The organism is Tepidibacillus fermentans, assembly GCF_004342885.1.
Lineage (GTDB): Bacteria > Bacillota > Bacilli > Tepidibacillales > Tepidibacillaceae > Tepidibacillus > Tepidibacillus fermentans.
In genome coordinates this window covers 1-56,965 of sequence record NZ_SMAB01000006.1, presented here as the reverse complement: position 1 = coordinate 56,965, position 56,965 = coordinate 1, and the positions used below count along the sequence as shown (strand labels likewise).

Here is a 56,965-nt window from a genome sequence, read left to right as displayed (position 1 = left end):
ACTTTCCTCACACCCATTCACAAGATTATATGGTCATCTGATGACCTGTTTAATTAGAAACCTCATAAAAAATTTATGAGGTTAATCATAACGCTTTCATTACTACACTTTGATTTTAGTTCACATTTCTTTTTGATTCAATAGAACTATTTAAAAATTATGAAATGAATTTATTCGGCTTCATAGAACTCTTTTAGCAAATAATCTAATACTGATCGTCTAGTTAAGATTCCGATGAATTTCCGATCATGATTGACAATAGGCAAATACGGCCAATCCACAAGTAATTCGATTCCATAGCGTAATATGGTATCATCACTTAACATCGGGACATTTTGCTTCATCGCATCATGGACGAATTTACGACGAAAATCAAGATAATATGGGACTTTCTCCATCCTAGCGTATTCAAGGATTTCCGATTTACTGATAACCCCTTCTACTTCATCCGCCTCATTTAGAACAGGGACAGAAGACCAACCAGATTCCATCAATTTACTTAAAGCCTTTTCTAAATTCCATGTTGATCTTACAGTAATCACATTCTGAAAAGGTATAATAAGTGAACCAATCTCCTTAGACATAATTTGATCCCGAAATTGATCCAATTGTTGCATAACACATCTCTCCCTAATGAACAATTTTTGCTTCGCAAAATTTGTTCAGAAAGTCTGAAGTCAAAAGTTAGATTTGATAAAGCCGAACTTATTCATATGGAGTTTTAACTCCATATGAAAGCGTTTCCCAACATTTTAAATGTACCATAATTGGAATTATTGTCAATCATAGACAACCTCTTTTTATACATGAAACGATCTTTCCCATCGAACACTAGAAAAAACGAAAGGAGGCTTAAATAGATGGGAGAAGAAAAACATAAAACACCTCAGAAACTTCGAGTCAATGCAGATCAAAAAGGTCTTTATGAAGAAATGCAAATGGCAAAAGAAAATGCTGAACAGTTTCAACCGAATAAAAAAACGAGATAATGAACAAGATATACTTCAAAAAAGCAGACGACATTTTTCATATCGTCTGCTTTTTTTAAATACTGTACCACGGGTCTACATTTGCTTCTTCTTCATTCTCCAAAACATAAACACCACCAACCTCAACATGGCAAAACAAATCCTCGTTCAAGCCTGTTATCGAATAAAGCTTCATCTCTAAAATATCAAGGGTAAGTGCTGCATTATGGATACGTTCAATTCGTTGTTGTGAAATATTAAAATCTGGATGAATCGGCATTTGGTCAGACATTCTTAATATTTTCAATGTTAGATAATAACGAACATACTTTTTGGGATGAAACCGATCATCTAACTGTAGATCTTTCATTAAAATCATTTTTATTTTTGGAATGGCCTTTTTAAATTCGGATAAATTCCTGGTTGAAAATTGAACAAATATATCAATCGCTAATTTTTCTTCCATCCCCATCACTTTCCATTCATGAATTAAAGTTTATCATTTCAAAATAGAACTCGTCTTAATTATATAGAATAGACTCATTCGATTCTATAGTCTATGGTAGAGAGAAAAAGTTTAATGTCTTAAATGAAATGGGATCGTTGTAACGACCACGTTCTTTTTATGCAACAAAACGGTCCTCAAAACAACTGCTGTTTGGTTATGCAATAATGTATGCCACCATTTTCTTACAATAAATTGCGGTATTAATATCGTAATAAACATGTTATCACTTGACTTTTCCAAATTATCAATATATTTCATTAAAGGAGGAATCAATGTTCGATATGGTGAACGTAAAATGACTAGAGGAACATTTGGAATCCGAGAATTCCATTTTTCTCTCATTCGTGATGCTTGTTCATCATCAAACGCTACCGTAACCGCAACCACATCATCTGAAATACTTTTCGCATATGATACCGATTGAGCAACAACCTTACTTACCCCCGAAATAGGGATAATCACTTTCGATGTCATTTCACTGATTTGAATCGGTTGCTCCAGTCGTAGCTCATTGGAAACATCATTATAATGATCTTTGATGCGATAAAAAATTAAGACAACAATAGGTATGGCTAAAGTAACCATCCAAGCACCTTCAGTAAACTTGGCAACAATTGTCACGATGGTCACAATTCCTGTAAATAAGGTCCCAATACCATTGACCATCGTCTTAGATAACCATTTATTTCCTTTTTCTTGTATAAACGACTTGACCATTCCAGCCTGAGCAATCGTGAAAGATAAAAATACTCCTACTGCATAGAGAGGAATCAAAGCATGACTATCACCATGGAAGGCAATAATCAATATGATTGCCATCACACTTAATAAAATAATCCCATTTGAGAACACAAGACGGTCTCCTCGTGCTGTTAAGTTTCTTGGTAAGAACCCATCCTTCGCAATAATGGAAGTGAGTTGGGGGAAACCGGCAAAACTTGTATTCGCTGCAAGGAAAAGGATGAACATCGTTACAATTTGTATGAAATAATAGAGTATTCCTCTTCCAAAAATATGTTCTGCAATTTGGGAAACAACAGTTTCATGCTCTTTCGGTGTAATTCCATATCCATAAGCAAGAATCGTAATCCCAAAAAACATTGTTGCTAAAATGACTGACATCCAAATCATTGTTTTCGCTGCGTTTTTGGGAGATGGTGACCGAAAGGCGGGAACTCCATTACTAATTGCTTCTACTCCTGTCATTGCCGAACATCCCGAAGCAAATGCTCGTAAAAAAAGTAATAAAATCGCCCCACTACCTATTAGAGAATTCCCATGATGAATTGCTGTTTGCGGATAACCGTGCCATCCATCATGCCAGAGTTGATATCCCCCAAATAAAATCATCAGCAATACTGAACCAATAAATAAATAAGTTGGATAAGCAAATACGGTGGCTGATTCACGAATTCCTCTCAAGTTGAGAACCATAAGGATCACTACAAGTAAAACAGATAATAGAACTCTCCAAGGAATAAAAAATGGAAAAGCAGAAGTGATTGCCGCCACCCCTGAAGTCACGCTTACTGCGACAGTCAAAATATAGTCAATCATCAATGCTGCCCCAGCAATTAAGCTATAATTAATGTTTAAATGTTCTTTTGCTACAAGATACGCTCCACCACCTGAAGGAAAAGTAAAAATAATCTGGCGATAGGAAATCGTAATAATTAACAGTAAAAATAAAATGATCAGCGAGATCGGTAAGGAATAAGCAAATGCTCCTGTTCCAATCAAAGCCAATACGAGTAAAATCTCCTCAGTTGCATAGGCTACTGAAGATAAGGCATCCGATGAAAAAACCGCTAATGCCTTCCATTTGGGTAATTTTTCATGAGATAGTTGTTTTGTCCGTAATGGTGAACCTATAAGCAACCTTTTTAATTGATTTGTCGACATAGAATCCTCATTCCTGCCTTTTTTTGAAAATTAAAGTCCATAAAAGAAAAAACACGAGAATGGTTTTCTCGTGGTATCAGTTTAACGTCTACACGATAAACACCTCTCTATATCGCTTACGAGGTTAGCTGACGGATTCGGACGTAGAGAAGGAACGCCCTACCTATGAATCATTCATAGGATTCACCCCAGATACGATGGTTCCCCCGCTCCATAAAGGATTAAGCAGTTAATAACATTCTTAAGTTGTATGAGATGTATCATACTCCTCATCTATCCTTTTGTAAAATAGAAACGTTTTTTAAAAGTAGCCTAATTTACCTTGTATTTGGCATGAAAATTGATAATATATTCGCTTTTCGCTTGAAATATCATCATTTCACTTGTTATCAATCATCTTTATATCTTTGTTCTTTCCACGGATCACCATACATATTGTATCCTGCTCGTTCCCAAAAACCCGGTTTATCCTCTTTCATGAGCTCGATTCCTCTCACCCATTTTGCGCTTTTCCAGAAATAGAGGTGTGGAATCACTAAACGTAAAGGCCAACCATGATTGTCAAAGGCTCACCGTTATGATAGGTTGCAAATAAGTTCTCACTTCTCATGAAGTTTTTGATTGGAAGATTGGTAATCAAAAAGATAGGTTTATATATTCCATAGCAGTTCCGTTGTCTGTGTATTTCTTTTGAATAAAAAAAAATAGTAAGAAATACACTCCCAAAAGTCGCTGCTTATGGAATATATAAACCCACTATCTCCGAATCACTCGGCTTCAATACTACCATCCACGGCTTGCTCCGCCTCCACCGGATGATCCACCGCCACCTCCACGTGGACCGCCACCACCGAATCGACCACCGCCTCCTCTTGCAACTAGCGATAGAATCGTAAAGGTGAAAAAGCCGCCGAAGAAGATAAAATCAATAAGGATAAAGACAAAAATAATAAGAGCCCACACAAGTTCGGAAAGACTAAATGATTTTTTTGCTGGAGTATCAGGTGGTCTATTTTGAACCAATTGATCTGAGTTTAAATGATACTCTTTAGCCACCTCATTATACAGAGCCTTATAGACCCCCATCACAGCTAAGTCTGGTTGATTATTTTTCAAATATGGAACAGCGAAATCATCCAAGATTCGTCCTGCTTTCCCGTCAGGAATTGCTCCTTCAAGACCATAGCCAACTTCGATTCTCATCTTATGGTCATTCATTGCAATAACAAATAACACACCATTATTTAATTTTTTATCACCTAACTGGTAGGTACGAAAAGCGGTGGTTGCATATTCTTCAATTGGTATACCATTTGTCGTATCAACCGTTAAAACTGCAATTTGCGCTTTTGTGGCATCATCTAATCTTCTTCCTAGATCAATCAATTCAGCCTTTTGATCAGGAGTTAAGACATGCGCAAAATCCTGAACATATATATCTCCAATAGGTTTTGGAATCTCAATTTGAGCAAAACTAATGGATTGAAATAAAACCGTGATAGCAAAGAGAAGAAAAAAGATTCCTCTTAACCTCTTTTTCATTTCGATTGACTCCCAAAATCAACAGATGGTGCCTTTTGGGCATTCTCATCCGCTTGGAAATATTCCTTTGGCTCAAAACCAAATAGACGAGCGACAATCACTCCAGGGAACCTTTTGATCTGTTGATTATAGGTTTGTACCGCAGTATTGTAATCTCTTCTTGCGGTTGCAATTCGATTCTCCGTACCTGCCAATTCATCCATTAATTGCGTAAATTGTCGATCCGCTTTTAAATTCGGATACCGTTCGACAACAACTATTAATCGACTTAAAGCTGAGTTCAACTCTGTATTCGCATTCGCCATTTCTAAAGGTGTTCTGGCTCCTGCTAAACGAGCCCTTGCATCGGCAATCCCTTGCAAAACCTCTTTCTCATGAGCGGCATAACCCTTGACGGTATTGACCAGATTCGGAATTAAATCCATTCTTCTTTGTAATTGGGTTTGAATTTGGGCAAAAGATTGATTTACCGCTTCTTCTTGTGAAACAAAGCTATTATAGCTACCTATCATTGAAAAAGCGAGTATTGCAAAAATAGCAACAATAACAATTAAAATAATGGTTCCTTTTTTCATGAGATTCTCCTTTCACTCCCTTTTAATTTATATTATACCTCTTTTATTAAGATATAACGAGAAAACAAAGCGATTAGCGTCAGCGTAAAAAAAGGGCAAGGGTTTTTTAAGTAAATCCCCTGCCATATCCTAAATTCTATTTATTTCATCCCGTGTTTTCCATAATGTTTCGCAATTTGTACAAGAGAGCGAACCATCACACCAGTAGCTCCTTTTGGAGTAGTCGGTGTTTCCTTAGATGTAAAAGCTGTACCCGCAATATCTAAATGAATCCAAGGAGTATCCTCTGCAAAAGCATCTAAGAATAGTGCAGCAGTAATACTGCCTGCATTTCTTCCCCCAGTATTTTTCAAATCAGCAATTTGGCTTTTAATTTGTTCTTTATATTCATCAAAAGTAGGTAACTGCCAAATTTTTTCGCCTGCTTTTTTCGCTGATTTCTTAAAGTCTTCAAGGAAAGCAGGATCATTTGTAAAAGCCCCTGTAGTTACCGTACCTAGCGCTACAAGAATCGCTCCTGTTAAAGTGGCTAGATCAATAATTCTTGTTGCTCCTAGCTTTTTTGCATAGGTAATTCCATCTGCTAAAATTAGACGACCTTCTGCATCTGTATTTAAAACTTCAATCGTTTTTCCACTCATCGTACGGATGACATCTCCAGGCTTATAGGCCTTGCCAGATGGTAAATTCTCAGTAGAAGGAATGACGGCAACAATATTTACTTTTGGACGTAATCGCCCGATCGCTTCCATCGCTCCAAGAACGGCTGCTCCTCCTGCCATATCTGTTTTCATTTCATCCATATTCGCTGCAGGTTTTAGCGAAATTCCACCACTATCAAAAGTTAAACCTTTTCCGACAAAACCTAAAACTTCATCCCACTTTTCTCGACCACGATATTTGATCACGATCATTTTTGGCGGTTGATCACTTCCTTGGGCCACTGCCAAAAGTCCGCCCATTCCTAAACGCTCCATCTCTTCTTTACCGAGGACTTCATATTCCATCCCATAACGGCGAGCAATTTCTACTGCTTTTTCTGCCATCTTTGTCGGCGTCATCAGATTACCAGGGGAATTGACTAAATCCCTTGCAAGATTGGTTCCTAATCCATAAGCAGTTCCACATTCAATTCCATACTCTAATTCTTCCGATACTTGATCTGCCATCAGCTGGATGAATTCGATTTGGTGATGCTCTTCTTTTTCTGAACGATACCCTTCAAAATGATAAGCAGCCAAAACAGCCCCTTCCGCAAATGAATGAGTCACATGGTGTTCATGAACATTAGGATGATTGATACCAAAAGGACAAGAAGCGATTCGTTTTGCTTTCACTTTGATTCCTTGTTTTACAGCAATAGCAGCTACTTCCCTAATCAGATCTTGATCGAATTGGTCATAATTTCCTAAACCAATTACTAAAACCCGAGAGGCAGGAATTTTACCAAACGTATGAATAAGAACAGTTTCTTTTGCCTTTCCCGTAATATCCCCTTGCTGAATTAAATCCGAAATCGCACCATCAAGAACTTGATCTAACTCTGCTAACTTACCCTGTGGTTTTTTTTCATTGAGATAATGACCAAATACCAACAAATCTGCTTTAATCTCTGCAACATTTAGATTCGTAAATTCGATTTTCATGACAACACCTCCAAAAAAATGGATATGGAATATTGTACTTTTTTTTCACTGAATTGAAAATTATTTCGGTTGGCTAAAGTTTTTCCTGTTTCAAATGTAATTGAATCTTAGGAAAATCGATTTTTGTGACTTCATCGATGGAGATCCTTCTTTCTTGAGGTAGAACAGCTAATGCTTTTTCAATAAAGTTGATCACAGGCTCTAAGTCAAGATCCCAATATTCAGGACGATAAGGTTGTAAGTATTGATAAGCAGATTGAAAAAGGGCTCTCGAACCGTAAATATTTCCGTTTTCGAAATGATAAACGGCAACAGCCACTTGTAATAATCCTTGTAGAAACTTGTTTTGCCGATCTGTTAACCAAATTTCTTCAAGTAGGTCATGGCATTCGTAATATTCCCCTTCGTTAAATTTCTCAAAAAACAAATAATATTCCTCAGGATATTTTCTGAACATCATTTCACCCCTGACTAAAGAATACTTTTATCATAACAAAGGAAAACACAAATTGCACGATTTCGAATACAATCAAAAAAGGCAAGGATATTTACTCCTTGCCCGTAAATCATTTTATTTTATTGCATCAACTGGTTCTGCACGGTTATATTCTTTCATAACCTCTTCTGTTAAAGTCCCATCGCCTTTTTTAATCACATAAACATCAACTTCTCTTTTTCCCCATTCTTGATAAACATCTTGAATAGTTTCAAAATAAAGGTCTAATTTGTTCCCTTTTATCGCCGAACCTTTATCGGCAACAACACCGTAGCCATATCCTGGAATATAAAGGACGGTTCCTATTGGGAAAACGTTTAAGTCAGCGGCGATCGTAGAATAATTCCCTCTTATGACTCGAACTCCGGAATAAGTAATACCATATTGAGGGTGAGATTTATCTTTACCTGTTGATTCCTTTCCAGCTGTATAACCTGTCGCTACCACATGTACCTTTTCATATTTGGAAAGATCAAAGATAGGTTGACTTTTCGTTTCATTACTTTTGGCTTTTATAGGTTCTTTTTGTTCTTTACTCAACAGTTTTCCTAAGAAGGGTAATTGATGATCTTCAAGGAAAAAATGAAACATCTCATTCATAAAATCATGATTCACGTGATTGTTTTGATTCCTATTTTCTATTTGTTTTGGAATCATTGTAAACCCCATCAATTGGATGGATATTACAACCAGCAAGAAGAGTAATGATAATTTAGCTGGTTGTTTATTTTTGGTAGACATTGATCTACCTCCTCTCTAAAGTTCATCTTTTCCGACAAAAAAATTTTTATACCTACTTTAGAGAGAACTTCTTAGATTTTTGCATGAACTTGGAAATTATCTCTTGCTAATTTTACCGATTCGACCTGACAAAAATAAATCTTGTCCTTTTTATACTAAATACCTAGTGTTTATATTGTAAAACGGTTTATCTTTGTTTAAAATGAGAATGAGTTACCATGAAAAAGGAGGATCGCTAATGAATCTGAATCCACATGCAACTAAAACAACGAATTCCCCAAATCGTCCAACTCAATACATCAACTTTATTTTCTTCAAGGTAGACCCTGCTTTTCGCAGATTGAGCAAAGATGAACAAAAAAGAAGGAAAGATGAATTCCAACAAGTAGTGAAAGAATATATGAATCATTCCGATCTCATGCTTCTTTATTATTCCCTTGTTGGTATTCGAGCAGATGTTGATTTTATGCTTTGGAGAATCACTAACCGCTTAGAACTTTTTCAAGAAATGACTACTAAGTTATTACATACTGGTTTAGGTCAATATTTAACAGTTACCTATTCCTATCTATCGATTTCAAAAAGAAGTATGTACGTAGATAAAATTGAGCCTGAACATCAAAACTCGCGAGCTTTCATCATACCCGGAAAATACAAATATCTCTTCGTCTACCCTTTTGTAAAAACAAGGGATTGGTACCATTTAACATTCGCAACTCGTCAAGGGATGATGGATGAACATATTCAAATTGGAAACAAATATCCCTCTGTGAAATTAAATACGACTTATTCGTTTGGGATTGACGATCAAGAATTTGTTGTCGCTTTTGAGACGGATGAACCAAAAGATTTTCTCGATCTCGTTCAAGAATTAAGAGAAACGGAAGCAAGCCGATATACCTTACGAGATACTCCGATGTATACCTGTATTCGTAAAAATGATATTGATGAATTACTTGAAACGATCTAACAGCAAAAAAGTCCCAAATAACTTGGGACTTCCTTCATTATATATATTTCTCTTTACAATCATTTATATCTCTTCTTCTACTCCCAACCCATCGCATGCAGGACAAGTTTCCGTTCCACCAACCATGACAACATGATACCCCTGACCATCACATAGTCCACAAACATGTTCTGTTTCTTGGACCATCTTCTATACCCCTTTCACCCTTATTTGTATAATATATCAATTATTCAGGAGATTATTAATATTCGTTTTGCAATTGGATTGACCGAATTGTCTCGTGTTCTTAATAAACAAAAAAGCCGAGGAATCTCGGCTTTGAATGGATCAAATCAAATCGATCAAATTATCCTAAAAATTTTCCTTTTTTAAAGACTAGCGGCAAGCCACCAATGGAATATAAATATCGATTATCTATCAATTGCTTCATTAATGAAGCGGTCATTCCTTTTATCTTCCATCTTCCTACTGTTCCAATCGCTTCTCTGCGACCTAAAGAAGCAACGGTTCCACGGTATTGAAATTTAAAAGGTTTCAACTTCATTTCACCATTGCGAATAAGAGAAACGATCTGTTTGGCTACATATTCACCTTCTTGAACAGCGATTTGCGCAGTTGGAGGATAGGGTTTTACGTTTTCATCAAATACAATGGAACTGTCGCCGATAATAAATATATCTTTATACCCAGGTGCTCTTAAATAAGGATCCACCTTTGCTCGAGAACGGATCGTTTCAATTCCAAGGTTATCAATGATTTTGTTTCCACGTACACCACCTGTCCATACTACTGTTCCCGATTTTATTTGTTCTCCATTTGCTAAAGTAACCCCTTCAGCTGTAACTTCCTTAATTGGCGTGTTGGTTCGAATTTCCACGCCTTTACCCTTTAGAACTTCCATTGCATGTTCAACAAGATTGGGTTCAAATCCAGGTAAGACGGTAGGAGCAGCTTCAATATTAATAATACGAACGACCTCAGGGTTTACATCAAATTCTTTGCAAAGTTCTGGTACCCGATCAGCAAGTTCCCCTACAAATTCTATACCTGTAAAACCTGCTCCCCCAACAATAAAGGTTAAATACTCTGAATGATCTGGTTCTGCTTTGTATTTAGCAAACATATATTCGATATGTTCGCGAATTAAACGGACGGAATTAACACTACGAATGACAAAAGCATGCTCTTTTAAACCTTTGATACCAAAGGTTTCTATGTCACTTCCTAAGGCAATGACCAATACGTCATAAACTAATATCTGTCCATCTTTTAATTTGACACTTTTATTTTCAAGAGATATTTCGACTACTTCTTGTTGAATTCGATTGATTTTTTCGCGGTCAATTAAATCATCTAATTCAATTTTCACTCTATTGGTAGGTAATGTTCCTGCGGCTGGAGCATGCAAATGAGTGGTAATATAGTGATAACTGTGCTTATTTACGATTGTGATTTCTGCTTCATTGTAATCTAATTCCTTTTGTAGTTGCAGTGCAGTCATCAAACCACCATATCCTGCTCCCAAAATTAAAACCTTCACATTCTCACTCCCTATTTTTTAACAATATCTTTTCCTTTCGAAACAACTTTCACTAAAAAACAAAAATATTTTGTTACAATAAATAAAGAAAAAAGACATACTATGATAAGTTTATTGACAACGTAATAATGTTGTTAATTATCTATACTTATCATACCATGTCAAAACATCGATGAGAATCATAAAAAATTATAATATAATTCCCAAATTTATAATGTATCAATCATGGTTTTTTCGCCTAATACCAAATCAGAAAGTTTCATTCCGTCTAAAACAGTGGCCATTGTTGTGCGAAGCTTTTCCCAGACAATTTTGGTAGAACAATCCTCATTTTTATCACAACAATTGCCATCGTTATCTTCCATGCAATCAACGATATTCATCGTTCCCTCTAACACACGAACAATATTACCAACCACAATTTTTTCTGGAGAGTCTACTAACCGATATCCTCCTTTTGGACCGCGGACGCTTTTCACTAATCCCGCTTTACGAAGGTCAACAAAGATCTGTTCTAAAAAAGCCTCAGGGATTTTTTCATCTGCTGCAATTTGCCTTAATGGGATCGGCTGATTATTTTTTGGTTTTGCTAAATAGACCATTGCTCGAAGCCCATAATGGCCACGTGAAGAAAGCTTCATCTGGTCTCCCCCTTAGCAACTACACTTTTTATCTTTACAATGAAAAGAATTTTGGTATTTTTATTGTATTAATGCTCTGAGGTTATGTCAAATAGAGCGAATTGTGTTTTTTTTATTATTTTTCAGAATTTCTATCTTTAAAATCACTCTTCCTCAGTTTATAATGAACATGGGACATGTTAAAATCATGCAAAGGTGGGAGGCAGAAACATGGTACATGATGAAAAGGTTTACGACATTACAGTTATAGGTGGCGGTCCTGCAGGATTATTTGCTACATTCTATGCAGGAATGCGAGGAGCAAGTGTAAAGTTAATTGAGGCAATGCCACAACTTGGGGGACAACTTACTGCATTGTATCCAGAGAAATATATTTACGATGTAGCTGGTTTCCCCAAAGTTCTAGCAAGCGAATTGGTAAAACGCGTTGAAGAACAAGCAATGCAATTCAATCCTACTGTTTGCCTAGATGAAAAAGTAGAAAATGTCGAGAAAAATGGTGATGGTATTTTCGTTTTAACAACAAGTAAAGGTACACACTTATCCAAAGCTGTCATTATCACAGCTGGTATCGGTGCTTTTGAACCTCGTCGTCTCGATGTTGAAGGAGCCGAAAAATACGAAAAAACCAACCTACACTACTTTGTAAGTGATATGGAAGTATTTAGAGACCGTCGTGTTCTTGTCTTTGGTGGCGGAGACTCTGCTGTTGACTGGGCATTAATGTTGGAAAACATTGCAAAAGAGGTAACCATTATCCATCGTCGTGATAAGTTCCGTGCTCATGAACATAGCGTTGAAAAATTATATGCTTCAAAAGTAAATGTGATTGTTCCTCGTGTGATTACTAAACTCGAAGGTAATGAAAAGATCGAGCGTGTAACCATCGCTACTCCTAAAGGCGAAGAAGAACAAGTTATTGAAATTGATGACTTGATCGTCAATTTTGGATTTGTTTCCTCTCTTGGACCCATTGCAAACTGGGGTCTTGAAATCAAAAACGGTGCAATCGTTGTTGATTCGACAATGAAGACGAACATCGATGGCATTTATGCTGCTGGTGATATCGCTACTTACGAAGGAAAAATCAAGTTAATCGCTGCAGGTTTTGGCGAGGCACCAACAGCGGTAAATAACGCGAAACACTATATTAACCCTGAAGAGCGTATTCAGCCTGTTCATAAACATTAATACCGAATTGAGCACTTATCAAATGCGAAACCACTCCATCTGGAGTGGTTTTTTATTTTATTTTTCTGTATAAATTGTCTCTTCATACTACAAAATAAATTTATAAATACTTTAAGGATACGAGGTGTAAAAAATGTTGAAAAGTATATTGTATTGGACCTATATCCTCCTGATCATCATCGCAACCTTCTTCTTCCCAATTGCCATTCTTTTAGGAAACCTTCCACTGGGCCGAGTCGATGCCATCATTGGCGCAATCTTATCATTTATTTTTATGGCTAGTTATACTCTTTATAGCTTTCAATTAGAACGTACAAATTAGGTGATCAAAAATGGGGTATCTTTGTCCTGTTTGTAATGCCTTAACGATACTTGAGGCCACTTGTCCAGATTGTAATCACTTACTAGATGATCATGGACGACTTGATGATATTTGGGAACCTTATGCGCCCTATCGTGAATATGAGGATATGAAGTTAACCAATGGGTATCCCGATGATTTTAAAAATCATCTTTGTATCCATATTGCTTCTTGTCCTAATTGTAAGCGTAATTTGTATATACCCGTTCAAGAACAGTTTTTTTCTTAGGTTGCGAATGTGTAATCATTCGCTTCTTTTTTGTTAGATTAAGCCATGGAAATACGGGTATCATACGCCATTTTCGACTCAAAAATCGTATAAAGTCTAGGATTTTTACGAAAATTTTTCTTATCTTTTTCCTTCTTTAACAACTCATTATGAATTCGATCTAATCGATGACTTAATTCTAAAACTAGAGGATGTTGAAATCCCAATACTTTACCCTTTTCTTCCATTTCTTTTCTTACCTCTTCAAATTCCTTTATCAAATCTCGTTTCATTTACATATACCCCTCTCATTTCCTTCCATTCATTATTTACTGATTACCATAAGCTTACAATATTTCAGTTTAAAAATCAAACGTTTGTTCTCAGAATATTTGTTCTATTCATTGATAAAAATCCAAGATTCAGTTTCCTTTATTCATTTTAAAGGTAAGATGATTTATAATGGAAGAAGATTGTGATTTTTTTCTTTCCTTTTAGGAAAACTAGATAATTTGGGAGTGAAAATAATGCCCATCATGACTCATAATGATTTACAAGACATTCAAATAAAAGTTGAAAACAAAGAACGATTAACATTTGAAGATGGGGTTCGTCTATTAAAATCGAATAATCTATTTGCGATCGGTCAGATGGCCGATCTAGTGAGAAAACGAAAGAATGGTGATTATGTCTCGTTTATTGTCAATACACACCTGAATTACACCAATGTCTGCTTTTTAGGATGTAAATTATGTGCGTTTGGACTTAAACCTGATCATCCAAATGCTTACACCTTATCATTAGAAACAATTGAGGAAAAAGTAAAAGGACTATCAGAAAAAGGATTTTCTGAAATTCATATCGTCGGTGGAGTCAATCCAAAACTTCCCTTTGAATACTATGAAGAAATGATTCATATTATCAAAAAACATAATCCAAACATTCACGTTCAAGCCTTTACTGCTGTCGAAATTGATTATATTGCAAGAATAGCGAATCTTTCAGTAGAAGAAACGATTACACGTTTACAAGCGGCTGGTCTAGGATCGATTCTAGGTGGTGGAGCAGAGATTTTCGATCCAGAAATCCGCGCGATTATCTCTGGACATAAGACCAATGCTGACCGTTGGTTTATGATTCACGAAATTACACATCGACTTGGAATGAAATCAAATGCTTCAATCATCTATGGACATATTGAAAAACCTGAACATATCATCGATCATTTAATCCGTTTACGCGAGTTACAGGACAAAACCAATGGTTTTAATGCCTTTTTTGGCTTTGCTTTTCATCCTGATAATACGCCATTAGCAAGGGAGTATAATCTTCAAGGAGAAACAACTGGAATCTATGATTTAAAAATGATGGCTGTTGCTAGATTAATGTTGGATAACTTCCCGCATATTCGTGCTTTTTGGATGGGCATCGGACAAAAACTTGCACAGGTTTCTCTACATTTTGGTGTAGATGATTTAGATGGAACAGTGATGGAGGAACAAATTATCCATTCTGCTGGTTCAGAATCTACTCATTTTGTACCGAAGAACTCCTTCATCAAAATGATTAAAGATGCTGGTCGAATTCCTGTTGAACGGGACACCTTATATAACACGATTAAAATTTATGACTAGATAAGATTGAAAATTCATTTTACTTATGGGGAGGAAACTGGAATGAGTCTAATAATCGCAAATGATCCCACATTGGCGCCTATTGTTGAAAAAGTTAGAAATGGAGAACGATTAACCCTTGAAGATGGATTGAAGCTATACGAATCACCTGATTTACTGACCATCGGCCAATTGGCCAATGAAGTGAATCAGAAGAAAAATGGGGATTACGTCTACTTTACGCAAAATATGTATATTAATCCTACGAATGTTTGTGAAGCTCATTGTAAGTTCTGTGGTTTCCGTCGTGACCCTGGTGAAGAAGGGGCTTATACCATGGGTATGGAAGATCTTCTGCGATATGTAGAAGAGCGTTTTAATCCAAATATCCGTGAATTTCATATCACAGGTGGCCACAATCATACGGTTGGTTTTGACTATTATGTAGATATTGTTAAGACTTTAAAAAAACATTATCCTGATGTCACGATAAAAGCCTATACTGCTGCTGAAATCGTCTTTTTCTCGGAAAAAACAGGCAAGTCGATTGAAGAAATTCTGAACATCTTAATTGACGCAGGACTTCAAACCATGCCAGGTGGCGGTGCCGAGATTCTCTCTGAACGTTACCGCCTGCTGATGAGCCCAGAAAAGGCAACCACCCAACAATGGCTAGATGTTCATGAAGCCGCTCATCGTTTAGGACTAAAAACTCACGCAACCATGCTTTATGGTTCCATTGAAACACTAGAAGAACGTTTAATGCATATGATTCATGTTCGCGAATTACAAGATAAGACAAATGGATTCTATGTCTTTATCCCTCTTGCCGTTCAACCGAAAAAAGCGACAGCTTCGATTAAAATGAGAACCTCTGCGTTCGATGATCTGAAGACGATCGCAATTAGTCGCTTAATGTTGGATAATGTGGATCATATTAAGGCCTATTTCATCAACATTGGAACCCAATTAACTCAGTTAGCCTTAACCTTTGGCGCTTCCGATGTTCACGGTACCCTTGTGGAAGAACGAATTAGCCATGCTGCTGGTGCATTGACTCAAGTTGGCTTAACCCGTGATGAATTAGTGTGGCTAATCAAAGGTGCCAATAAAATTCCCGTTGAAAGGGATACCTTCTATAATAAGATTAAAATATATGAGTAACAACAAAAACCTCCTTTTCTACTTTAGAAAGGGAGGTTTTTTATTTATGGTCGTTTATCATGCTCTGTTAAACATTGAGTTATTCCTCTTCTTTTAAAATTTGATCCCAAAAATCCTCGAATTGATTCTTTTCTTTCAGTTTTTCTTCTATATTCAATAATAATTCCTCAGGACTATCCGCATCTACGAATTCCCCTTCGACTAAGGCAAAGGGACGTAATAAACATTGACTGCAATGACCTAAGCAACCATATTCCATTACTTCAAGATCAGGATCTTCTTCTAATTTCTCTTTTACTTGCTCAGTTCCCCAAGAATAGTTGCTTCGGCAAAATTCAATCAAGAGTTTCATTGCATTTTTTCATCCTTTGGCTGAATTCCAAGTTGATCTAATTTCTTAAAGATTTTCTTTAGGTTCGGATTACCCTCTGTGACGATCTCATCTTCAATCACAACAACAGGATACCATAAATCCTCAAGCATGATTCTTCTCGCAAACGCCTTTTCTTCTTCATTATTTGGCTTTTGAAAATCGATATAGGTTACTTTGATTTGCTCACCATATTTCCGATCAAATAAGGATTGTAACCAAGAGGCTGTCTCTTCACTTGAAGGAGCTTTAATACAACTCGCACAAATGATTCCCGTCCCATAGACAAGAACTTCAAGTTTTCCATCTTCTGTTTTACGCATAAAAACCCCTCTTTTTAACGATATCTTTACCTTTAAGTTATATAATAATAATCCTCGAATGAAAAGTACTGAAGTTTTGCTAAGTATAGTATTTACTCTCTAGTATGAATACCATTCATATGCTACAATGTGAGAGAAAAATACACTTAAGCGAAAGGAGAATCAACGTGGATCTATTTGATGAAGTACAAGAAGTGATTGATAAGTTACGTCCCTATCTTCAAAGAGATGGTGGCGATGTTGAACTTATAGATGTTGAAGATGGTATTGTAAAAGTTCGCTTAAAAGGTGCATGTGGTACTTGTATGAGTGCAACATTAACATTAAAAATGGGGATTGAACGAGCATTACTTGAAGAACTTCCTGGAAAGATTAAAGAAGTTCAGCAGGTTTAACACAACGATCGTCTCTAAATAAAAAAAATAGGTTTGTATATTCCAACGCACTCTGTTGTCCGCCACTTTCTTTTAATAACGATTAGGTGAGAAATGGCTACAATAATCGCTGCTTATGGAATATACAAACCTTTAAGCTTACTTGAATATTTATTAATTATGACGGTTTCTCATCGAATACTGTCTTACCATATGATTATATATCGAATTTAACATTATCTTTCCAAACCTCTGAATTAACCATATGCTTTGGTCGGTTTCCTAATAATGCGTCCCTTAGTCCTTCCGCAGCCATGATTGCCATTTTCTTCCTTGTTACAATACTTGCGCTGCCAATATGGGGTAAGGCCACCACATTTTCTAACTGTAATAACGGATGATCTTTTGGCACTGGTTCATGGTGAAACACATCAAGCCCTGCTGCCCAAATCTTCTTGTTTACGAGTGCCTGATATAGAGCATCTTCATCTACGGTTGCTCCCCTTGATGCATTAATCAAGATACTTGTTGGCTTCATGAATCCTAATTCCCGTTCCCCAATTAAATTCCTTGTCTCAGGAGTCAAAGGAGTAAGCAGTACAACAAAATCTGATTCCCTTAATAAATCATCCAAAGAGCGATATTCTGCACCTAGACGTTCTTCTATTTCAGGTCTGCGATTCCGATTATGATAAAGGATCTTCATATCAAAACCTGTCGTTCTCTTAGCCAAAGCCTCACCAATCCGTCCCATTCCGATAATCCCAATGGTTGCACCATAAATATCCTGCCCTGCCATAAGCATTGGACCCCAACTTTCCCATTTTCCTTCAAGTAAATATCGGTTTGCTTCGGTGATTCTTCTTGCTGTTGCCATTAATAAAGCAAATGTCAAATCTGCAGTGGTATCACTTAATACACCGGGAGTATAGGTTAAGCTAATTCCTTTTTCAGTTAATCGAGAAACATCAATATTATCATACCCTACTGCCATAATGGATACAGCCTTGAGGTTAGAAGCATAATCTAGAAGTTCTTGATCAATTTTTTCAGTGAGCATAACATATAATCCATCTACATTTCTTACTTCTTTTAAAAGAATTTCTCTTGGAACAGGTCTATCTTCCTCCCATACTTTCACCTCAAAATCTTTTTGCAAAAAGCGAATTGCTTCCTCTGGTATTTTTCTGGTAATATAAATTTTTGCTTTCTCCATTTCTCTTTCCTCCTGAATCGTCTGATATCAATTCTATTTGTTTTGAAATTGTTTGGATATAGGGTGAATAATATCAAGTCCACCGCTAACACTAATACAGTTTCCTGTGATAAAATCTGATTTTTCTTGGGATAGAAAAGAAACAACACGTGCTACATCTTCTCCGGTGCCCGGTCTTCCCCGTAGAGATTCTTTGTCTTTTATCTCCAAAACTTCATCAATCTCTTTTTCTTTATTCTCACCGATGATATCGCTAGGGCATATTATATTTACAGTAATACCAAACGGTGCCTCTTCTACCGCTAAGGATTTACAAAAAGAGACTAAGCCAACTTTTGCAGCTGCATAGGCAGAACGATCAGGCCAAGCTGGAACTTCACTAGCCCGATGAAATCCAAAATAGATAATCCGCCCAAACCGCTGTTTTCTCATCAATGGGAGGACAAAAGAAGTGGTCATCATTGCACTTGTTAGATTCCCATTTACCATGGCTAAGACCTCTGAAATCTCCATTTCATAAAATGTCTTACGCTTACGAATAAATGGCCCAACACTATGGATAAAAACGTCAATCCGTCCGTAATTTTTTTCAATTTTTTCAAACATTTGCTTCAAATCGTCATACTTTGTTACATCACCTTGAATGGCTATTGCTTGCTGTCCTAAATTCTCAATTTGCTTTACCGTTTGCTCTGCAACTTCATGATTATGCTGGTAATTAATGATGATATCAAAACCGTCTTTAGCAAGACGTAATGCACTACTTTTCCCTAAACCTGTTGAACCACCTGTGATCAATGCGATACGTCTTTCTTCCATTTTTATCACCTATCAAGCAAGTTTTTTTGTTTAGTATACAAATTGGACGTTCATAATACAATGTTAACAAAACTTCAAAGTGTGGATGAAACAGTTTCCGAAGGGGAACATAAAAAAGAGTGATTATGAAAGGAGGAATAGGAAAAGATGAAAGAAAATTTTGTTCACATATCTGATGAAACGCTTCATCAACAGACATTAAAATTATTAGCTGAGAGAAATGTAACGACACGTGATATTGCTGAACTCGTCTATTTTTTACAATCTAAATATTTTCCCGATATCACATTAGAGAAATGTGAAGCGAATGTGAATAAAGTTCTAGAAAAACGTGAGGTTCAAAATGCTGTAATCACTGGTATTGAATTAGATCGACTCGCAGAGAAAAAAATCTTAGATTCCCCATTACAAGAAATTATTTACCAAGATGAAGGACTGTATGGGATCGATGAAATCATTGCACTATCAATCGTTAATGTATATGGAAGCATTGGTTTTACGAATTATGGTTATATCGATAAAATGAAGCCAGGAATATTAGAAAGATTAAACTCCCATGAAGGAGGTACAGTGAATACCTTTCTAGATGATATTGTTGGAGCTATTGCCGCTGCAGCTTCAAGCCGTATTGCTCATAGTCAAACAAAGTAAGGAACCAAAAAGTATCGAAACGGCTGGGAAAATTATCGAAACAGATGAATTACTACAAATACAATTCACTTATGATGAAAAGGCGATTTTTTCATAATATGAAAAAAGGTAGGATAATCCTACCTTTTTTCAATTTATTTTTTTTGATTTTTAAAAATCTGAAAAGTACAAATTCGATCCCCTTGACCCATACATGATAGATTCATCACGTCAACGCCTAGTAGATTCTCAAATAACTTTCTTTCTGCTTCACAAGCTTCAGGATATTTTTTAGCAATCTGTGAAATTAAACAATTATATTGTTTCAATACAAATGCTTCTTCATTTGTATCAAGTTCGGCCATATATCCCTTATCGTTTTGAATCTCTAGTAAAGAATCTACTTTTTCTTCTAGAGTTTTCCCAGAAAGCATAGGGAGATATCTAGTTCTAAGAAGTTCTTCTCTACGTTCAAAAATCTCATTTACTTTCTCTTCGCCATTTACATCGACGAATACATCTAATAGATCTAATGCCAATTGTCGATAAGCTTTTGGAAACTGATCTTCAGCTTTATCCGTTAAAGAATAAATATATGTTGGTCTGCCCATGGACTGACGAACCAATGCTGACCGAATCAGTCCATTCTGTTCTAAGGTATTTAAATGGCGCCGAACGCCCATTTCCGTAATACCTAATTCCTTAGAAATTTCACTAACGGTTAAAGAACCATTAGCCTTTAACATCAACAAGATTTCATCTTTCGTAGATAAATGTTCTCTTGGCAAATTCCCACCTACCTTTCACTGTATTTCTTATTGTAATCGATTTTCCCTTATAAGTAAACTAAGTAAATACATATGTTTAATAAGTATACTCATACCAACACTTATAATTCCTTTTTCAAGTATGCATGCACATGTTGTTCAAATCCTAAAACTGTTGAAAAAGATCTAGTCATCAGCTTATACAACAATTCAGGATCATTTTTCGTATAATCGTGAACAAGAATTTTGCGATAGGAAATAAACTCTTTTAACACTTCTGCATCTTGCTCAGGCAGCACTCTCTCATCCAGTAAGATTTCAATAATATCTAAATAACTTCCAGGATCACGCATAATAAAGCCATCAATTAGATGATTACCGACATCAACAATCGATTCAATCGCAATATGTATTGCACGTTCAGCTGCCAACACCACAATACTATCCTGAACAAAATCCTCAAGACTCAAATTGGTTAAAGGTTGAACAATCTCTAAAACACCCTTCATATAATCTAGGATTTCATCAATTTTTTTTGTATTCACATTATACATCTAACCCACCTCCCCAAATTCTTGGCGTTTCATTCGTAACCGTTTACGCTCAAATTATAGCATAAAAAACCTTCTTTCCTTTGCTGAGTTTCGCAAAAAATTCCACCCAGTCTTTATTTTTTTGCTAAAATAAAAGAAATTAACAATGATCTGATGTAGTTTTTTGGGGAGGTACATATGGAAAAGTTACAATTGAAGCATGAAGAAGGATTTCAACCAGAAATAAGAGACTTTATGATGAAAGAATGGCCCTCAGCGAATGAAGAGGTATTTGGGTTTCGTGATCAAGCCAAATGGAAAATGGAAGAACATATCCTGACTGCGAGAATTGGAGATGAAATCATTGGTCTGGCACAATTCCGTATTATTGGTGGAGTCGGTTATTTAAGTACACTATTAGTAAAGGAAGAGTACCGTGGAAAAGGCATGGTTGGTAATTCTCTATTAGCACAATTTGAATCCATGGCTCAAGAAAAAAACTGTCATAAACTGGGATTGAAAGCTTATAAAGATAGTCGAGCGACTAAATTCTTTGCGAAACATGGTTATCAAGAAGAGGGAGTTTTGAAGAACGACATACACGGTATCAATTGGGTGATGATGGCGAAATTTGTTTAAAGCGGGAGATGAATCTCGCTTTTATTATTCTTTTTCTACTTTAAAAATTTCCCACTGCATCTGATAACCATATGGATGTAAAACATACCTCCACTTTTCACCATTTCTTTTCGCAATTTCTACATGACATTCTTGTAAATCTTTTTTCATAAAAACAATCGGTCGTTGGTCACCTTCCTCTACACAAGCCCGTTCAATCTCCATCATCTTACTTAAAAATTGTTCAAAATCAGCTTGATCTTCAATTGAGATATTCTGTAAAACTCGCCATTGATTGAGCATCGCTTGCCAAATTTCAAGAATAAATCCCTCATCTTTTATTTCTTTAATATAAGGTTGTATTTGTTCAAAAATCATGAAAAAAACCTCCACTGTTCTGTATGACAAAAAAAAGATATATAATAATATCAATGTATGGCTAGGAATTTATTTTTAAAAATGAATGGCTGAAAGGAATGATTCCTTATGAGTAATATGATTACACTATTTGAAGATGAAGAAACATCTCGAATTAAATATATTAGTTTTATTGGAGAATCCAATACCCGTTTTGACTTAGCCATCGTTCAAACAGACCGTTTTTTTGGCAAAAAACTCGTGATTCATATTCAATCAGGAAGAATAGGTATTATTGGACAAGATGATTTAGAAGAACCAGGCTTTCTTGAAGAAACCTATCACTTAAGCGAAGAAGAAGTAAAAGACCTGTATCAATATCTCGTTCAGGAAATTTAAAAAAACTTCCATCGAAGTCCTTTCGAAGACGTACTCGAGTCCTTCTTTAGCGGAAGTTTTTTATGCCGAAGTCCAAGTTTAACTTTGCTTTATTAATTTAATGAAGTTAAACTTTTCTATGCGGTAAACGCCCTACTCGAAAGGGCGTTTTATTATTAAAGAAACGATTCCGTAGATAACTAAAGTAACTCCTCCCATCAATGATAGTATCGCACCATAACCTATGGACATTAAGTGACTGATATCAATTCCAAAGAAATACTTTTTCTTTAACAAAATATCTTGAAAGTGAAGCAAATTATTACTTAAAACCAATAAAATGAACACCCCTAAGATCGTGATCGTGATATCTGTTTTTTTTCCTGGTTTCCAAATCAATAAACCTAATGCTATTGCTCCCATTAGAAAAGTATATACACCATTTACACGAAACCCAACAATCTTTTGCTTAATCACCCATAAATCAATATAAGCCCAAGGCAAAAATGCAGATAACATAACGATTAGGCTTCCTATCCACCCCAAATAGGTCCATTTGCTCTTCATCATCCTCCCCCTTTCTTTTTCCGTTGTTCATTATCATTATACAAGCCCGAATTTACTTTAGACCGAAATTAATGATCGGAATGCTAGAAAGGTGAATCTCAATTCCAAGGTATGAAAAAAGCTGCTGATACAAAACCTAAGAAAGAAAACTTTCTTTAGGTGGAGCTTTAAACTTCCTGAAGTTAAAGGAAAGAGGTGAATATTGAAAATATGAATCAATCTAAATACGATCGTGTGAAATTAGAAAATAATATTTTAAAAAGGGATCGAGAATTTTCTGATGTGGGAACGGTTGAATCGCAAAGGGATAATTTACTTCCTGAGGAGTTCCCAGAGGGTCCCTATGGTTCACCCATTAATCGTTCCCTTGAAAAAGATACGCCATATTTAGAAAGTCAACGAGCCACATCAAACTTTACTTATGAATATAAACAATTTCATGAAGGAATCGAACGACAAGAACCAAACGCTCATCCAACTCATGATAACCCTGATAAGAACAACGAGCACTCTCCATCATTCTAAGTACAAAATTGCACTAAATAGTTTTGTATCACTAGCTTGTATGATTCTATAAGCTACGACATGGCACGACTTTCAGCTTTGTATATTCCAACGTGCTCCGTTATCCGTGTATTTCCTTTGAATAAAAAATAGTCAAAAAAATGAGCCTTATTGTGGCTCATTTTTTACGATCACCTTCATGATGATCATCTGTTTTAACTTTCTTAATGACAAAGTAAGAGCAACCAAAATTACAATACTCATATAAGTATTCATCTAAGGAACCTATTTTCATTTCATGTGAAATTTTTGGCCGTTTATCCGAATAAAAACCTTTTAATCTTAATTGATTATATCCCCAATCCCCTACGATATAATCATATTTATCAAGTATCTCACTATACCTTTCTCGAAATGATTCAGGATTCCAGCCGTTTTTATGATTAACTACCAATTCATAAGTATGCCCAAACATGTGTATCATATAGAATATCGACTCCTAAATAATCTTTTTCATTTATTTTATCATATCTATACTACAGTTTTCAGCATTTTCAAATTACATTTCAAACATTGACAGTTGATACAAAATATGAATAAAATTACTTTGTAAACATTAAACTATAAAAAGAGGGGGATAATGATATATGGATTTTAAGAACAGTAAAACATTACAAAATTTAAAAACTGCGTTTGCAGGTGAATCTCAAGCTAACCGTCGTTATTTATACTTTGCAAAAAAAGCAGATGTTGAAAGTTTAGCTGATGTTTCTTCCTCATTCCAACGTATTGCTGACGGGGAAACTTCTCATGCCTTTGGCCACTTTGATATGATTCTAAAATTTGGCGGTGGAGACCCAGTTACTGATTTACCAGTTGGAAGCACAGAAGATAACTTGAAGTCTGCGATCGCTGGTGAAGAATACGAATTTAGTGAAATGTACCCTGGTTTTGCTAAAATTGCTCGCGAAGAAGGTTATGATGAAATCGCAGAATGGTTTGAAGTTATGGCAAAATCTGAAAAAGCTCATGCCAATACATTCAAAAAAATCTTGGAGCGTTTAAACAACTAATTGTTTGAAACTACTATTTCGATTAAAATGGACTAGGTGCCAACCTAGTCCATTCTTTCAATACGAATTTATTGTTAAATCATAAAACTGAAAGGTGTGAATGAAATGAAATTAACAAAATCTGATCTCATCCCCTATCAAGAATACCAAAAGCTTCATGACAAATTTCTAAAAGAAGTAATCGAAGAGAAAAAAGTTTTAAGAGTAAATATTAGCGATAAAATGTCAGGTTTATTTGAAACTAAATTAACGGTTTTTTATCAAATTCAAGAAATGATTCGTGCAGAACAGATATCAGATCCTACATACATTGAAGAAATGCTAAACGTGTATAATGAACTCCTTCCTGATAAAAATGAATTAAGTATGACTCTTTTTATCGAAATCCCTGTTCAAGAAGACTTACGCGCCTTTAATAAAACGATCGTAGGAATTGAAAACCATGTCCAACTTCTTTTTGATAACATAGTGATTACTTCCTATGAGCCAGATGATGAAGAAAAAGAAGAAGAAAACTACACCCAATCGGTTCACTATCTTCACTTTCCTTTTACAGAAGAACAAAAAGACCAATTTCTTAATGCGAATCAAGTCACGCTAAAAGTGAATCATCCAAATTACCAAGTCGAAAAAGAACTTCCAGACGAACTCATACAAAAACTTCAAGAGCAGTTATCAAAAAACTAAATCAATTTATAATGAAGGTTTCCCTTACATCTCCTCCTCAAATCTGTATATGATATAGAAAGATAGAGAAAAGACAGGAGAAAAGATGATGATTGAAGAGGTTAAGAATAAATTAAAAAATCGAGATATCCGGATTATGGGTATTGAATCCATGTCCAAATATGCTGTGCTCATTCCTTTAATTGAAGAGGAAAAGGGTTCTCTTTCTATTCTTTTTGAAATTCGCTCCAGACAATTAAGACGTCAACCTGGTGAGATCAGTTTTCCCGGTGGTAGGATCGAGTCTACAGATTTACAATATCAAGATGCAGCAATTCGAGAAACATCTGAAGAATTAGGTATAGAGAAAGAAAGAATACAGATTATAAATCAACTCGATACATATATCCCATCTCCACGAACCGTCATCTATCCTTTTGTTGGTTCTATTCGTCGACCATTTCATCCGAATCTTAATCCTGACGAAGTTGAATCCATTTTTACTGTACCACTCCATTTCTTTTTACAGACTGAACCGGAAATATATTATATTGAATTAAAGATTGAACCAGAAGAAAAATTCCCCTTTCACCATATCCCTGAAGGAAAAAACTACCCATGGCGAAAGGGGAAAATCCCTAAACTATTCTATTATTATGAAGATAAGGTCATCTGGGGAATGACTGCTCAAATTCTCCATCATTTTATCCAGATTATTCGCTAAAAAATTAAGCATGTTTCCCGACAAAGATTCTTTTTCCGATAATCACAACAAGTAAGATCGCAATACTCGTTAAAACGATTGTCCCTCCTGTAGCCAAATCAAAAAGGTATGAAAAAACGATTCCGAGAATTACAGAGAGCAAAGAGAACAGGATACTATAGAAGTACGCTTTACGAAAACTATTGGCAATTTGTAAACTTGCTGCAACAGGTATGGTCATTAATGAAGAAACCAGTAATATCCCAACGATCCGCATCGATAACGAAATGGTAAGTGCAACTAAAACAATAAATAGGGTATTAATGAACCGATGGGGTATTCCACTTAATCGAGCAGCTTCTTCATCAAACGACAAATAAAAAAGCTCTTTAAAGAAAAGATAGACAAGTAAGATAATCACAATACCGACAATTAAAATCGTCCACAGATCTTGTTTTGAAACAGCCATGACACTTCCAAATAAATAACTAAATAAATCCACATTAAATCCGTTTGCCAAACTGATTAAGACGACCGCAATTCCAATACCAGCTGATAGCATGATAGGAATAGCCAATTCTTCATACGAGCGATAAAGTTTGCGTAATTTTTCAATTCCTAACGCGGCTAAGACAGCGAATATCATACCAGAAAGTACTGGATAAATACCCGCTAATATACCCGCAGCTACCCCTGCTAATGTAACATGGGATAATGTATCCCCGATTAACGAAAGTCTTCGTAAAACAATAAAAACCCCAATGGTTGGGCTAATCACAGCAATCATGATCCCTGCTAGAAGTGCTCTTTGCATAAAATCATATTGTAACATATCGAACATCTTATGATTCCTCCAAGTGATGATGATGGGTTACTAAACTCATTTCTGATCCATAAGTTTTTTCTAATACCCCTCGTTGTTGTTCAAATTCTTTTGGTGTCCCATGAAAAAATAGTTGTTTATTCAGACAAGCCAGTTTGCTTACTTTTTCTGTTACCATTCCAATATCGTGAGAAACCAAAATTAAGGTCATCCCAAGATCACGATTTAATTTACCCATCAAGCGGTAAAATTGGTGAACAGATTTCGTATCTACTCCGACAGTTGGTTCATCCAAAATCAAAAGTTTTGGTTGACTAACAATCGCCCGTGCGATAAATACTCTTTGTTGCTGTCCTCCGGAGAGCTTTGAAATATTCCGCTTTGCAAGCTCTTCTAATCCAACTAATTTTAATGCTTCCTTTACTTTTTCGCGATCGGACTTATGAAGACTACGGAACAGCCCAATTGATCCATAAAGACCTGTTTCAACGATCTCTTCTACGGTTGCTGGAAAACCACGGTTAAAGCTGTTTGCTTTTTGTGAGACATAACCAATCTTTTTCCAATCCCGAAACTGCTCAATTGGTTGGCCAAATAGCTTTATTTCTCCATTTGAAGGCTGAAGTAGACCAAGAATAATTTTGAGTAATGTTGACTTTCCTGAACCATTCGGCCCAACTAAGCCAAAAAACTCTCCTTCATCCACAACGAGATTCACATGGTTTAGGACCTGGTTGTTTCCATATTGAAACGATAGATTGTGAATTTCAATTAATGGTTGTGGCATCTATTTCACTCCCAAAGCAATTTGTAGTACTTCAAGGTTTTTATTCATCATCGAGAAGTAGTCTTCCCCTTTTTCAATCTCTTCTTTTGTTAAAGTTTCAATTGGATTTAACGTTAGGGGTTTTGCTCCAATCTCATTCATAATTGTCGTTGCGTATTTGGATTCGACTAATGGTTCAAAAAGAATGTATTTAATGTTCATTTTTTTTCCTTCATTTACAATCTCAGCAAGTTCCTTGGGGCTTGGTTCATCTGATGGGGTTAATCCTGCAATAGCAACTTGTTTTAATTGATAGCGATCCGCTAAATACCCAAAAGCAGCATGCGAAACAAAGATTTCCCTTGCCTTTGCATCCTTTAACTTATATTGATACGTTTTGTCTAACTGAATAAAGGATTCTCTTAATTGTTCATAATTCTTTGTATAGGTATCTTTATGACTAGGATCGACTTTGATTAAACCATCCTTGATTTTTTCAGCTTGAATCATTGCATTCATTGGGTTCAGCCAAACATGGGGATCGGCACCACCTCCGTTTTTGTGATTCTTTTCTTCTTCATTTAATGTAAGAAGCCGAATACCCTCCGTACTATTTACTACTGTCATTTTCCCTTGGTTGTTTTCTACAATTTTTTTCGCCCACTGATCAAAACCGGTTCCGTTATAGACAAATAGGTCCGCTTTTTGCAACTGAGCTATTTGTTTTGGCGTAGGTTCAAAATCATGTGGCTCAGTTCCAGCGGGAATCATATTGGTCACTTCGACATAATCACCACCGATTTTCTTAGCAAAATCGGCCAAGACATAAAAACTTGTATATACTTGTACTTTATCTGCATCTTTTCCCTTTTGCGTTCCGTTGTTCGTCGCGCATCCAGCAAAAACGATCAAGGTAAGAATAAGTATCGACAGCAAAATACCGCTTTTTTTCATTTTTTTCATCCCTTCTAAATCGTAATAATTCTTATTTACTTATATTATTATATTGAACTTTTTTATTTTTGTAAATCGTAATGATTCCGATTTAACTTTTCATATTTTTAAAAAGTTTAAAAAGATTGGCTGAAAAAAAATCTATGTATATACTAAAGGTTAGAAGTTAGAAAGTTGGATCTTGGAATCAAAGAAATTAAAGAACACATATCATTTTAAATACATGTTGGAGGTGCCAAACGAATGGAAAAGGTGATTCAAATTAAAGGCCATATTATTCGTGATGATATTATAAAGCGAATTGACGCCTCTTGTGTTCAATATAATGGTACATACCGTGTCCTTGAGCTACAGATTGGTAGACAAGTTGATGATATCTCAAGTGCAAAAATAGCTCTTGACATTAATGATGAAGGATTTACTTTAATTCTCAACGAATTAACGAACCTCGGAATTGAAATTCCCTCGATGAATAATCAAGCTAGATTAGAACCGAGTGAAAAAGATAAAACGGTTCCCGACGATTTTTATTCCACCACCAACCATCCAACAGAGGTATTCCTTGATGGAAAATGGGTCCGAGTTCAAAACCAACGAATGGATGGCGTATTAGTGGTTAAAAATGGTGAAGTCTTTTGTACAAAATTACGTGATGTCAAAAAAGGTGATCTCATTGTATGTGGATCTGAAGGTGTACGTATACTTACGAATAATGATGAACAAAATGATCACGACTTTGCCTTTATGGTGAATGATGTCAGCTCTGAACGTCGAGTTGAAATTGCAGTAAAAAAATTAGCAGAAGAAATGAAAGCGATTAAAGCGAAAAAAGGTAAAATTATCGTTGTGGCTGGTCCAGTTGTTATTCATACTGGTGGTATGGACGCCTTTCAAGATATGATCCGGAAAGGATTTATTTCCGGACTACTATCTGGTAATGCTTTAGCCGTACACGATATTGAACGTGATCTCTTTGGTACATCCCTAGGTGTGGATCTAGATACTGGCAAAGTAGTAAAAGGTGGACACAAAAACCATATGAGAGCGATTAATGCTGTCAATAAATCAGGAAGCATCCGTCAAGCCGTTGAAGATGGGACAGTAAAAAGCGGAATTATGTATGAATTAGTGAAACATAATATCCCTTTTGTATTAGCAGGTTCCATTCGTGATGATGGCCCTCTCCCTGATACGATGATGGATTTAATCGAAGCACAAGAAGCCTATGCTCAAATGGTTAAAGACGCAGATATGGTGATTATGCTATCCACAATGCTCCACTCGATTGGTACGGGAAACATGTTACCTAGTTGGGTTAAAACCGTAGTGGTCGATATTAATCCTGCTGTAGTTGCCAAACTCGTTGATCGTGGTTCTGCACAAGCCAAGGGATTAGTGACAGATGTTGGCTTATTCCTAACACTCTTAAATCAGCAACTCTAAGGAGGGACACGATGAATCTCGTAGAAAAAGAACAACAGCTTCTCTCCAAATTAAACCAAATGAATCGCGTTCTTGTCGCTTTTTCTGGTGGTGTCGATAGTACTTATCTTGCTAAAATGGCATTCGAAACATTAAAGGAGAACGCAATTGCCGTTACAATTCAAACTGAATATGTACCACAAAGAGAGATTAATGAAGCTAAAGAATTAGCAAAAATAATTGGCATTCCTCATCAACTAATTCACTTGGATGCCTTAACGAACCAAAATATTTCAGGAAATCCAATTGATCGTTGCTTTTTTTGTAAAACCGACCTCTTTACCCATCTTATACAAACTGCAAATAAATTAAACATTGACACGATTATCGATGGCTCGAATCAAGATGATATCAAAGATTATCGTCCAGGTGTAAAGGCATTACGAAATCTAGGAATCCGTAGTCCATTAAAGGAAGTAGGGTTTACCAAGCAAGAGATCCGTGAACGATCGAAAGCGCATCATTTGCCCACGTGGGAAAAAGCCTCTTTCTCTTGTTTAGCAACTCGTATTCCTTATAACGAAACGATTACAATCGAAAAACTGCAACAAATTGAAAATGCCGAGCAATTACTTTTTGAGCTTGGCCTAAAACAATTTCGATTACGTCATCATGGTGAGATTGCTCGAATAGAAGTTTTACCTAAAGATTTTTCGCAGATTATTGTCAATCATCAAACCATCGTCAAACAACTAAAAAAACTTGGGTTTCAATATGTTACCCTTGACCTAGAAGGATACGTTACAGGGAGTCTAAATCGACAACTAAAATCATAATAAGGAATAAAGGCGGAAATAAGCAGATGAATTCGAAAGAATATCTTATATCTGTTCTAAAAGAAGTCCAAAAAGGTAACCTATCAATTGAGGAAGCCTCTAAAAAATTGCAAGTCTATGAAGATTTAGGATTTGCTAGACTCGACCTTCATCGAGCAAAGCGTGTGGGATTTCCCGAAGTGATTTATGGCGAGGGCAAAACTGTAGAACAAGTAGTTATGATTTTTGAACGATTAGTAACCAATCATAATGTTGTCCTTGCGACAAGAGTGACTGAAGAAATGGGTAGAGCAGTTACTGCCAAGTTCCCCTCTGCAGAATACAACAAAAGAGCAAGGACCATTTTATGGAAAAAAAATTCAAAACCTGTTCATCAGGGATATATTGCTGTGGTATGTGCTGGTACATCTGATCTTCCTGTTGCAGAAGAAGCTGCAGTAACTGCCCAAGCGATGGGAAATGAAACGAAACTCATTTGCGATGTTGGTGTCGCAGGTTTGCACCGCTTAATTGATAAAATCGATTTGATTCGAAAGGCCAATGTGATCATTGTAGTGGCAGGTATGGAAGGCGCTCTTCCCAGTGTTGTCAGTGGATTAGTTGATAAACCGGTGATCGCTGTTCCTACTAGTGTAGGATATGGAGCTAACTTTGGAGGTCTATCTGCTTTACTCGGAATGTTAAACTCTTGTGCAAGCGGAGTTTCTGTTGTCAATATTGATAATGGCTTTGGAGCAGGTTATCAAGCAGGGTTGATTAATAAAGGAATGGATCCTTCATATAAAGGGGAGTAAACAATGAGAGTTGTATATTTCGATTGTTTTTCTGGAATTAGTGGCGATATGGCTCTTGCTGCTCTTATAGATGCAGGAGCAAATCGGCAATACATTGAAGATGAGCTAAAAAAACTGCCAATTGAACCCTTTACCCTTCATTATAATAAGGTAGTAAAAAAAGGAGTAACTGGGTTAAAATTAGACGTTCTTCTTGATCCAGCTACTGAAATAGTTCACCATCGGCATTTTGTGGATATTGTGCAAATGATCGATCAATCCCAATTGCCACAAAAGGTAAAAGCTCGTGCTAAAAAAATTTTTGAAAAGATTGGAAAAGCAGAAGCTAAGGTACATAATATATCTTTAGACCATGTTCATTTCCATGAAGTTGGAGCCGTGGATTCTATTGTTGACATTATTGGAGTCAGTTTAGCACTAGAGGACTTACGAATTGAACAGATTTATACCTCCCCAATTCCGCTAGGATCAGGCCAAATTAAAATTGAACATGGTATTTATCCAATCCCTACTCCTGCAACATTAGAAATATTAAAAGGAATTCCAATTCGCTCCTCTCAAGTTCCTTATGAAATGACGACGCCAACAGGAGCTGGAATCGTGGCTGCATTGGGAACAGACTTTCATGGTTATCCTTCGATGACGGTACAAGCAATTGGCTACGGTGCCGGAGCTAAAGATTTTGATGATCGGCCTAATGTATTGCGAGCAGTAATTGGTACGACCAATGAACTATATCTAACAGAACCTCAATTTTCTTTGCATCATGATCATGAGCATCATCATCAAGAACATCATCATGACCATCATAATCCTTTGACAATGCCATAATCAGGTTTGTAATTTGCAGCGCGTCCTTAGTTCTACGTGCCTTTTTTGATTAAAGACCATGAGAGCTACTTGATTATTCGAGTAGCTTTTGTTCATTTAACCACTGATATCCTTTTTCTTTTGCCTGATCATAAACCCATTTAAGTGGAACTTGATGTTCTTTAGCTAACTGCATACAATCCTCATACTCAGGTGCAAATTGAACGATTTTCCCTGCTCGTTTCCCTATCTTAACTGTACATTTCCCCCACTCTGTTTCCACCTCTATAAATTCCCTTTCTAAACGATGAACAGTATATGGTGTATATCTTATACCAAGTGTCGTCGTTTCTTGAAAAATAAAATCCATCACCTTTTCACGAATTTCCTCCCGGCATAAAACATGAAGAACCTGTCCTGGACGATTTTTCTTCATGATCACTTGAACAATATACACATCATTTACGCCAAATTTAAATAATTGTTCCATCAAATATCCATAGAACTCAGGATTCATATCATCAAGTGAAACCTCGATTTTTATCATCTGATCGTCAATATGTTCATCAGAATTGTATTTCACTTCTTCCACCAGCCTTGTTCTTATTTTTAGTTTAAAAAAATATTACCATTTTCCACCACACATAGAAAAGAGAACATTTTCTTAAACTACCATAAGGAACAAAAGACAATGATCAATATTTTGGAGAGATGAAGGATGGGTAAATGGTTTCACACAAAACTATTCCTAATGATTATTCTTCTGAGTCTACTACTGTCTGTTACACCAATCGATGCGAAAGAAAAAATAACAAATCAAAATCAAGAACGTATGCGTCTATTTAAAAAAATGGAAAATCTTTATCAAATCCCATGGTATTATATAGCAGCCATCAACCAATTTGAAAAAAATATCCAGCCACAGCGTCAAGACTTACCGATTAAAAAAGGCATAATTTCCATTTTCTTCACTAAAAATCAATGGGCAGGATTTATCAACCCGAATCCAGATGACCATAACCCAGGTACGATTCGCTTTTTTCATGGAATAGGTGTAGATGGAAATGGTGATGGAAAAGCAAACCGAGACGACGATATGGATGTACTGATTAGTTATTTAAGCTTGTTATCTGGCTATGGCACTACAGAAGAACATTTAAAACTATGGTTAACCCAATATTACCATAGTGAACAGACCGCAAAGATTATTTTAGAAATTGCCAAGATTTATCGACATTTCAATACCTTAGACGTAACAGATCGAGTTTTCCCTATACCAAAATGGAATAATTACTCCTATCGTAGCACATGGGGTGATCGCCGCGGATGGGGTGGCCTTAGGATGCATGAAGGAACAGATATCTTTGCTTCCTATGGAACACCCGTAAGAAGTGTAGCCTATGGTTATGTTGAAATACTAGGATGGAACAAATATGGAGGTTGGCGTGTGGGTATTCGTGATGCCAATAATATTTACTATTATTACGCTCATTTAACAGGTTTTAAAAAGGGATTGAAAGAAGGAGACCTCGTAAAACCGGGAGATGTCATTGGCTATGTTGGAAGTTCAGGATACGGACCCAAAGGAACCCAAGGAAAATTCCCTCCCCATTTACATTTTGGCATGTACAAGTTTAACGGCAGAACCGAGTGGGCATTTGACCCTACTCCTTATCTAAGAGCTTGGGAACGAAAAATGAAAGCGAAGAGATAAAAAAAACTCTTTACAAAACCGTCGTTTTCCAGTAATACCTGACATGTTACGGCTTTCACAGGACGACCATTGTCGGAATGTAACATTAATTAGGAAAATCTCCTTTAGATATAATATAGATGTACTCTAAAAAAGGACTTAACTTAATTTTATATTTCCCTACAGAAAATAAGAATACCTGAGAGAAAATTTTAAAAATAATGTACCCAATAATTACACCCAGAAAATTAAGTATTATATCGTTAATATCAATAGTTCTGTAGAGAAAACCAACTAATAATGAAATCAAAAATTGTAATAACTCTATTGTTGCACCCAGTAATACCCCAATATAGAAAATTCTTTTCCAACTAGTTTTGAAAATGTAAGAAATACCAAAGCCAAAAGGGATTGTCAATATAATATTTAATATTATTTGTTCTTGATAAAATGTTTTAAAGTTAAAAGGTATAGTATTCAAATTAGAGAAGAAGGGCATGCGCTTCATTTCCTCAATCCATGGGCCTTGAATAGGTATAGGAAAAATAGTATATTTTATAACATAAAGTATATAGATAAAGAAAATAGAATAGAAGGTTAAATAAAGAACACTTTTCTTCTTTTTATATCGCAAAAATAGATTTATTAAAACTAGTATAATTATTCCAATTAAAATGGTTAAACTGTCAAAATCAAGCAATATAATTCACCTCTTTGCAGTAATATAGATAGCCTCTTAGAAGGCTATCTATATTTTACTTAGTTACTAATGTACCTGAACCCTTCTCATTCCATCCATCATCTTCTACTTTATAAACTTGTAAATAATACTTGCCTGCAGTTTCAGATCCTAAGTTTGCATTAAAATATTTAGATGAGTTTAAAGTACTATAGGGAGTAACTGTTGTCGAACCGGCAAAAGGATCAAATCCAAATACAGATTTATATACAGAAAATGTTACTGGTGCTGGACTTGGATTATGCCCTCCGTCTAAACTATAAGGATAAATATTACCGCTAATAGTCATAGTTCCCGATGTCAAATCATGGTATACACTATTTTTATCACCATCAACGATTCTATAATCCAAGGTTAAACTCCAGTACGAGGTATTAGCAAGTACTGGTAAAGCCATTACGACTGATAATAATAAAATAACTGTTGTGCTAAACAACTTATGTTTCATTTAACCCCTCCCAAAAATTTATGCATCGCGATGTTAACATTATTTTAACAATAACTCCGAAATATGTAAATGAATCTAATCTACTAATTTCTAAATATTAATAGTTTTCTTAGAATTACTTTTATAAGCCCGAATTAAGCGAAAAAAGAAGCATGTTCTTTTCAACTCATGCTATTTTTTTTATAAATTTTCCATTTTTCCCGACCAAAATAATCATTGATTCGCCGATGCCTTTGCCTTTGATTTCCTCATGGCAATTGTTAGAGTTACGGCTAGTCCTCCCCATAGAAGAGAGGCACCAAAGATAAACATGATGATTGCACTTGTGTTCATTTAGATACCCTCCTTCTGATAACCAGGGATCGTTTTAACAATAACCGCAAAAGTGATAGCTGCTAAGGCAACGCCCCAACCAAAGACAATGAGGCTATTTAATGGATAATCTCCACCGCCAAATAGTTTCGTAAACTCATTATAGAAATTAATCACTGTCATGATTCCTAAAATGATTGGAGTGACAAAGCGAATCATAATTTCCCACCAACTACCAATGCGATAATCCGAAAGTAAGTTATTATGCTCACGAATGGTAGTTAAATTAAAGAACCAACCTAATAGGATGACTTCAGTAATACCAGATAAAACAATTCCAAAAGCATTAATGAAATGGTCAACAATATCTAGGTAGTATAATCCTCCACCGGAAGTATAAATCACACTACCCAAAAACCCAACCAATGATGAATAAATCACAGCTTGTTTTCTACTTAACATAAACTTGTCCATAATGGCTGCAATCACGACTTCTAATATGGAAATGGCAGAGGTTAATCCGGCGATAAACAATGCTGTAAAGAATAGTACCCCAATCAAACTATTCATGGCAGGAAGTTGGTTAATGATTTGTGGGAATACGACAAAAGCGAGTCCAACACCTTGCCCTGCTACCTTATCTATCGGAATCCCTGTCGATTGTGACATGAAGCCAATTACACCAAAGACACCCAGTGCCGCTAAAAATTCAAATCCGCTATTCGCAAATCCAGTAATAAATGCGCTATTATTAATCTCTGCTTTTTCGGGTAGATAACTAGAATAAGTAATCATAATGGCAAATGCAACACTTAAGCTATAAAATATTTGTCCATAGGCTGCCACCCATGTATTGGCATCAAAGATTTTGCTGAAATCAGGCGTTAATAACACATTTAATCCCTTTACAGCTCCAGGCAATGTCACCCCACGAATGGTAAAAAGAATCATAATCACTGCTAATAATGGCATTAAAAATTTAGATGCTTTTTCGATTCCTGCTTTTACACCACGGAATAGGATAAAGAAAATAACCGCCCATACACCAAGTAATGTAAAGAAGATCGGCCACTGAATTCCACCAAAATTCCATACGCCTTTAGATATGTGTAAATATTCAGAAAATAAGAATGCGTTTGTATCCTTGCCCCATTTCAATCCAACGGAGAACCAAATATAGTTGGCACTCCATGCAATAATGACAACATAATACATCATAATAATGAATGAGATGAATACCTGCCACCAACCTAGCCATTCAGCATTCCTTGAGATTCTACGAAATGATAAAGGAGCAGAACCTTTGAATTTATGCCCTACTCCAAACTCTAAGATTAAAATGGGAATACCCGCAGTTAATAATGCAAAAAAATATGGAATTAAAAAGGCACCCCCACCATTTTCATAGGCTACGTAGGGAAATCTCCAGATATTGCCTAATCCAACTGCAGAGCCAATTGCTGCGAGAAGAAAACCAGCACGACTCCCCCATTCCTCACGTTTACCCATACTTTTTCCCCCTTTGTTGTTGTTTTAAATATTATGATTTGTATGAGTTTTGTATAACATTTATATTAACGCATTTCAACAATAAAGGGAAGAAGGAGATTTCTATTTTTTATTTCTAAAAAAAATGGCCTTAAACTTCAAGGCCATTTTTTTATTGTATATTGATTCTTCTATGAAACTGATTTGGATCTTTTTTGGGTAAATCAAGGATTAATACACCATTGTTATATTCCGCTTTAATCTCATCCGTTTTAATATTAGATACATCAAAGCTTCTCGTGAATGAACCAAAGCGTCTTTCTTTTCGAATATAATTCTCTTTATTATCTTCAACTCTAGCCTCATGTTTCGCATGAATAGTTAAACGATTATTATCCACTTCAATATTGATATCTTCTTTTCTAAAGCCGGGTAGTTCTGCTTCTAAGACAAAATGGTCCCCTTTGTCAACGATATCTGTTCTAAAATTTGGGAAAGTAAAATTAAAATTATCTAAAAAATTTTTTTCTAACTCATTAAAGTAGGTAAAAATATCATTTGTTCCTCGACGAAAAGGAATTAAATCAAACATACCTATTCCTCCATTGTTTTTTATTTTTATTATGAGGAATAGAATCCATTTTTATGCATCGTTTGATTTAAAAGGTGCACAAGAGTCTCGAATTACCAACTCATGAGGAATAATAATTCGTTTAACTGGTTCTTTGGGATTTTCAATTTTTAAAATAAGATTTTTTGCCGCTTCAAATCCTAAATCAAAAATATTGATATCAATCGATGTCAGAGGTGGGTTTGAGACTTGGGCTAAAAGTACATTATTGAAACTCACAATGGAAATATCATTGGGTACTTCAATCCCCATGGTATTTAGTTTGTTGATCACTCCTAATGACATGAGATCATCTGCCACTAATAAAGCAGTAGGAGGTTCTTTTAACGACATTAACTCTTCAACAGCTACTTGTCCTCCTTCAATTAAAAATTGCCCATGGATAATATATTCTTGTCTGACCACTAATCCTGCCTCTTCAAGCGCTTTTTTGTATCCTTGCATCCGCTCAATGGTTACTACTAAATGAGGATTTCCACCGACAAAACCTATTCTCTCATGACCTAAAGATAGCAAATACTTTGTCCCATCTTTTGCCGCTCTTACATTATCATTGTCTACATGAGTAATCTCCTCTGTATCTTTATGCGGTTTACCAATCACAACGAATGGAAATTGATTTTCCTTTAAATAATCTACTATTTTATCTTCAATTTTTGAATATAATAGGATTGCCCCATCTACTCTGCTACCTTGCACCATTTGTACAATATCATGAAATATTTCTTGCTCTGTTTTCCCCGTTACCATATATAAAGCATAATGTTTTTGGTGAGCCCCTTCACTAATTCCACGGAGAACACTTGGGAAAAATGGGTTCTGGAAAAAAGTATCCGTCGAACTGGGCATAACTAAACCAATCGCTTGCGTTGATTGACTAGCAAGGCTTCTAGCGATTAAATTGGGGTGATAGCCAAGTTGTTTCATCGCCTCTCTTACTCGTTCTTTTGTTTTTTGACTAATGCGGGGACTATCTGCTATGACTCTAGAAACGGTTGACGGTGCAACATTAGCAAGTTTTGCTACATCTTTAATGGTTACTGACAATTCAATCACCCCTTCCATAAGCAAATTGAAACGATTAATTTTGCTCGATCACATACGTTGGTAAATCAGTATTGGACTTAATGTCTGAAAGTCGTTTGCCATTTACATAAACATTGATATCCGATTCTCCATGATGAACGATGAGTTCAAGGGTTCTCCAGTCGGGTTTAAAGTTCCCTTCATCTTTAATTTCTAGGTGAACTTCTTTTTCTTGGCAAGTAACTTTTATTATTTTGCGCAAATAGTTTCCTTTTTCATAGTCAAAGCTTAAGCCATCATCATCATAAAGTGTAAATTGATAAGTCGATAATTCACTCTTATATAAATGCAGGGTTAGTGTCTCATCTTTTTCATTGGTGTTTTGTTTAACAGCCCCTAGTGCGATCATCGTACCTTCTTTTACATAAATGGGTAACACATCAAGTTCTGCTTGAATGAGGTGGTGTTGATTCCCTTCTAGAATTTTACCTGTCCAATAATCAACCCAACGTCCCGCTGGTAGATAAACAACCCGATGAGTAACAAATGGGTGTACAATCGGTGCTATGACTACATTATCCCCGATCATAAATTGGTCTGACAGATTGTACGTATTTGCATCGTTCGGATATTCCATCACAAGAGGACGCATAATTGGTGTTCCTGTTCGATGTGCTTCCGCAAACAAGGTATAAAGCTGAGGAAGCCATTTATAACGTAATTGAATATATTTTTTAATTACTTTTTCATACTTCTCACCAAATGACCACGGTTCTTGTCTTGCAAATCCTAACGCACTATGGTTACGAAAATAAGGTGTAAATGCCCCTACCTGAGTCCAGCGAGCTAATAATTCCCCATTGCTATCATGAGCAAATCCACCTACATCTGAACCTGCAAAAGGTATTCCCGATAAACCAAGGTTCATCACCATGGGCAAAGACATTTGTAAATGCTCCCAGAAACTGCGATTATCTCCAGTCCAGACTGCTGCATATCGTTGTACACCTGAAAAACCAGAACGAGTAAGCAGGAACGGTCTTTTTCCTTGTAGATGTTGCTTCATTCCGTTATACGTTGCATTCCCCATCAACAGGCCATAAAGATTGTGAAGTTCCCGGTGGGTTTTCGGATCTCCATCATTTTCATGCATCACTTTGACATCCATGGTTTTCGTTTCATTGAAAACCGCTGGCTCGTTCATATCATTCCAGATCCCATCAATGCCTAAATCGCTATAAAATTTATGCTTCTCACCCCACCACTTTCGCACTTTCTCACTTGTGAAATCGGGAAATGCACTGTTTCCAGGCCATACATCACCAAAGTAAATATTCCCTTCAATATATTTACAGAAGTGATCTCCCTTAACTCCTTCTTGATACACATCATATTCAGGGTCTTCTTTAACACCAGGGTCGACGATGGGTACGACGCGAATTCCTTTTTCTTTCAAGTCTTTGACCAGTTGTTTGGGATTGGGAAAACGGTTTTGATCAAAGGTAAAGACCCGATAACCATCCATGTAATGAATATCCAAGTAAATCACATCAAGAGGAATCCCTTTTTCTAAGAAGGTGTTGGCGATTTCCCTTACTTCTTGCTCTGTTTCATAACTATAACGGGATTGATGATAACCAATGGCCCATTTTGGTGGTATTGGAATTCGCCCTGTTAACGTCGTATATTGTTCTAACACCTCTTTCATAGAAGGACCTGCAAAAAGATAATAATCGATTTGTCCCCCTTCTGCCATAAAGGAATAGTACTCTTCTTCCGTTCTCAAATCAAAAGTAGACTTAAATGTATTATCGAAAAATATGCCATGGGCTTTCCCATCTCTTAATGTAATAAAGAAAGGGATCGATTGATATAAGGCATCCGTTTCTGGGTTATGGGGAGCATAAACATCGGAATTCCACATGGTCATTTTTTCGCCACGTTTGTCTAAGAAACCGGTCTTTTCACCAAACCCATAGAAATGATCCTTTTCCCCCATCTCTTTGTAACAGATCACTTCTTTTGAAGGTTTATAACCCATTCCTTTTTTTCCTTCACGGACAATGAGCCTACCTTCTTGATCGAAAATGGTCACTCTTAATGGTTCTTTGTTGATTTCTACTTTTAGAAGTTTTGACTCTAACACGATCAAAGAGTTAGTTTCTGTGAATGTAACATCGACTGATTCAGGTTCTTTAATTAAAGCAGGACTGCTTTTTAAACTTGCTTGGCCAAATGGATTCATCACAAACCTTACAATATCATCACGATAAAAAAGAACCTTTAACTCTCCTGTTTCAGAATGAGCTGTTAACACACCATGTTCAAAATGCTTTTGTACTAGATTGCCAATATCTCGATAATCGGTATTTTCAATGATCTTTTCTTTTCCTGGATGAATCGCAAAACTTGTATCTTCTAGCATGAAATATCCTCCTTAAGTTATTAAGCACCTTTTCGTTGTCCCCGTTTTCTCTCAAGAAGCACAATGACTAGGAACAACAAAGATAACACAGCTACTAAATACTGAATCTATTTAACTGCACCTTCGGAAATGCCTTTAATAATTTGTTTTTGGGCAAAGAAATAGCTAATAATAACTGGAATGATTGCAATCGTTAAACCAGCTAAGGCTAAGTGCCATTGTTTCGTATATTCTCCGAAGAAGAAGAACATCTTCAATGGGATCGTTTGTATCCCTTCTTTATTAATAACGAGAGAAGGTAATAAGTAATCATTCCATATCCAAATTGTATTTAAGATAGCAACTGTGACCGTTATCGGTTTAAGCATTGGGAATATAACATACCAAAATACTTGGAATCGATTTGCTCCATCAATCGTTGCTGCTTCATCTAACGCTTTCGGAATGCCATTTAGTGTTCCGTGATAAAGGAATATAGATAGACTAGATCCAAATCCTAAATACATAAAGATTAATCCGATTCTATTTAACATATTCATTTTCCCGAAGATATACACTAATGGAATCATTACAGATTGGAAGGGAATGAGCATTGCTCCAACGAAAATAAAGAAGATCAGAGAACTAATTTTTCTTTTACGTCGAGAAAGTGCATAAGCTGCCATTGATGAAAATACGATAATAATGCCTACGCTAATAACTGTAATCAATAAGGAATTGAAAAAGGTTTGAATAAAATCTAAGCGTTCAAATGCTTCAGTATAATTCTTAAATGTAAATTTTTCTGGTAATCGTAATGTATCGACAAAAATCTCTCGTTTTGTTTTAAAAGAGTTTACTACCATTAAATAAAACGGTGCTAACCAAATAAGGGCTAAAATAATTCCAATGATTTCAATAACATACTTTCGCACTTTTCCCATTACATCTCCACCTCTCTTTTTTTGTTAAAGTATACTTGAGTTAAGGAGATCACTGTAACAATTAAGAAAAATATAACTGCTTTTGATTGTGCATATGCCATTTGATTTTCCGAAAACGCTGTTTTAAAAATATTCATTGCAACCATTTGAGTAGAGTCGTACGGGCCGCCTCCTGTTAAAGATAAGTTTTGATCATACAATTTAAATGAATTTGATAGTGTCAAAAACATACTTACGGTAAATGCAGGAGCTACAAGTGGGAACGTAATATGTCGAAAACGTTGGAAACTATTTGCTCCATCTATTTCAGCAGCTTCTAATAATTCTTGTGGAATGTTTTCTAAATAAGCAATATAAATCACCATAATATACCCAGCCATTTGCCAGCTCATCAAAATAACAAGTCCCCAGAAGCCTGTTTCTGTCGTTGATAACCAACCTCTAAAGCCTTCAACATGAAGTAAGTCTCCAATACCAGCAAATACTTTAATAAAAATAAATTGCCAAATAAATCCTAAGATTAACCCTCCGATTAAGTTAGGCATAAAAAAAATCGTACGCATAATTTTACTTGTCTTTAATTTTTGCGTCACAATTAATGCTAATATAAGACCAAAAAAGTTAATAAAGAAAACAGATGCGATCGCAAATTTCGTTGTAAACCAAATGGAATGCAAGAATTCCCCATCTTGAAAAAGTTTTATATAATGTTTAAAACCTACAAATTCAGTACTTTGAATTCCGTTCCAATTGGTAAAAGAATAATATAGTCCAAAAATAAATGGGATTATCACAACAACTGTTAACGCGATAAGGACTGGAAATAAAAATAACCAGTACCATAAAGATTGTTTTCGCATTTAATAACCCTCCAAAATTAGTGTCCTATGAATCAAGTTGCACTACGTAGAAATAGAAGGAAACAAAGCAACTAAAAATGTTGCCTTGTTTCCATTTGCTAAAACCGATATTACTTATTTCTTGCTTCTTCCCAAGCTTTTTTGGAATCTGCAATTAATTGATCCCAAGTCATTTTGTTACTTACATATTTTTGAATGTTCACACCTAATTTATCCATACCCCAACCTGTTGGATAACCCATAAATACCCAACCAATTGTTTTTCCATTTTGTGCATAGTTATAAATTTCTTTTGAAAGTGGATCTGAAATTTTTGATGAATCATAGCCTTTGTATGCTGGAATAAATTTAAACTTGTTTAAGACAATATCTTTACCTTCATCAGAAGTATATAACCAATCTAAGAATTTCTTTGCTTCTGCTACTACTTTTTGATCTTTATTTTTATTTACTGCCCAATACATTGGTACGCCAACTGGAATCGAATCTTCTTTAAATCCTTCAACCGGTATTGGTAAAAGACCAATATTTTTTTCAGCTAATTCAGGATCAATATCTGCTATTGAATTATATACCCAGTTACCTTGTTGAATCATTGCTACTTTACCAGTTGAGAATAACTCTTCAACTTGTTTTGAGTAGTCTAAACTTACTGTTGGTTGAACAGAATACTTATTTTGAAGATCAACTAATTTTTTCATTGCATTTCCATATTTGAATTCAACTGTCTTTGCATTAAATGCATTAACAACATTGGAATTGAATTCAGGAGCCAAAAATACGTTAGATAAATGTAGTCCAGTTACCCATGTTTCTTTTGCCGGGAAAGCAAATACAGCGTCAATACCTAAAGACGATTTGTTAGCTTCTAGCTTTTTCACTGCATTTTCTAAGTCGGAATATGTTTTAATGTTTTCAGGATTAATACCTGCTTTTGCAAATATTTTCTTGTTATAGATTAGTCCATAACCTTCTTGATTATATGGTAAACCTAAAATTTGACCGTTTTTCTTAACACCATCGAGTGTACCTTCAAGTGCTTGTGCTGCAGCTTTTGTATCAGATAAGTCAGCTAGCTTGGCTTCCCAATCAGCAACATCTTGTGGTCCGCCTACGTTAAAAATCGCTGGTTCTTCACCTGACGCAAACTTAGATTTAAGTGCTACACCGTAGTCTTCACCGCCACCAACTGTCGTAATATTAATTTTGACTCCTGGATTTTGGTTTTCGTACTGTTTCGCCACTTGTTCAAATTGATCTTTAAATTCTACCTTGAACTGGAAAATATCAAGAGTAACTTGTTTTTCTGAGCCTTTACTTTCTGAAGTACTGGATGAAGAACACCCAAACAATACAGTGCTTAGCAACAGAAAAAGAGAAAGCATTGTTAAAAGGAATTTTTTCGTTTTCATTTTATGATTCCCCCCCTATATTTTTTTAGTTTCAAATCATTTTATAATGAAAACGTTTGCGCTTTCATTTTCATTATATCGCCCATTTTTTTATATAGCAATCTTTTTTTACACAATTTATACTTTTCTCTCAACTATCTTATATTGTCAATAAACTTATTTAATAAGACAAACGTTTGCATAATTTAAGTAAAATAAATTTATAATGAAAAAAGGAATAGAATGGTTGTATACACAAAATTCTCGTAGTTTCCCTTGGTGATGGACTCTAGTTCAAAGGCACTCACTCCGCTGGTGTAGGTTTCCTTTATTTATATTTATTAGGAAAATTCAGTGAGTATAAAGTGGTTTATCTAGCAAAAAAAATCCCACTCCTTGTTAATAAGAAGTGGGTTTTTTTACTTTTTTAGCAACATCGATTAATTTTACCACCTTCATAACGATCCTTTAGTCGCTGCTCATAAAATTCTTTTTCTGTCAATGGAACCTCGTCTGGATGGTGGTTCTTAAAATGTTCTAAATAGGCAGCATAATTCGGACCACCTACAATGGTATGAAATGCACTAACCATCTTCTTCCATTTTATATGAACTGGAAAACGTAAGTTCATCTTATACCCCTTCTTCACCTAATTTTGAAGGAATATATTCACTTTCCCGTAATGGATACTCTTTAGTTTTTGATAGCACTCCATACCATACGCGAATCGCATCTGCTAAGATGGCAATAACCATGATCATAAATAGCCCAGTTATTGCAGCATCAAGACGATCATTAAAAATAATCTGATTCATCGCATTAACATTCTTTACTCCAGGTGCCAATTGTCCCTTCTCCAAAAAACCACGAATAAAATTCGCATGAGCTAAAAATCCAACTTTTGGATTATCAGAGAAGATCTTTTGCCATCCAGCGCTCATTGTAACGACGATGAGCCAGCTCAATGGTACAATTGTCGTCCATGTATAGCGTGATTTCCCCATTTTAAACAATACTGTTGTACCTACAGTGAGAGCAATGGCTGCAAGCATTTGGTTGGATATACCAAATAATGGCCATAGGGTATTAATTCCGCCTAATGGATCAGTTACACCTGTATATAAGAAGTATCCCCATACTCCCACAATAATTGCACTACTAAACACTGAAGCAAAGGTATTATCTGTTCTTCCTAATGGTTTATATATATGGGACAAAAGATCTTGAAGCATAAAACGCGCAACCCTTGTCCCTGCATCCACTGTCGTCAGTATGAAAACAGCTTCAAATAGAATGGCAAAATGGTACCAAAAAGCCATTAATTCTTTTCCACCAATTAACCGTGTAAAGATGTGTGCCATTCCTACCGCTAATGAGGGAGCTCCTCCTGTCCGCGAAAGAATCGTTTCCTCATCCACATCTTTGGAAAGCATACTTAATTCTTCTCCTGTCACAGGGAATCCCCATGAAGTAATAGTTTGTGCGGCTTGATTAAATTCAGTGCCAATCACTGCCGGTGGGCTATTGATCGCAAAATAAACGCCTGGTGTTAAAATGGTTGCCGCAATTAATGCCATGATAGCAACAAACGATTCTGTTAGCATCCCACCAAAAGCAATAAATTGCGCTTGTTTTTCTTTTGCAATGAGTTTTGGCGTTGTTCCCGAGGAGATCAAAGCGTGAAAACCAGAAACAGCACCACAGGCTATTGTAATAAATAAGAACGGGAATAAGTTTCCGGAAAAAACAGGTCCTGTTCCATTAATGAACTTCGTAAATGCTGGCATTTGAATATCTGGTAAAACAAGAAAGATCCCAATTGCTAATGCGGAAATCGTACCAATCTTTAAAAACGTACTCAAATAATCTCTTGGAGCAAGCAACATCCATACTGGAAGGACTGATGCAATAAAACCATAGATGATGGTCCAAATGGCAAGAGAGGTACCATCTAACGTAAAGATTGGACCCCAAAAGGGAGAAACCGCAACATATTTACCGCCCCAAAGACTGATTATCAGCAAAGCAAACCCGATTATCGATGCCTCCATTACTTTTCCAGGCCGAATATATCTCATATAAAAACCTAACAAAAGTCCAATAGGAATCGTCATAGCAATCGTAAAGGTGCCCCAAGGACTTCCTTTTAGGGCATTGACGACAACAAGCGCCAGTACGGCAATTAGAATGATCATAATAGACAGAACACCAATGAGCGCAATAAAACCTCCAAATGGACCAATCTCTTCCTTGGCTATTTCCCCTAATGATTTGCCATCACGTCTCATAGAAATGAATAAAACAATAAAATCCTGAACTGCACCAGCAATAATAACCCCAGCGATAATCCAAAGTGCACCTGGCAAGTAACCCATCTGCGCTGCTAAGGTTGGTCCAACAAGTGGGCCTGCTCCTGCAATGGCGGCAAAATGATGACCATAAAGCACATATTTATTAGTCGGTACAAAATCCTTTCCATCATTATGTACTTCAGCAGCTGTTGCCCTTCTATTATCTAAGCCGAATACTTTATACGCAAGAAATCTTGCGTAGAAACGATACGCGATAAAGTAAGAACCAAGGGCAGCCGTCAATATCCATAATGCATTAATATGCTCTTTGCGATTGATTGCAATTACCACAAGAGAATAAGTGGCTAAAGCAATTACAATCGCCCAAATCAGCAAACGAAATGTCTTTTTCATCTAATCACCTCTTATATGAAATTCAGTTTTTTGTTTTCCCTAATAATAGTCATTTTATACAAAATTAACCTCGTTATTTTTTTTAAAAAAAGGGAATTGTAAAAATGAGGTGAAGATAATGGAACAACATCCCAAAAATGAAGAAAAACATCAAGGAACAAGATGGGATATTTTAATGGCACCAATCGTATCCCTTGGATCCATGTTTACATTAAAAAAAGAAGATCAAATTGATCAACCGGACACAGATACTGAAAACAAATTACGCGGATAAAAATAGGTTTGTATACAAGCCATTTCATATTTTGTTAGGAGCTATTACTTCCAAAATCTTATACTTTCTAATACATTGAAAAAAGACGGGAAACTTGAATACTAAAGTTCCCGTCTTTTCATTTCGATTAAAATATGCTCAACTGATACATCATGGCTTTTACCTAATTCAGTTCTAGACGTTCAGAATCCAGTGAAGGATGTTGTTCATTTTCTTTCGTACTCTTTCTTAATGGAATTTCTTTTAAGAAAAAGACGATCACAATATTTGCAGCCATCAGTAAAAACCCGTAAAAGAACACATCTTTAATTCCTACTGCTAAGGAATCCCGTATGGCCACGAGCACTTGATCAAATATTTGTTTTGCCTGTGGAGGGATCATTGCCTTTATTTGTTCAACCTGTTTTGGATCAAATAGAACTTGCGGGTTATTAATATGATCGAATCCCATTTTGGATAATACCGATTTTGCCTCAGAGGTGATTTCTTTCGCAAGATGATTGTTCATACTATGATTCATTATTGTTCCCATAACGGAAACACCAACGGTTCCCCCAATTTGTCTAAACAATTGAACAGCGGATGTCGCTACACCAAGTAATTTCTTATCGACAGCATTTTGAACCGTTAAAACGAATAATGGCATAACGATACCCATACCTGAACCTAATACGATCATATTTAAAGTAACCGTGGAATTTGTAGTGTGGATATCCATCCTAGATAATAAATACATTCCAAATGCGACAATCGTTGTACCGATAACTGCTAGATATTTATATTTACCTGTTCGCGAAGTGATTTGACCACTAATCGCACTTGCCACAACTAGGCTAAGTGTCATCGGCATTAATACGACACCAGATTGTGTTGCTGACGAACCAATTACACCTTGAACAAATAATGGGATAAACATAATAGAACCAAACATTCCCATTCCAATTAGAAAGCCCATTAAATTCGAAATACTAAAAATGCTATTCTTAAATAACTGCAGTGGTAAGATTGGGTTTGCTACTTTACTTTCCGCAAATAGAAATAAAATTAATCCAACAGTTGCTATCGAAAACAAGGAGAATATTTGTGTAGAACCCCAATCATATTTCGTACCTGCCCAAGTAAATCCTAACAATAATGGAATCAGTGTAATGACCAAAAATAATGCACCAAGATAATCTACTTTCTCTTTTTCGCCGTGTTTTTCGTGTTTTGGATAAAGAATGTAAATAAATACTAGTGCGACAAGACCAAGTGGTAGGAAAATCCAAAAGATCCAATGCCATGCCCAATGGTCAACAACATATCCCCCTAGCGTAGGCCCAATGACACTAGATAATCCAAAAACTCCTCCCATTACACCTTGCCACTTTCCTCTTTCAGCTGGAGAAAATAGATCGGCAACCGTGGTCATAGATGCAGACATGATCGTACCGCCACCTAGACCTTGAATTCCTCGGTAAATAATTAACTGAATCATGGACGTTGATGTGCCTGATAAAAAAGCTCCCAACATAAATACTGCAATTCCAGATAATAAAAAGACTTTTCTTCCATAAATATCGGATAACTTTCCAACTAAAATAACCATGATACTCGTCGATAACATATAAATGGTATAAATCCATGTATAATAATCCATGCCTCCTAAATCAGCAACAATACGAGGTAAAGCGGTATCCACTATGGTTTGACTTAGCGATGAAAATAACATCGCTACGAGGATCGTCAACATGATGGTAATTTTCTTTCTATTCTCCAGATGTTCCATATACATCCTCCTTTATTGGACAATGATTTACCATCCTAATATTTAACGTACTTAAGTATTTTATGAGATCTGATAAAAAAATGCAAGCATAAAAAAAGACCAAAGTATCCAAGTTTAGCCTCCAATAAACACAAAAGGTTGAGGAGAAACCCCCTCAACCTTAAATTTGTTCCGGTGCCTTTAGTCCCAATATGGATAAACCATGTTGCAATACGTAGGAAGTGGCCATCGCTAAACCAACTTTAGCTTTTTGCTCTTCTTTATTTTCTGTGATAATTCTTTCCTGATGGTAAAAACGATTAAATTGAGCACTTACGTCTAACAAGTATCGTGCAACAATTGATGGCTCAGCACGATTGGCAGCTTTGATTAGAATATCTGGATATTGACTTAAAAGCAAAACTAAATCCCAAGCAGCTTCGCCTTGCAAAAATTCACCTGCAATATTCAATAAATCTTGCTCCGTAAAATCAGATTTTCGTAAAAGACTTTGTGTTCTTGCATTCGTATATTGTACATAGGGCCCTGTTTCCCCTTCAAAATTCAGAGCCTCTTCCCAAGAGAAGTTAACTTCATTCATCCTGTTATGTTTCAGATCATTAAATATGACAGCGCCCACACCGACTGCTTTTGCTGTATCTTGACGATTCGGTAAATCAGGATTTTTCTCAGCAATAATTTGATCCGCCATTTCAATACTCTTTTGTAACACTTCTTCTAGTAGAACAATTGTCCCTTTACGAGTGGACATCTTTTTATTTTCAAATAACATCAGTCCAAAAGGTACATGAACCAAATGATTTGCCCAAGTATAACCCATTTTTTTCAATGTGGTAAATACTTGTTGAAAGTGAAGCGATTGTTCATTACCTACAACATAGAACATCTTGTCAAAGTGAAACGTATCCTTGCGATACAAAGCTGCTGCTAAGTCACGAGTAGCGTAGATGGAAGATCCATCTTTCTTTTTAATGATGATAGGTGGCATATTCTCTTCAGATAAATCAACAATTAGCGCTCCTTCACTTTCGACAAGCAAACCTTTTTCTTGTAACTCGTCTACTACACGATCCATCTTATCAGAATAGAAGCTCTCACCTAAGAAATGATCAAAACGGACACCAAGAAGTTGATAAATTTTCTCAAATTCTTTTAAACTCTCATCGACAAACCATTTCCATAGGCGCGTCGCTTCCTCATCTCCATCTTCTAACTTTTTAAACCATACTCTAGCCTCATCTTCTAATTCAGGGTGAGTTTCTGCCTCTTCATGGAATTTGACATAGATTTTGACCAATTCTTCAATTGGGTTTTGGCGAATCACTTCTTCATTTCCCCATTTATGATAAGCAACGATCAATTTTCCAAATTGAGTTCCCCAATCACCTAAATGATTAATGCGAACCACCTTATACCCTAGTGCTTCATGAATATGAGCAAGAGAATTCCCAATCATCGTCGAACGCAGATGAGGTAGACTAAATGGCTTTGCAATATTAGGAGAAGAATATTCTACAACCACGGTTTTTCCTTTTCCTAAATCACTTTTTCCATATGTATCTTTTTTAGCCAGTATTTCTTCGATCAGATTGGCTGCGTATTTTGATCGATCAAAATGGAAATTTAAATAAGGTCCAATCGCCTTTGCTTGAAGCATTGGGTCTTCCAACTTACTTGCTAATTCGTCGGCGATCGTTTGTGGTGCTTTACGAAATGTTTTTGCTAATATGAAACAAGGAAAAGCTACATCTCCCATTTCACGACTAGGTGGGATTTCTAGAACGTTAAGGATTTCTTCTTCACTTAAGTCAACATGTTGACTTAAAACTTTAGCCACATATTGTTTCATCATGACCAACCTTTCAATAATATAAAACCTCTCAGCTCAAAGAGAAGAGAGGCTATCTATATAAATTCACCTATATTCCCGATTATTATATACAACCTTATAGCAATAAATCAAGTAAGGTACTCCATTTTCTCACTTTTTCATCTTTGGATCAAGCGCATCTCTCAGTCCATCCCCAAGAAGGTTAAAACCTAATACGACTAACATGATCGAGATTCCGGGAAAAATGACTGTCCATGGTGCTAATTGAATATAATCCTTCGAATCGGCTAACATCGTTCCCCATTCAGGCGTTGGTGGTACTGCTCCCAATCCTAAAAAACCTAATGCAGCTGTTTCAATAATCGCTGTTGCAATCCCCAACGTTCCCTGCACAATGATTGGAGTCATACTATTAGGTAACAAATGATGGAATAAAATCCGACTATTTTTCATTCCGATCGCTTTCGCTGCGAGGATAAATTCTTCTTCCTTTAAACTTAATACTTTCGATCGAACCAATCTACCATATGTAGGGATATTAATAATTGCAATGGCAATCAAGGCATTTGTTAATGAACGTCCTAATATCGTAACAATTGCTATTGCCAATAGAATACTTGGGAAAGCTAACATAATATCAAATATTCGAGAAATGATCATATCTGTCCATTTTCCATAATACCCTGCGATTAATCCAAGGATTGTTCCGATAATGATCGACCCAATGACAGATAAGAAACCTACTCTTAATGATATTTGCGCGCCATAGATGATTCGCGTAAACAGATCTCTACCTAAATCATCTGTACCAAAGATATGCCCTTCCGACATTGGGGGTAAGAAACGGTTTGCTAATACTGACTCCTTATATGAATAAGAAGTAAATAAAGGTGCAAAAATTGCCAGAAAGATAAAGATTAGAATAATGGTACCACCAATGATTGCAGATTTTTGTTTGATTAATCTTCGCCATGTCTCATACCATAATGAAGAATTCTTTTGCTTTGCTGGATAAGACTTTGTTGGTGTTTGAGCTTCGATTTGCATCAATGTCCCCCCTTAACGATATCTAATTCTTGGATCAATGGCAGAATAAAGTAAATCGACGATAAGATTCACAAAGACAAAAATCGTAGCAATCACTAAAATGCCTGATTGAATAACCGGGTAATCACGCATGGCAATTGCATCATAGAGATATTTTCCTAATCCAGGCCATGCAAAAATGGTCTCCGTTAATACTGCTCCACCTAATAACAGACCTGTTTGCAATCCTACGACAGTTAAAATTGGGATAGATGCATTTTTTAACGCATGTTTATAAATCAGGAAAAACTGGTGAACCCCTTTCGCTTTTGCCGTACGGATATAATCAGAATTCATCACTTCTAACATACTGGATCGGGTCATTCTTGCAATAATCGCCATTGGAATTGTACCTAAGGCAATACTTGGTAAGATTAAATGTTTCAACACTTCTTTAAAGCCTTCTATGTTCCCAACGAGTAAAGTATCAATAAGATAGAAATGGGTAATGGGTTGCACTGGGTTAAGAATTCCATCTCTCCCAATAGAAGGTAACCAATTCAATTTTTGAGCAAAAAGCCATTGCTCCATCAATCCAAGCCAAAAGACAGGCATTGACACACCTAGAAGAGCAATAAGCATAGCGATATAATCAAACCACGAATTTTGTTTCCATGCCGCTATAATCCCCGCATTTACACCAATAAAAATAGCAAATGCCATGGCAAAGAAGGTTAATTCCATTGTAGCGGCTAAATATGGTTTTATTTCTTGGGAAATTGGCATCTTTGTTTTTAAGGATGTTCCTAAATTCCCATGAAATATTCCTACCATATAATTTTTATATTGAACATAAAGTGGATCATTTAGTCCGAGTTCCTGCCGCATATTCTGAAGTGCCTCGGGTGAAGCTTTTTCTCCTAAGATTGTTTTCGCTGGATCTCCTGGAATGAGATGGATAATCGAAAACACGAGTAAAGACATGCCAATCAAAACAGGAATTAACATCAATAAACGTCGAATTGTATAAGAAATCAATGTTTTCCACCCCAATCTAATGATGACTGTTTAAGAAAAATGGGTAGTATGTAGACACACTACCCATTAAGCCCTCTTATTCAAAGTGAACTTTCGTGAATTTGTCGGTTCCTGTTGGATGTGGGTTAAATCCAACAATATTCTTTTTACCAACAAGTGGTGGTGTTGAGTGAACTAAAGGAATCCATGGTGCGTCGTTATGAATGATTTCTTGTGCCTGTTTATAAAGTTCGGTTCTCTCATTTTGATCACTAGATCTCTGGGCTTTAATTAAAATTTCATGAAGTTTGTCATTCTTATAGAAAGAGATATTTCCAGCATCTGGAGCTTTTGCATTATCCTTATCTAATAGCACATAGAGGAAATTATCTGGGTCACCATTATCACCGGTCCAACCAAATAATGCCATCGTATGTTCTCCTTTACCTGTTTTGTCCAGATAAGTGGCCCATTCCTCCGTAACTAAATTGGTTTTCACTCCAATTTTCTCGAATTCGGTTTGTATAGCCTCCGCAATTTTCTTACCTTGGGGAATATATGGACGTGGAACCGGCATATACCATAAATCTGTGGTAAATCCGTTTGGATAACCGGCTTCAGTTAGTAATTTTTTTGCTTCTTCTATATTGTATGAATAGTCTTGAATCGCATCATTATATCCCCATAATGATGGAGGTATTGGATTTTTTGCAGGTTCAGCTAAACCATTATAAAAAGCATCAATTAAAGCTTGTTTATTTACAGCCATATTCAGCGCTTGACGAACTTTTACATTATTAAATGGCGGCTTTTGTGTATTAAATGCAAGATAACCCACGTTCATACTAGGCCGTAACCAAACTTGTAAAGCAGGATTTTTCTTTGCTAAGGTTACATCATCAGGATTTACTCCATCCATCATATCGATGTCACCACTTTGTAAAGCAGTGAATCGCGCTTGGTTATCAGGAATCGATTTAAAGATTAATTGACTAAGTAATGGATACCCTTTTAACCAATAGTTTGGATTTTTATCTAAGATAATTTTGTCATTGCGAATCCATTGTTTAAAAACAAAAGGTCCTGTACCCACAGGATTTTCGCCAAATTTTTCTCCATACTTTTTAATTGCTTCTGGAGAAGCAATGGCAAAAGCAGGCATGGCAAGGTTATTCAAAAATGGGCCTTGAGGTACGTTCAATTGGATTTCAACTGTATATGGGTCCTTCGCAACTACATTTTTAATGACATGACCTTTGTCTCCTTTATATCCACCAAACATATAGCCGTAGTAAGGAAAATCTCCTTTATGATAAGGGTTCTTTTTATCCATCCAGCGATTGAAGTTAAAAACTACGGCATCGGCATTAAAATCAGTACCATCATGAAATTTAACTCCTTGTCTGAGATGAAAAGTCCAAGTTAACCCATCTGCAGAAGTTTCCCATTTTTCTGCTAATGCAGGCTCTATTTCCGTATTTCCTTCTTTATACGCAACTAAAGTATCAAAAATATTTTGCGTTACGTTCAATGACTCTCCATCAGTCACATTGGCAGGGTCTAAGGAAACAGAATCTCCCCCACGACCAAAGACGAGAGTAGACTGTACATTGGTATTACTTTTTCCTTGATCTCCATTCGATGTTGCCGTTTCTTTGCTACCACCACAACCCGTTAGTGCAATCGATAATAGAAACAAGATTGCTAGAAATAGAGATAATCCTTTTTTCATTGTTTAACCCCCTTATATCTCGCTTTTATAGATTAAAAAATAGAAATGATCTATGTAACGAAAAACGTTAGAATCACTCCTTTCGTATTTCCATTTATATCATTATCTATCGATGTAAATGACATGCCACTAAGTGTCCATTACCAAGATCCACAAATTCAGGTTTTTCCTTCTCGCAAATCTCCATTTTATATTTACATCTTGTATGAAATTTACAACCTGAGGGAGGATTGGCTGGACTTGGCACATCACCGGTAAGTAAAATTCTCTCTTTTTTCAGATCAGGATTTGGTTCGGGTACGGCAGATAATAATGCTTGCGTATAAGGATGCAAAGGGTGTTCATAAAGTTCATCTTTATCAGCCAATTCTACTAAACTACCTAAATACATAACCCCTACTCGATTAGCAATGTGACGAACCACACTTAAATCATGAGATATAAAGATATAAGTTAATAAAAACTCTTCTTGTAAATCTTCCATCAAGTTTAGTATTTGCGCTTGAATCGATACATCTAAGGCGGAAACAGGTTCATCTGCAATGATTAATTTCGGATTGACAGATAATGCCCTTGCGATTCCGATTCGCTGTCTTTGCCCTCCACTAAATTGATGGGGATAACGTTTCGCTTGCTCTTTGTTAAGGCCAACAACTTCTAGTAATTCATAAATCTTCTCTTTTCTTTCTTGTTCATTTCCTAATCGATGTACAATTAAGGGCTCTTCAAGAATTTTTTGTATCGTTTGCCTTGGATTTAATGAAGCAAAAGGATCCTGGAATACCATTTGTAAGTCCTTTCTTTTCACCCTCATCTCTTCCTGACTTAATGAAACTAAATCTTCTCCTTCAAAGAAAATCCTACCTTCAGTCGGTTCTATTAAACGTAATATCGATCGTCCAGTAGTAGATTTGCCACATCCACTCTCTCCCACCAATGCTAAGGTTTCTCCTTGATTCAATTCAAAGGAAACTCCATCTACGGCTTTCACATAACCCGTTGTTTTTTTGAAAATTCCTGTTTGAATAGGAAAATAGGTTTTAAGATTCTCTACTTTTAAAATCGACTTAGCCATCATGCTCCCTCCTCAGCAAGTAAACCTGTCTCTACATTTAACCAACATCTCGATTTATGGTTTTGGCCAACGGTAATTAATTCAGGAGCCTTCTGATGGCAAAGTTCAGTTGCGTACTCACAGCGAGGAGCAAAGCTACACCCACTGGGCATTTCTTTTATACTGGGGACATTTCCCGGGATCGAATATAACCGTTGTTTACTTCCCTTTAATTGTGGAGTAGATCGAATAAGTCCTTTCGTATAAGGATGCTTTGGTTCATAAAAAATCGTCCGAACATCTGCTTCTTCTACTACTTTTCCCGCATACATAACAATCACCCGATCACACATCTCCGCAACAACGCCAAGATCATGAGTGATTAATAAAATCGATGTATGATAGTCCTGTTTTAATTTCCTCATTAAATCTAGGATTTGCGCTTGAATTGTAACATCTAATGCTGTTGTTGGTTCATCTGCAATTAAGATAGACGGAGTACAAGACATAGCCATCGCGATCATTACTCTTTGTCGCATACCACCTGAAAGTTGATGTGGATACTCATTCATGATCTCTTCTGCTCTTGGGATTCCCACAAGTTTTAACATTTCAATAGCTTTATCTTTTGCCTCCCTTTTTGAAAGGGATGTATGTAAGCGAATCGATTCTATCATCTGATTACCAATCGTAAAGACCGGATTTAATGAAGTCATTGGTTCTTGGAAAATCATCGCGATTTCATTTCCGCGTAATTTTCTCATCTCTTTTTCGGGTAGATTGATGATTTCTTTCCCTTGATAAGTAATCGATCCTTCCACCTTCCCATTTCCTTTTGGAATAAGTCCCATGATTGAAAGCGAAGTCACACTTTTACCACTTCCTGATTCACCAACAATCCCTAAGGTTTCTCCTGGTTTAAGAACAAAAGATACATCATTAACTGCCGAAAATACTCCATCTTCTGTATAAAAATAAGTCTTTAGCTGTTTTACTTCCAAGAGACATTGTTCTGACACGCTTTCACCTGCTTTTTAAATGTGTATAATATTTATTAAAATACAAACTTAAAATTATTTATAAATGTTACGAAAATTTAAAATACGTATTACACATTATAGCATAACATCATTAACAGAGAAAAGTATTAAATTTTTTGTTTGTGTCAAGTTTTTCTCGATCAAGCTTTAATACTAATAATATCAGCATCCTATTTTTGTACGCTATGCACAGGCTACCGCACTACTGTTTGG

At 36.0% G+C, this 56,965-nt stretch carries 66 protein-coding genes, 1 pseudogene and 1 riboswitch (1 of these 68 cut by a window edge); of the genes and pseudogenes, 21 read left to right on the top strand and 46 right to left on the bottom strand.

Annotated elements, in window-relative coordinates; translation table 11 throughout:
• Positions 1 to 2, bottom strand: partial view of a (Fe-S)-binding protein gene (locus EDD72_RS05480; RefSeq protein ID WP_132768079.1) — a 2-nt sliver only. 730 nt of this gene lie to the left of the window's left edge; only 2 of the gene's 732 nt are visible here; the start codon is cut by the window's left edge — 2 of its three bases fall inside, at positions 1 to 2; its stop codon lies off the left edge, out of view.
• A gap of 168 nt (positions 3 to 170) precedes the next feature.
• The gene (locus EDD72_RS05475; RefSeq protein WP_132768077.1) at positions 171 to 617 is read right to left on the bottom strand and encodes a CBS domain-containing protein; all 447 of its coding nucleotides are present in this window, start codon (positions 615 to 617) and stop codon (positions 171 to 173) included.
• Between the two features lie 243 nt (positions 618 to 860).
• On the opposite strand from EDD72_RS05475, the gene EDD72_RS12935 reads away from it, so the two are divergent.
• Positions 861 to 989: a hypothetical protein gene (locus tag EDD72_RS12935; protein ID WP_279388090.1), complete on the top strand. Its 129-nt coding sequence runs from the start codon at positions 861 to 863 to the stop codon at positions 987 to 989.
• A 55-nt stretch (positions 990 to 1,044) separates the two neighbouring features.
• On the opposite strand, the gene EDD72_RS05470 is transcribed toward EDD72_RS12935, so the two are convergent.
• The 8 genes and pseudogenes from EDD72_RS05470 to EDD72_RS05435 all read right to left on the bottom strand — a co-directional run bounded on the left by EDD72_RS05470 (position 1,045) and on the right by EDD72_RS05435 (position 8,378).
• Positions 1,045 to 1,440: a hypothetical protein gene (locus EDD72_RS05470; RefSeq protein ID WP_132768075.1), complete on the bottom strand. Its 396-nt coding sequence runs from the start codon at positions 1,438 to 1,440 to the stop codon at positions 1,045 to 1,047.
• A 105-nt stretch (positions 1,441 to 1,545) separates the two neighbouring features.
• Entirely contained in the window at positions 1,546 to 3,378 is a 1,833-nt protein-coding gene (locus tag EDD72_RS05465; RefSeq protein WP_132768073.1) for an APC family permease, read from the bottom strand.
• 98 nt (positions 3,379 to 3,476) lie between these two features.
• Positions 3,477 to 3,616, bottom strand: a riboswitch (cyclic di-AMP (ydaO/yuaA leader).
• A 151-nt stretch (positions 3,617 to 3,767) separates the two neighbouring features.
• Positions 3,768 to 4,009 (bottom strand): annotated as a pseudogene (locus EDD72_RS05460) (molybdopterin-dependent oxidoreductase); the annotation flags it as partial.
• Positions 4,010 to 4,161: 152 nt separating this feature from the next.
• Entirely contained in the window at positions 4,162 to 4,920 is a 759-nt protein-coding gene (locus EDD72_RS05455) for a TPM domain-containing protein (protein ID WP_132768071.1), read from the bottom strand.
• Positions 4,917 to 5,495, bottom strand: a complete 579-nt coding sequence (locus EDD72_RS05450) for a LemA family protein (protein ID WP_132768069.1) — start codon at positions 5,493 to 5,495, stop codon at positions 4,917 to 4,919. The genes EDD72_RS05455 and EDD72_RS05450 overlap by 4 nt, the downstream gene beginning before the upstream one ends.
• A 140-nt stretch (positions 5,496 to 5,635) precedes the next feature.
• Positions 5,636 to 7,141, bottom strand: coding sequence for a leucyl aminopeptidase (locus tag EDD72_RS05445; protein ID WP_132768067.1), 1,506 nt, complete (start codon positions 7,139 to 7,141; stop codon positions 5,636 to 5,638).
• Between the two features lie 73 nt (positions 7,142 to 7,214).
• The gene (locus EDD72_RS05440; protein ID WP_132768065.1) at positions 7,215 to 7,598 is read right to left on the bottom strand and encodes a DUF309 domain-containing protein; all 384 of its coding nucleotides are present in this window, start codon (positions 7,596 to 7,598) and stop codon (positions 7,215 to 7,217) included.
• A gap of 114 nt (positions 7,599 to 7,712) precedes the next feature.
• A complete protein-coding gene (locus EDD72_RS05435; protein WP_132768063.1) occupies positions 7,713 to 8,378 on the bottom strand; it encodes a 3D domain-containing protein in 666 nt (221 codons plus the stop codon).
• 238 nt (positions 8,379 to 8,616) lie between these two features.
• Here EDD72_RS05435 and EDD72_RS05430 point away from each other — a divergent pair, with 238 nt between their 5' ends.
• Positions 8,617 to 9,348 (top strand): chlorite dismutase family protein, encoded by a 732-nt coding sequence (locus EDD72_RS05430; protein WP_207893648.1) that lies wholly within the window; start codon positions 8,617 to 8,619, stop codon positions 9,346 to 9,348.
• A 63-nt stretch (positions 9,349 to 9,411) separates the two neighbouring features.
• On the opposite strand, the gene EDD72_RS12485 is transcribed toward EDD72_RS05430, so the two are convergent.
• The 3 genes from EDD72_RS12485 to EDD72_RS05420 form a co-directional block, all read right to left on the bottom strand.
• A complete protein-coding gene (locus EDD72_RS12485; RefSeq protein WP_165894976.1) occupies positions 9,412 to 9,534 on the bottom strand; it encodes a YuiA family protein in 123 nt (40 codons plus the stop codon).
• A gap of 160 nt (positions 9,535 to 9,694) precedes the next feature.
• Entirely contained in the window at positions 9,695 to 10,888 is a 1,194-nt protein-coding gene (locus EDD72_RS05425) for an NAD(P)/FAD-dependent oxidoreductase (protein WP_279388089.1), read from the bottom strand.
• A gap of 209 nt (positions 10,889 to 11,097) precedes the next feature.
• Positions 11,098 to 11,529, bottom strand: a complete 432-nt coding sequence (locus tag EDD72_RS05420) for an RrF2 family transcriptional regulator (protein ID WP_132768059.1) — start codon at positions 11,527 to 11,529, stop codon at positions 11,098 to 11,100.
• A 210-nt stretch (positions 11,530 to 11,739) separates the two neighbouring features.
• Between EDD72_RS05420 and EDD72_RS05415 the strand changes: the two genes are divergently transcribed.
• The 3 genes from EDD72_RS05415 (at position 11,740) to EDD72_RS05405 (ending at position 13,310) form a co-directional block, all read left to right on the top strand.
• Complete coding sequence (locus tag EDD72_RS05415; RefSeq protein ID WP_132768057.1) at positions 11,740 to 12,720, top strand: NAD(P)/FAD-dependent oxidoreductase; 981 nt, start codon at positions 11,740 to 11,742, stop codon at positions 12,718 to 12,720.
• 133 nt (positions 12,721 to 12,853) lie between these two features.
• Entirely contained in the window at positions 12,854 to 13,042 is a 189-nt protein-coding gene (locus EDD72_RS05410; RefSeq protein WP_132768055.1) for a hypothetical protein, read from the top strand.
• Positions 13,043 to 13,052: 10 nt separating this feature from the next.
• Positions 13,053 to 13,310: a hypothetical protein gene (locus tag EDD72_RS05405; RefSeq protein ID WP_132768053.1), complete on the top strand. Its 258-nt coding sequence runs from the start codon at positions 13,053 to 13,055 to the stop codon at positions 13,308 to 13,310.
• A gap of 38 nt (positions 13,311 to 13,348) precedes the next feature.
• Here EDD72_RS05405 and EDD72_RS05400 read toward each other — a convergent pair whose 3' ends face one another.
• A complete protein-coding gene (locus EDD72_RS05400) occupies positions 13,349 to 13,582 on the bottom strand; it encodes an aspartyl-phosphate phosphatase Spo0E family protein (RefSeq protein WP_132768051.1) in 234 nt (77 codons plus the stop codon).
• Positions 13,583 to 13,816: 234 nt separating this feature from the next.
• Between EDD72_RS05400 and mqnE (EDD72_RS05395) the strand changes: the two genes are divergently transcribed.
• Together mqnE (EDD72_RS05395) and mqnE (EDD72_RS05390) are read left to right on the top strand one after the other, a co-directional pair.
• Positions 13,817 to 14,923 carry an aminofutalosine synthase MqnE gene (mqnE, locus tag EDD72_RS05395; RefSeq protein WP_132768049.1) on the top strand — a complete coding sequence of 369 codons (1,107 nt, stop codon included), beginning with the start codon at positions 13,817 to 13,819 and terminating at the stop codon, positions 14,921 to 14,923.
• A gap of 42 nt (positions 14,924 to 14,965) precedes the next feature.
• A complete protein-coding gene (gene mqnE, locus EDD72_RS05390) occupies positions 14,966 to 16,066 on the top strand; it encodes an aminofutalosine synthase MqnE (protein WP_132768047.1) in 1,101 nt (366 codons plus the stop codon).
• Positions 16,067 to 16,145: 79 nt separating this feature from the next.
• Here the strand turns inward: mqnE (EDD72_RS05390) and EDD72_RS05385 are convergent, their stop codons facing one another.
• Entirely contained in the window at positions 16,146 to 16,418 is a 273-nt protein-coding gene (locus tag EDD72_RS05385; RefSeq protein ID WP_132768045.1) for a DUF1450 domain-containing protein, read from the bottom strand.
• The gene (locus tag EDD72_RS05380; RefSeq protein WP_132768043.1) at positions 16,415 to 16,759 is read right to left on the bottom strand and encodes a DUF1462 family protein; all 345 of its coding nucleotides are present in this window, start codon (positions 16,757 to 16,759) and stop codon (positions 16,415 to 16,417) included. Before EDD72_RS05380 ends, EDD72_RS05385 begins: the two co-directional genes overlap by 4 nt.
• Before the next feature lie 119 nt (positions 16,760 to 16,878).
• Here EDD72_RS05380 and EDD72_RS05375 point away from each other — a divergent pair, with 119 nt between their 5' ends.
• Positions 16,879 to 17,154: a NifU family protein gene (locus tag EDD72_RS05375; protein ID WP_132768243.1), complete on the top strand. Its 276-nt coding sequence runs from the start codon at positions 16,879 to 16,881 to the stop codon at positions 17,152 to 17,154.
• Positions 17,155 to 17,350: 196 nt separating this feature from the next.
• Here the strand turns inward: EDD72_RS05375 and EDD72_RS05370 are convergent, their stop codons facing one another.
• Together EDD72_RS05370 and EDD72_RS05365 are read right to left on the bottom strand one after the other, a co-directional pair.
• The gene (locus EDD72_RS05370; protein WP_132768041.1) at positions 17,351 to 18,349 is read right to left on the bottom strand and encodes a 2-hydroxyacid dehydrogenase; all 999 of its coding nucleotides are present in this window, start codon (positions 18,347 to 18,349) and stop codon (positions 17,351 to 17,353) included.
• A gap of 33 nt (positions 18,350 to 18,382) precedes the next feature.
• Positions 18,383 to 19,168, bottom strand: coding sequence for an SDR family oxidoreductase (locus EDD72_RS05365; RefSeq protein ID WP_132768038.1), 786 nt, complete (start codon positions 19,166 to 19,168; stop codon positions 18,383 to 18,385).
• A gap of 147 nt (positions 19,169 to 19,315) precedes the next feature.
• Between EDD72_RS05365 and EDD72_RS05360 the strand changes: the two genes are divergently transcribed.
• Positions 19,316 to 19,819, top strand: coding sequence for a phosphatidylglycerophosphatase A family protein (locus EDD72_RS05360; protein WP_132768036.1), 504 nt, complete (start codon positions 19,316 to 19,318; stop codon positions 19,817 to 19,819).
• 134 nt (positions 19,820 to 19,953) lie between these two features.
• Here the strand turns inward: EDD72_RS05360 and EDD72_RS05355 are convergent, their stop codons facing one another.
• Positions 19,954 to 20,586 (bottom strand): helix-turn-helix transcriptional regulator, encoded by a 633-nt coding sequence (locus EDD72_RS05355; protein WP_132768034.1) that lies wholly within the window; start codon positions 20,584 to 20,586, stop codon positions 19,954 to 19,956.
• A gap of 101 nt (positions 20,587 to 20,687) precedes the next feature.
• A complete protein-coding gene (gene hepT, locus EDD72_RS05350; protein ID WP_132768032.1) occupies positions 20,688 to 21,119 on the bottom strand; it encodes a type VII toxin-antitoxin system HepT family RNase toxin in 432 nt (143 codons plus the stop codon).
• Positions 21,120 to 21,296: 177 nt separating this feature from the next.
• Here hepT and EDD72_RS05345 point away from each other — a divergent pair, with 177 nt between their 5' ends.
• Positions 21,297 to 21,737, top strand: coding sequence for a GNAT family N-acetyltransferase (locus tag EDD72_RS05345; protein ID WP_132768030.1), 441 nt, complete (start codon positions 21,297 to 21,299; stop codon positions 21,735 to 21,737).
• 24 nt (positions 21,738 to 21,761) lie between these two features.
• Here EDD72_RS05345 and EDD72_RS05340 read toward each other — a convergent pair whose 3' ends face one another.
• Positions 21,762 to 22,094 (bottom strand): hypothetical protein, encoded by a 333-nt coding sequence (locus EDD72_RS05340; RefSeq protein ID WP_132768028.1) that lies wholly within the window; start codon positions 22,092 to 22,094, stop codon positions 21,762 to 21,764.
• 108 nt (positions 22,095 to 22,202) lie between these two features.
• Here EDD72_RS05340 and EDD72_RS05335 point away from each other — a divergent pair, with 108 nt between their 5' ends.
• Positions 22,203 to 22,472 carry a DUF3055 domain-containing protein gene (locus EDD72_RS05335; protein ID WP_132768026.1) on the top strand — a complete coding sequence of 90 codons (270 nt, stop codon included), beginning with the start codon at positions 22,203 to 22,205 and terminating at the stop codon, positions 22,470 to 22,472.
• Positions 22,473 to 22,604: 132 nt separating this feature from the next.
• Here the strand turns inward: EDD72_RS05335 and EDD72_RS05330 are convergent, their stop codons facing one another.
• The gene (locus tag EDD72_RS05330; RefSeq protein ID WP_132768024.1) at positions 22,605 to 23,018 is read right to left on the bottom strand and encodes a hypothetical protein; all 414 of its coding nucleotides are present in this window, start codon (positions 23,016 to 23,018) and stop codon (positions 22,605 to 22,607) included.
• 210 nt (positions 23,019 to 23,228) lie between these two features.
• Between EDD72_RS05330 and EDD72_RS05325 the strand changes: the two genes are divergently transcribed.
• Positions 23,229 to 23,543, top strand: coding sequence for a hypothetical protein (locus tag EDD72_RS05325; protein WP_132768022.1), 315 nt, complete (start codon positions 23,229 to 23,231; stop codon positions 23,541 to 23,543).
• A 157-nt stretch (positions 23,544 to 23,700) separates the two neighbouring features.
• Here EDD72_RS05325 and EDD72_RS05320 read toward each other — a convergent pair whose 3' ends face one another.
• Entirely contained in the window at positions 23,701 to 24,006 is a 306-nt protein-coding gene (locus EDD72_RS05320; RefSeq protein WP_132768019.1) for a YutD family protein, read from the bottom strand.
• A 163-nt stretch (positions 24,007 to 24,169) separates the two neighbouring features.
• Between EDD72_RS05320 and EDD72_RS05315 the strand changes: the two genes are divergently transcribed.
• The 3 genes from EDD72_RS05315 (at position 24,170) to EDD72_RS05305 (ending at position 25,985) form a co-directional block, all read left to right on the top strand.
• Positions 24,170 to 24,595 (top strand): rubrerythrin family protein, encoded by a 426-nt coding sequence (locus EDD72_RS05315; protein WP_132768017.1) that lies wholly within the window; start codon positions 24,170 to 24,172, stop codon positions 24,593 to 24,595.
• 105 nt (positions 24,596 to 24,700) lie between these two features.
• Entirely contained in the window at positions 24,701 to 25,282 is a 582-nt protein-coding gene (locus tag EDD72_RS05310) for a DUF3501 family protein (RefSeq protein WP_132768015.1), read from the top strand.
• A gap of 88 nt (positions 25,283 to 25,370) precedes the next feature.
• Entirely contained in the window at positions 25,371 to 25,985 is a 615-nt protein-coding gene (locus tag EDD72_RS05305; protein ID WP_424565532.1) for an NUDIX hydrolase, read from the top strand.
• 4 nt (positions 25,986 to 25,989) lie between these two features.
• Here EDD72_RS05305 and EDD72_RS05300 read toward each other — a convergent pair whose 3' ends face one another.
• The 3 genes from EDD72_RS05300 to EDD72_RS05290 are packed head-to-tail and all read right to left on the bottom strand — an operon-like array spanning position 25,990 to position 28,507.
• Entirely contained in the window at positions 25,990 to 26,805 is an 816-nt protein-coding gene (locus EDD72_RS05300; RefSeq protein WP_132768010.1) for a metal ABC transporter permease, read from the bottom strand.
• 1 nt (position 26,806) lies between these two features.
• The gene (locus tag EDD72_RS05295) at positions 26,807 to 27,574 is read right to left on the bottom strand and encodes a metal ABC transporter ATP-binding protein (protein WP_132768008.1); all 768 of its coding nucleotides are present in this window, start codon (positions 27,572 to 27,574) and stop codon (positions 26,807 to 26,809) included.
• Positions 27,575 to 28,507, bottom strand: a complete 933-nt coding sequence (locus EDD72_RS05290) for a metal ABC transporter substrate-binding protein (RefSeq protein ID WP_165894975.1) — start codon at positions 28,505 to 28,507, stop codon at positions 27,575 to 27,577.
• Between the two features lie 243 nt (positions 28,508 to 28,750).
• Between EDD72_RS05290 and EDD72_RS05285 the strand changes: the two genes are divergently transcribed.
• From EDD72_RS05285 to larC, 4 genes are read left to right on the top strand one after another with little or no spacing between them, the layout of a single operon-like run.
• A complete protein-coding gene (locus EDD72_RS05285) occupies positions 28,751 to 29,950 on the top strand; it encodes an ornithine cyclodeaminase, nickel-pincer nucleotide-dependent (protein ID WP_132768004.1) in 1,200 nt (399 codons plus the stop codon).
• Between the two features lie 11 nt (positions 29,951 to 29,961).
• Entirely contained in the window at positions 29,962 to 30,765 is an 804-nt protein-coding gene (larE, locus tag EDD72_RS05280; protein ID WP_132768002.1) for an ATP-dependent sacrificial sulfur transferase LarE, read from the top strand.
• Positions 30,766 to 30,791: 26 nt separating this feature from the next.
• A complete protein-coding gene (larB, locus tag EDD72_RS05275) occupies positions 30,792 to 31,559 on the top strand; it encodes a nickel pincer cofactor biosynthesis protein LarB (protein WP_132767999.1) in 768 nt (255 codons plus the stop codon).
• 3 nt (positions 31,560 to 31,562) lie between these two features.
• Positions 31,563 to 32,390 carry a nickel pincer cofactor biosynthesis protein LarC gene (gene larC / locus EDD72_RS05270; RefSeq protein WP_132767997.1) on the top strand — a complete coding sequence of 276 codons (828 nt, stop codon included), beginning with the start codon at positions 31,563 to 31,565 and terminating at the stop codon, positions 32,388 to 32,390.
• Positions 32,391 to 32,463: 73 nt separating this feature from the next.
• On the opposite strand, the gene larC2 is transcribed toward larC, so the two are convergent.
• A complete protein-coding gene (larC2, locus tag EDD72_RS05265) occupies positions 32,464 to 32,952 on the bottom strand; it encodes a nickel pincer cofactor biosynthesis protein LarC2 (RefSeq protein WP_243643780.1) in 489 nt (162 codons plus the stop codon).
• Positions 32,953 to 33,087: 135 nt separating this feature from the next.
• Here larC2 and EDD72_RS05260 point away from each other — a divergent pair, with 135 nt between their 5' ends.
• Positions 33,088 to 34,083 (top strand): M23 family metallopeptidase, encoded by a 996-nt coding sequence (locus tag EDD72_RS05260; RefSeq protein ID WP_207893647.1) that lies wholly within the window; start codon positions 33,088 to 33,090, stop codon positions 34,081 to 34,083.
• Between the two features lie 85 nt (positions 34,084 to 34,168).
• On the opposite strand, the gene EDD72_RS05255 is transcribed toward EDD72_RS05260, so the two are convergent.
• The 12 genes from EDD72_RS05255 to EDD72_RS05200 all read right to left on the bottom strand — a co-directional run bounded on the left by EDD72_RS05255 (position 34,169) and on the right by EDD72_RS05200 (position 47,010).
• Entirely contained in the window at positions 34,169 to 34,762 is a 594-nt protein-coding gene (locus tag EDD72_RS05255) for a VanZ family protein (protein WP_165894974.1), read from the bottom strand.
• 55 nt (positions 34,763 to 34,817) lie between these two features.
• Complete coding sequence (locus EDD72_RS05250) at positions 34,818 to 35,249, bottom strand: hypothetical protein (protein ID WP_132767993.1); 432 nt, start codon at positions 35,247 to 35,249, stop codon at positions 34,818 to 34,820.
• 213 nt (positions 35,250 to 35,462) lie between these two features.
• Complete coding sequence (locus EDD72_RS05245) at positions 35,463 to 35,582, bottom strand: MetS family NSS transporter small subunit (protein WP_132767991.1); 120 nt, start codon at positions 35,580 to 35,582, stop codon at positions 35,463 to 35,465.
• On the bottom strand, positions 35,583 to 37,070 hold the full coding sequence (locus EDD72_RS05240; protein WP_132767988.1) for a sodium-dependent transporter: 1,488 nt from the start codon (positions 37,068 to 37,070) through the stop codon (positions 35,583 to 35,585). It lies immediately after the preceding gene.
• Between the two features lie 151 nt (positions 37,071 to 37,221).
• A complete protein-coding gene (locus EDD72_RS05235; protein ID WP_132767986.1) occupies positions 37,222 to 37,641 on the bottom strand; it encodes an Hsp20/alpha crystallin family protein in 420 nt (139 codons plus the stop codon).
• A 51-nt stretch (positions 37,642 to 37,692) separates the two neighbouring features.
• The gene (locus EDD72_RS05230) at positions 37,693 to 38,727 is read right to left on the bottom strand and encodes a LacI family DNA-binding transcriptional regulator (RefSeq protein WP_132767984.1); all 1,035 of its coding nucleotides are present in this window, start codon (positions 38,725 to 38,727) and stop codon (positions 37,693 to 37,695) included.
• A gap of 34 nt (positions 38,728 to 38,761) precedes the next feature.
• Entirely contained in the window at positions 38,762 to 41,131 is a 2,370-nt protein-coding gene (locus EDD72_RS05225) for a glycoside hydrolase family 31 protein (RefSeq protein WP_132767982.1), read from the bottom strand.
• A gap of 107 nt (positions 41,132 to 41,238) precedes the next feature.
• Positions 41,239 to 42,054 (bottom strand): carbohydrate ABC transporter permease, encoded by an 816-nt coding sequence (locus EDD72_RS05220; RefSeq protein WP_132767980.1) that lies wholly within the window; start codon positions 42,052 to 42,054, stop codon positions 41,239 to 41,241.
• On the bottom strand, positions 42,054 to 42,914 hold the full coding sequence (locus EDD72_RS05215) for a carbohydrate ABC transporter permease (protein WP_132767978.1): 861 nt from the start codon (positions 42,912 to 42,914) through the stop codon (positions 42,054 to 42,056). Before EDD72_RS05215 ends, EDD72_RS05220 begins: the two co-directional genes overlap by 1 nt.
• Before the next feature lie 110 nt (positions 42,915 to 43,024).
• Positions 43,025 to 44,326 (bottom strand): ABC transporter substrate-binding protein, encoded by a 1,302-nt coding sequence (locus EDD72_RS05210; RefSeq protein ID WP_132767976.1) that lies wholly within the window; start codon positions 44,324 to 44,326, stop codon positions 43,025 to 43,027.
• 406 nt (positions 44,327 to 44,732) lie between these two features.
• The gene (locus tag EDD72_RS05205; protein WP_132767974.1) at positions 44,733 to 44,936 is read right to left on the bottom strand and encodes a YbdD/YjiX family protein; all 204 of its coding nucleotides are present in this window, start codon (positions 44,934 to 44,936) and stop codon (positions 44,733 to 44,735) included.
• A gap of 1 nt (position 44,937) precedes the next feature.
• A complete protein-coding gene (locus EDD72_RS05200; protein WP_132767972.1) occupies positions 44,938 to 47,010 on the bottom strand; it encodes a carbon starvation CstA family protein in 2,073 nt (690 codons plus the stop codon).
• Between the two features lie 118 nt (positions 47,011 to 47,128).
• Here EDD72_RS05200 and EDD72_RS12480 point away from each other — a divergent pair, with 118 nt between their 5' ends.
• Complete coding sequence (locus EDD72_RS12480; protein ID WP_165894973.1) at positions 47,129 to 47,284, top strand: hypothetical protein; 156 nt, start codon at positions 47,129 to 47,131, stop codon at positions 47,282 to 47,284.
• A 163-nt stretch (positions 47,285 to 47,447) separates the two neighbouring features.
• Here EDD72_RS12480 and EDD72_RS05195 read toward each other — a convergent pair whose 3' ends face one another.
• The 7 genes from EDD72_RS05195 to EDD72_RS05165 form a co-directional block, all read right to left on the bottom strand.
• Positions 47,448 to 49,052 carry an MDR family MFS transporter gene (locus EDD72_RS05195; protein WP_132767970.1) on the bottom strand — a complete coding sequence of 535 codons (1,605 nt, stop codon included), beginning with the start codon at positions 49,050 to 49,052 and terminating at the stop codon, positions 47,448 to 47,450.
• A 160-nt stretch (positions 49,053 to 49,212) separates the two neighbouring features.
• Complete coding sequence (argS, locus tag EDD72_RS05190; RefSeq protein ID WP_132767968.1) at positions 49,213 to 50,901, bottom strand: arginine--tRNA ligase; 1,689 nt, start codon at positions 50,899 to 50,901, stop codon at positions 49,213 to 49,215.
• Positions 50,902 to 51,033: 132 nt separating this feature from the next.
• Positions 51,034 to 51,930, bottom strand: coding sequence for an ABC transporter permease (locus EDD72_RS05185; protein ID WP_132767966.1), 897 nt, complete (start codon positions 51,928 to 51,930; stop codon positions 51,034 to 51,036).
• A 12-nt stretch (positions 51,931 to 51,942) separates the two neighbouring features.
• Positions 51,943 to 52,947, bottom strand: a complete 1,005-nt coding sequence (locus EDD72_RS05180) for an ABC transporter permease (protein ID WP_132767964.1) — start codon at positions 52,945 to 52,947, stop codon at positions 51,943 to 51,945.
• A gap of 76 nt (positions 52,948 to 53,023) precedes the next feature.
• Positions 53,024 to 54,658 carry an ABC transporter substrate-binding protein gene (locus EDD72_RS05175; protein ID WP_132767961.1) on the bottom strand — a complete coding sequence of 545 codons (1,635 nt, stop codon included), beginning with the start codon at positions 54,656 to 54,658 and terminating at the stop codon, positions 53,024 to 53,026.
• Positions 54,659 to 54,764: 106 nt separating this feature from the next.
• Positions 54,765 to 55,733, bottom strand: coding sequence for an ABC transporter ATP-binding protein (locus EDD72_RS05170; protein WP_132767959.1), 969 nt, complete (start codon positions 55,731 to 55,733; stop codon positions 54,765 to 54,767).
• A complete protein-coding gene (locus tag EDD72_RS05165; RefSeq protein ID WP_132767956.1) occupies positions 55,733 to 56,731 on the bottom strand; it encodes an ABC transporter ATP-binding protein in 999 nt (332 codons plus the stop codon). The genes EDD72_RS05170 and EDD72_RS05165 overlap by 1 nt, the downstream gene beginning before the upstream one ends.
• Positions 56,732 to 56,965 lie beyond the last annotated feature (234 nt).

Coding starts and splice junctions, on each gene's coding strand:
- EDD72_RS05475 (WP_132768077.1), bottom strand. CDS start 617: ATGCAACAATTGGATCAATTTCGGGATCAAATTATGTCTAAGGAGATT.
- EDD72_RS12935 (WP_279388090.1), top strand. CDS start 861: ATGGGAGAAGAAAAACATAAAACACCTCAGAAACTTCGAGTCAATGCA.
- EDD72_RS05470 (WP_132768075.1), bottom strand. CDS start 1,440: ATGGGGATGGAAGAAAAATTAGCGATTGATATATTTGTTCAATTTTCA.
- EDD72_RS05465 (WP_132768073.1), bottom strand. CDS start 3,378: ATGTCGACAAATCAATTAAAAAGGTTGCTTATAGGTTCACCATTACGG.
- EDD72_RS05455 (WP_132768071.1), bottom strand. CDS start 4,920: ATGAAAAAGAGGTTAAGAGGAATCTTTTTTCTTCTCTTTGCTATCACG.
- EDD72_RS05450 (WP_132768069.1), bottom strand. CDS start 5,495: ATGAAAAAAGGAACCATTATTTTAATTGTTATTGTTGCTATTTTTGCA.
- EDD72_RS05445 (WP_132768067.1), bottom strand. CDS start 7,141: ATGAAAATCGAATTTACGAATCTAAATGTTGCAGAGATTAAAGCAGAT.
- EDD72_RS05440 (WP_132768065.1), bottom strand. CDS start 7,598: ATGTTCAGAAAATATCCTGAGGAATATTATTTGTTTTTTGAGAAATTT.
- EDD72_RS05435 (WP_132768063.1), bottom strand. CDS start 8,378: ATGTCTACCAAAAATAAACAACCAGCTAAATTATCATTACTCTTCTTG.
- EDD72_RS05430 (WP_207893648.1), top strand. CDS start 8,617: ATGAATCTGAATCCACATGCAACTAAAACAACGAATTCCCCAAATCGT.
- EDD72_RS12485 (WP_165894976.1), bottom strand. CDS start 9,534: ATGGTCCAAGAAACAGAACATGTTTGTGGACTATGTGATGGTCAGGGG.
- EDD72_RS05420 (WP_132768059.1), bottom strand. CDS start 11,529: ATGAAGCTTTCTTCACGTGGCCATTATGGGCTTCGAGCAATGGTCTAT.
- EDD72_RS05415 (WP_132768057.1), top strand. CDS start 11,740: ATGGTACATGATGAAAAGGTTTACGACATTACAGTTATAGGTGGCGGT.
- EDD72_RS05410 (WP_132768055.1), top strand. CDS start 12,854: ATGTTGAAAAGTATATTGTATTGGACCTATATCCTCCTGATCATCATC.
- EDD72_RS05405 (WP_132768053.1), top strand. CDS start 13,053: ATGGGGTATCTTTGTCCTGTTTGTAATGCCTTAACGATACTTGAGGCC.
- EDD72_RS05400 (WP_132768051.1), bottom strand. CDS start 13,582: ATGAAACGAGATTTGATAAAGGAATTTGAAGAGGTAAGAAAAGAAATG.
- mqnE (WP_132768049.1), top strand. CDS start 13,817: ATGCCCATCATGACTCATAATGATTTACAAGACATTCAAATAAAAGTT.
- mqnE (WP_132768047.1), top strand. CDS start 14,966: ATGAGTCTAATAATCGCAAATGATCCCACATTGGCGCCTATTGTTGAA.
- EDD72_RS05385 (WP_132768045.1), bottom strand. CDS start 16,418: ATGAAACTCTTGATTGAATTTTGCCGAAGCAACTATTCTTGGGGAACT.
- EDD72_RS05380 (WP_132768043.1), bottom strand. CDS start 16,759: ATGCGTAAAACAGAAGATGGAAAACTTGAAGTTCTTGTCTATGGGACG.
- EDD72_RS05375 (WP_132768243.1), top strand. CDS start 16,879: ATGCTACAATGTGAGAGAAAAATACACTTAAGCGAAAGGAGAATCAAC.
- EDD72_RS05370 (WP_132768041.1), bottom strand. CDS start 18,349: ATGGAGAAAGCAAAAATTTATATTACCAGAAAAATACCAGAGGAAGCA.
- EDD72_RS05365 (WP_132768038.1), bottom strand. CDS start 19,168: ATGGAAGAAAGACGTATCGCATTGATCACAGGTGGTTCAACAGGTTTA.
- EDD72_RS05360 (WP_132768036.1), top strand. CDS start 19,316: ATGAAAGAAAATTTTGTTCACATATCTGATGAAACGCTTCATCAACAG.
- hepT (WP_132768032.1), bottom strand. CDS start 21,119: ATGTATAATGTGAATACAAAAAAAATTGATGAAATCCTAGATTATATG.
- EDD72_RS05345 (WP_132768030.1), top strand. CDS start 21,297: ATGGAAAAGTTACAATTGAAGCATGAAGAAGGATTTCAACCAGAAATA.
- EDD72_RS05340 (WP_132768028.1), bottom strand. CDS start 22,094: ATGATTTTTGAACAAATACAACCTTATATTAAAGAAATAAAAGATGAG.
- EDD72_RS05335 (WP_132768026.1), top strand. CDS start 22,203: ATGAGTAATATGATTACACTATTTGAAGATGAAGAAACATCTCGAATT.
- EDD72_RS05330 (WP_132768024.1), bottom strand. CDS start 23,018: ATGAAGAGCAAATGGACCTATTTGGGGTGGATAGGAAGCCTAATCGTT.
- EDD72_RS05325 (WP_132768022.1), top strand. CDS start 23,229: ATGAATCAATCTAAATACGATCGTGTGAAATTAGAAAATAATATTTTA.
- EDD72_RS05320 (WP_132768019.1), bottom strand. CDS start 24,006: ATGATACACATGTTTGGGCATACTTATGAATTGGTAGTTAATCATAAA.
- EDD72_RS05315 (WP_132768017.1), top strand. CDS start 24,170: ATGGATTTTAAGAACAGTAAAACATTACAAAATTTAAAAACTGCGTTT.
- EDD72_RS05310 (WP_132768015.1), top strand. CDS start 24,701: ATGAAATTAACAAAATCTGATCTCATCCCCTATCAAGAATACCAAAAG.
- EDD72_RS05305 (WP_424565532.1), top strand. CDS start 25,371: ATGATTGAAGAGGTTAAGAATAAATTAAAAAATCGAGATATCCGGATT.
- EDD72_RS05300 (WP_132768010.1), bottom strand. CDS start 26,805: ATGTTCGATATGTTACAATATGATTTTATGCAAAGAGCACTTCTAGCA.
- EDD72_RS05295 (WP_132768008.1), bottom strand. CDS start 27,574: ATGCCACAACCATTAATTGAAATTCACAATCTATCGTTTCAATATGGA.
- EDD72_RS05290 (WP_165894975.1), bottom strand. CDS start 28,507: ATGAAAAAAAGCGGTATTTTGCTGTCGATACTTATTCTTACCTTGATC.
- EDD72_RS05285 (WP_132768004.1), top strand. CDS start 28,751: ATGGAAAAGGTGATTCAAATTAAAGGCCATATTATTCGTGATGATATT.
- larE (WP_132768002.1), top strand. CDS start 29,962: ATGAATCTCGTAGAAAAAGAACAACAGCTTCTCTCCAAATTAAACCAA.
- larB (WP_132767999.1), top strand. CDS start 30,792: ATGAATTCGAAAGAATATCTTATATCTGTTCTAAAAGAAGTCCAAAAA.
- larC (WP_132767997.1), top strand. CDS start 31,563: ATGAGAGTTGTATATTTCGATTGTTTTTCTGGAATTAGTGGCGATATG.
- EDD72_RS05260 (WP_207893647.1), top strand. CDS start 33,088: ATGGGTAAATGGTTTCACACAAAACTATTCCTAATGATTATTCTTCTG.
- EDD72_RS05250 (WP_132767993.1), bottom strand. CDS start 35,249: ATGAAACATAAGTTGTTTAGCACAACAGTTATTTTATTATTATCAGTC.
- EDD72_RS05245 (WP_132767991.1), bottom strand. CDS start 35,582: ATGAACACAAGTGCAATCATCATGTTTATCTTTGGTGCCTCTCTTCTA.
- EDD72_RS05240 (WP_132767988.1), bottom strand. CDS start 37,070: ATGGGTAAACGTGAGGAATGGGGGAGTCGTGCTGGTTTTCTTCTCGCA.
- EDD72_RS05235 (WP_132767986.1), bottom strand. CDS start 37,641: ATGTTTGATTTAATTCCTTTTCGTCGAGGAACAAATGATATTTTTACC.
- EDD72_RS05225 (WP_132767982.1), bottom strand. CDS start 41,131: ATGCTAGAAGATACAAGTTTTGCGATTCATCCAGGAAAAGAAAAGATC.
- EDD72_RS05220 (WP_132767980.1), bottom strand. CDS start 42,054: ATGGGAAAAGTGCGAAAGTATGTTATTGAAATCATTGGAATTATTTTA.
- EDD72_RS05215 (WP_132767978.1), bottom strand. CDS start 42,914: ATGCGAAAACAATCTTTATGGTACTGGTTATTTTTATTTCCAGTCCTT.
- EDD72_RS05210 (WP_132767976.1), bottom strand. CDS start 44,326: ATGAAAACGAAAAAATTCCTTTTAACAATGCTTTCTCTTTTTCTGTTG.
- EDD72_RS05205 (WP_132767974.1), bottom strand. CDS start 44,936: ATGAACTTACGTTTTCCAGTTCATATAAAATGGAAGAAGATGGTTAGT.
- EDD72_RS05200 (WP_132767972.1), bottom strand. CDS start 47,010: ATGAAAAAGACATTTCGTTTGCTGATTTGGGCGATTGTAATTGCTTTA.
- EDD72_RS12480 (WP_165894973.1), top strand. CDS start 47,129: ATGGAACAACATCCCAAAAATGAAGAAAAACATCAAGGAACAAGATGG.
- EDD72_RS05195 (WP_132767970.1), bottom strand. CDS start 49,052: ATGGAACATCTGGAGAATAGAAAGAAAATTACCATCATGTTGACGATC.
- argS (WP_132767968.1), bottom strand. CDS start 50,901: ATGAAACAATATGTGGCTAAAGTTTTAAGTCAACATGTTGACTTAAGT.
- EDD72_RS05185 (WP_132767966.1), bottom strand. CDS start 51,930: ATGCAAATCGAAGCTCAAACACCAACAAAGTCTTATCCAGCAAAGCAA.
- EDD72_RS05175 (WP_132767961.1), bottom strand. CDS start 54,658: ATGAAAAAAGGATTATCTCTATTTCTAGCAATCTTGTTTCTATTATCG.
- EDD72_RS05170 (WP_132767959.1), bottom strand. CDS start 55,733: ATGGCTAAGTCGATTTTAAAAGTAGAGAATCTTAAAACCTATTTTCCT.